The 54,441-nt window shown below is 67.0% G+C and carries 57 protein-coding genes (2 of these 57 running past the window's edge); 18 read left to right on the top strand and 39 right to left on the bottom strand.

The annotated features are described in order from the left end of the window. The 6 genes from NX773_RS12855 to pstS form a co-directional block, all read right to left on the bottom strand. On the bottom strand, window positions 1–224 hold the 5' portion of the coding sequence (locus tag NX773_RS12855; RefSeq protein ID WP_258856697.1) for a response regulator. The gene continues 469 nt to the left of window position 1, outside the view; only the first 224 of its 693 coding nucleotides appear in the window; its start codon is at window positions 222–224; the stop codon falls past the left edge of the window. Beyond that, window positions 224–925, bottom strand: coding sequence for a phosphate signaling complex protein PhoU (gene phoU, locus NX773_RS12850; RefSeq protein WP_258856696.1), 702 nt, complete (start codon window positions 923–925; stop codon window positions 224–226). The genes NX773_RS12855 and phoU overlap by 1 nt, the downstream gene beginning before the upstream one ends. A 25-nt stretch (window positions 926–950) precedes the next feature. Beyond that, complete coding sequence (pstB, locus tag NX773_RS12845) at window positions 951–1,751, bottom strand: phosphate ABC transporter ATP-binding protein PstB (protein WP_307728531.1); 801 nt, start codon at window positions 1,749–1,751, stop codon at window positions 951–953. Between the two features lie 19 nt (window positions 1,752–1,770). Beyond that, window positions 1,771–2,631, bottom strand: coding sequence for a phosphate ABC transporter permease PstA (gene pstA, locus NX773_RS12840; protein ID WP_258856695.1), 861 nt, complete (start codon window positions 2,629–2,631; stop codon window positions 1,771–1,773). Beyond that, on the bottom strand, window positions 2,628–3,641 hold the full coding sequence (pstC, locus tag NX773_RS12835; RefSeq protein WP_258821913.1) for a phosphate ABC transporter permease subunit PstC: 1,014 nt from the start codon (window positions 3,639–3,641) through the stop codon (window positions 2,628–2,630). The genes pstA and pstC overlap by 4 nt, the downstream gene beginning before the upstream one ends. A 70-nt stretch (window positions 3,642–3,711) precedes the next feature. Then, window positions 3,712–4,752 (bottom strand): phosphate ABC transporter substrate-binding protein PstS, encoded by a 1,041-nt coding sequence (pstS, locus tag NX773_RS12830; protein ID WP_258856694.1) that lies wholly within the window; start codon window positions 4,750–4,752, stop codon window positions 3,712–3,714. 207 nt (window positions 4,753–4,959) lie between these two features. Between pstS and NX773_RS12825 the strand changes: the two genes are divergently transcribed. Continuing rightward, window positions 4,960–5,418: a SixA phosphatase family protein gene (locus tag NX773_RS12825; protein WP_258856693.1), complete on the top strand. Its 459-nt coding sequence runs from the start codon at window positions 4,960–4,962 to the stop codon at window positions 5,416–5,418. A gap of 300 nt (window positions 5,419–5,718) precedes the next feature. Here the strand turns inward: NX773_RS12825 and NX773_RS12820 are convergent, their stop codons facing one another. From NX773_RS12820 to alr, 3 genes are read right to left on the bottom strand one after another with little or no spacing between them, the layout of a single operon-like run. Continuing rightward, the gene (locus NX773_RS12820) at window positions 5,719–6,039 is read right to left on the bottom strand and encodes a PilZ domain-containing protein (protein WP_258856692.1); all 321 of its coding nucleotides are present in this window, start codon (window positions 6,037–6,039) and stop codon (window positions 5,719–5,721) included. Window positions 6,040–6,099: 60 nt separating this feature from the next. Beyond that, window positions 6,100–7,476, bottom strand: coding sequence for a DNA repair protein RadA (gene radA, locus NX773_RS12815; protein ID WP_258856691.1), 1,377 nt, complete (start codon window positions 7,474–7,476; stop codon window positions 6,100–6,102). Further along, window positions 7,469–8,578, bottom strand: a complete 1,110-nt coding sequence (gene alr, locus NX773_RS12810; RefSeq protein WP_258856690.1) for an alanine racemase — start codon at window positions 8,576–8,578, stop codon at window positions 7,469–7,471. The genes radA and alr overlap by 8 nt, the downstream gene beginning before the upstream one ends. A 128-nt stretch (window positions 8,579–8,706) precedes the next feature. Here alr and lplT point away from each other — a divergent pair, with 128 nt between their 5' ends. Further along, window positions 8,707–9,972: a lysophospholipid transporter LplT gene (lplT, locus tag NX773_RS12805; RefSeq protein WP_258856689.1), complete on the top strand. Its 1,266-nt coding sequence runs from the start codon at window positions 8,707–8,709 to the stop codon at window positions 9,970–9,972. 126 nt (window positions 9,973–10,098) lie between these two features. Here the strand turns inward: lplT and NX773_RS12800 are convergent, their stop codons facing one another. From NX773_RS12800 to tsaB, 4 genes are read right to left on the bottom strand one after another with little or no spacing between them, the layout of a single operon-like run. Continuing rightward, window positions 10,099–11,043: a DUF1853 family protein gene (locus NX773_RS12800; protein ID WP_258856688.1), complete on the bottom strand. Its 945-nt coding sequence runs from the start codon at window positions 11,041–11,043 to the stop codon at window positions 10,099–10,101. Beyond that, a complete protein-coding gene (locus NX773_RS12795; RefSeq protein ID WP_258856687.1) occupies window positions 11,027–11,833 on the bottom strand; it encodes a uracil-DNA glycosylase in 807 nt (268 codons plus the stop codon). Before NX773_RS12795 ends, NX773_RS12800 begins: the two co-directional genes overlap by 17 nt. Then, complete coding sequence (gene rimI / locus NX773_RS12790) at window positions 11,830–12,297, bottom strand: ribosomal protein S18-alanine N-acetyltransferase (protein ID WP_258856686.1); 468 nt, start codon at window positions 12,295–12,297, stop codon at window positions 11,830–11,832. The genes NX773_RS12795 and rimI overlap by 4 nt, the downstream gene beginning before the upstream one ends. Next, window positions 12,297–13,007 (bottom strand): tRNA (adenosine(37)-N6)-threonylcarbamoyltransferase complex dimerization subunit type 1 TsaB, encoded by a 711-nt coding sequence (gene tsaB, locus NX773_RS12785; RefSeq protein WP_258856685.1) that lies wholly within the window; start codon window positions 13,005–13,007, stop codon window positions 12,297–12,299. Before tsaB ends, rimI begins: the two co-directional genes overlap by 1 nt. A gap of 80 nt (window positions 13,008–13,087) precedes the next feature. Here tsaB and NX773_RS12780 point away from each other — a divergent pair, with 80 nt between their 5' ends. Together NX773_RS12780 and NX773_RS12775 are read left to right on the top strand one after the other, a co-directional pair. Beyond that, a complete protein-coding gene (locus NX773_RS12780) occupies window positions 13,088–13,513 on the top strand; it encodes a thioredoxin family protein (RefSeq protein WP_258856684.1) in 426 nt (141 codons plus the stop codon). A 67-nt stretch (window positions 13,514–13,580) separates the two neighbouring features. Further along, window positions 13,581–14,528, top strand: coding sequence for a sensor domain-containing diguanylate cyclase (locus tag NX773_RS12775; RefSeq protein ID WP_258856683.1), 948 nt, complete (start codon window positions 13,581–13,583; stop codon window positions 14,526–14,528). Between the two features lie 13 nt (window positions 14,529–14,541). Here NX773_RS12775 and NX773_RS12770 read toward each other — a convergent pair whose 3' ends face one another. From NX773_RS12770 to NX773_RS12760, 3 genes are read right to left on the bottom strand one after another with little or no spacing between them, the layout of a single operon-like run. Next, window positions 14,542–15,669 (bottom strand): acyltransferase family protein, encoded by a 1,128-nt coding sequence (locus NX773_RS12770; RefSeq protein WP_258856682.1) that lies wholly within the window; start codon window positions 15,667–15,669, stop codon window positions 14,542–14,544. Further along, a complete protein-coding gene (locus NX773_RS12765; RefSeq protein WP_258856681.1) occupies window positions 15,669–17,978 on the bottom strand; it encodes a xanthine dehydrogenase family protein molybdopterin-binding subunit in 2,310 nt (769 codons plus the stop codon). Before NX773_RS12765 ends, NX773_RS12770 begins: the two co-directional genes overlap by 1 nt. Next, a complete protein-coding gene (locus NX773_RS12760) occupies window positions 17,944–21,096 on the bottom strand; it encodes a bifunctional diguanylate cyclase/phosphodiesterase (protein ID WP_258856680.1) in 3,153 nt (1,050 codons plus the stop codon). The genes NX773_RS12765 and NX773_RS12760 overlap by 35 nt, the downstream gene beginning before the upstream one ends. 185 nt (window positions 21,097–21,281) lie before the next feature. Here NX773_RS12760 and NX773_RS12755 point away from each other — a divergent pair, with 185 nt between their 5' ends. Further along, window positions 21,282–21,788 (top strand): DUF1993 domain-containing protein, encoded by a 507-nt coding sequence (locus NX773_RS12755; protein ID WP_258856679.1) that lies wholly within the window; start codon window positions 21,282–21,284, stop codon window positions 21,786–21,788. A 67-nt stretch (window positions 21,789–21,855) separates the two neighbouring features. Here NX773_RS12755 and NX773_RS12750 read toward each other — a convergent pair whose 3' ends face one another. From NX773_RS12750 to NX773_RS12740, 3 genes are all read right to left on the bottom strand, one after another. Continuing rightward, complete coding sequence (locus NX773_RS12750) at window positions 21,856–22,059, bottom strand: DUF1289 domain-containing protein (protein ID WP_258856678.1); 204 nt, start codon at window positions 22,057–22,059, stop codon at window positions 21,856–21,858. Beyond that, complete coding sequence (locus NX773_RS12745) at window positions 22,040–22,603, bottom strand: DUF1415 domain-containing protein (protein WP_258856677.1); 564 nt, start codon at window positions 22,601–22,603, stop codon at window positions 22,040–22,042. The genes NX773_RS12750 and NX773_RS12745 overlap by 20 nt, the downstream gene beginning before the upstream one ends. A 114-nt stretch (window positions 22,604–22,717) precedes the next feature. Beyond that, window positions 22,718–23,239 carry an NADPH-dependent FMN reductase gene (locus NX773_RS12740; protein ID WP_258856676.1) on the bottom strand — a complete coding sequence of 174 codons (522 nt, stop codon included), beginning with the start codon at window positions 23,237–23,239 and terminating at the stop codon, window positions 22,718–22,720. A 321-nt stretch (window positions 23,240–23,560) separates the two neighbouring features. On the opposite strand from NX773_RS12740, the gene NX773_RS12735 reads away from it, so the two are divergent. The 4 genes from NX773_RS12735 (at window position 23,561) to NX773_RS12720 (ending at window position 28,532) form a co-directional block, all read left to right on the top strand. Further along, the gene (locus NX773_RS12735; RefSeq protein ID WP_258856675.1) at window positions 23,561–24,835 is read left to right on the top strand and encodes a transglycosylase SLT domain-containing protein; all 1,275 of its coding nucleotides are present in this window, start codon (window positions 23,561–23,563) and stop codon (window positions 24,833–24,835) included. Window positions 24,836–25,188: 353 nt separating this feature from the next. Next, window positions 25,189–26,712, top strand: coding sequence for a DEAD/DEAH box helicase (locus NX773_RS12730; protein WP_258856674.1), 1,524 nt, complete (start codon window positions 25,189–25,191; stop codon window positions 26,710–26,712). A gap of 132 nt (window positions 26,713–26,844) precedes the next feature. After that, entirely contained in the window at window positions 26,845–27,897 is a 1,053-nt protein-coding gene (gene selD / locus NX773_RS12725; RefSeq protein WP_258856673.1) for a selenide, water dikinase SelD, read from the top strand. A gap of 320 nt (window positions 27,898–28,217) precedes the next feature. After that, on the top strand, window positions 28,218–28,532 hold the full coding sequence (locus NX773_RS12720; RefSeq protein WP_258856672.1) for a hypothetical protein: 315 nt from the start codon (window positions 28,218–28,220) through the stop codon (window positions 28,530–28,532). Window positions 28,533–28,535: 3 nt separating this feature from the next. Here the strand turns inward: NX773_RS12720 and NX773_RS12715 are convergent, their stop codons facing one another. After that, window positions 28,536–28,952, bottom strand: a complete 417-nt coding sequence (locus tag NX773_RS12715) for a secondary thiamine-phosphate synthase enzyme YjbQ (protein ID WP_258856671.1) — start codon at window positions 28,950–28,952, stop codon at window positions 28,536–28,538. A gap of 212 nt (window positions 28,953–29,164) precedes the next feature. On the opposite strand from NX773_RS12715, the gene NX773_RS12710 reads away from it, so the two are divergent. After that, window positions 29,165–30,313, top strand: a complete 1,149-nt coding sequence (locus NX773_RS12710) for a GGDEF domain-containing protein (protein ID WP_258856670.1) — start codon at window positions 29,165–29,167, stop codon at window positions 30,311–30,313. A 22-nt stretch (window positions 30,314–30,335) separates the two neighbouring features. Here NX773_RS12710 and NX773_RS12705 read toward each other — a convergent pair whose 3' ends face one another. The 4 genes from NX773_RS12705 to egtD form a co-directional block, all read right to left on the bottom strand. Continuing rightward, window positions 30,336–30,590 carry a hypothetical protein gene (locus NX773_RS12705; protein ID WP_258856669.1) on the bottom strand — a complete coding sequence of 85 codons (255 nt, stop codon included), beginning with the start codon at window positions 30,588–30,590 and terminating at the stop codon, window positions 30,336–30,338. A gap of 163 nt (window positions 30,591–30,753) precedes the next feature. Beyond that, window positions 30,754–31,683 (bottom strand): YihY/virulence factor BrkB family protein, encoded by a 930-nt coding sequence (locus tag NX773_RS12700; protein ID WP_258856668.1) that lies wholly within the window; start codon window positions 31,681–31,683, stop codon window positions 30,754–30,756. After that, entirely contained in the window at window positions 31,680–32,891 is a 1,212-nt protein-coding gene (gene egtB, locus NX773_RS12695; protein WP_258856667.1) for an ergothioneine biosynthesis protein EgtB, read from the bottom strand. The genes NX773_RS12700 and egtB overlap by 4 nt, the downstream gene beginning before the upstream one ends. Window position 32,892: 1 nt before the next feature. Continuing rightward, the gene (gene egtD, locus NX773_RS12690; protein WP_258856666.1) at window positions 32,893–33,855 is read right to left on the bottom strand and encodes an L-histidine N(alpha)-methyltransferase; all 963 of its coding nucleotides are present in this window, start codon (window positions 33,853–33,855) and stop codon (window positions 32,893–32,895) included. Window positions 33,856–34,085: 230 nt separating this feature from the next. On the opposite strand from egtD, the gene NX773_RS12685 reads away from it, so the two are divergent. Together NX773_RS12685 and NX773_RS12680 are read left to right on the top strand one after the other, a co-directional pair. Continuing rightward, the gene (locus NX773_RS12685; protein WP_258856665.1) at window positions 34,086–34,736 is read left to right on the top strand and encodes an ABC transporter ATP-binding protein; all 651 of its coding nucleotides are present in this window, start codon (window positions 34,086–34,088) and stop codon (window positions 34,734–34,736) included. Window positions 34,737–34,897: 161 nt separating this feature from the next. Continuing rightward, window positions 34,898–35,185, top strand: a complete 288-nt coding sequence (locus NX773_RS12680; protein WP_258821944.1) for a hypothetical protein — start codon at window positions 34,898–34,900, stop codon at window positions 35,183–35,185. 121 nt (window positions 35,186–35,306) lie between these two features. Here the strand turns inward: NX773_RS12680 and NX773_RS12675 are convergent, their stop codons facing one another. The 6 genes from NX773_RS12675 to NX773_RS12650 all read right to left on the bottom strand — a co-directional run bounded on the left by NX773_RS12675 (window position 35,307) and on the right by NX773_RS12650 (window position 42,412). Further along, on the bottom strand, window positions 35,307–36,161 hold the full coding sequence (locus NX773_RS12675; RefSeq protein WP_258856664.1) for a hypothetical protein: 855 nt from the start codon (window positions 36,159–36,161) through the stop codon (window positions 35,307–35,309). Between the two features lie 115 nt (window positions 36,162–36,276). Further along, the gene (locus NX773_RS12670; RefSeq protein ID WP_258856663.1) at window positions 36,277–39,333 is read right to left on the bottom strand and encodes a hybrid sensor histidine kinase/response regulator; all 3,057 of its coding nucleotides are present in this window, start codon (window positions 39,331–39,333) and stop codon (window positions 36,277–36,279) included. Continuing rightward, the gene (locus tag NX773_RS12665; RefSeq protein ID WP_258856662.1) at window positions 39,324–40,097 is read right to left on the bottom strand and encodes a substrate-binding periplasmic protein; all 774 of its coding nucleotides are present in this window, start codon (window positions 40,095–40,097) and stop codon (window positions 39,324–39,326) included. The genes NX773_RS12670 and NX773_RS12665 overlap by 10 nt, the downstream gene beginning before the upstream one ends. A 75-nt stretch (window positions 40,098–40,172) precedes the next feature. Then, window positions 40,173–40,967: a substrate-binding periplasmic protein gene (locus NX773_RS12660; RefSeq protein WP_258856661.1), complete on the bottom strand. Its 795-nt coding sequence runs from the start codon at window positions 40,965–40,967 to the stop codon at window positions 40,173–40,175. Beyond that, entirely contained in the window at window positions 40,964–42,127 is a 1,164-nt protein-coding gene (locus NX773_RS12655) for a GGDEF domain-containing protein (RefSeq protein ID WP_258856660.1), read from the bottom strand. The genes NX773_RS12660 and NX773_RS12655 overlap by 4 nt, the downstream gene beginning before the upstream one ends. A gap of 9 nt (window positions 42,128–42,136) precedes the next feature. After that, on the bottom strand, window positions 42,137–42,412 hold the full coding sequence (locus NX773_RS12650; RefSeq protein ID WP_258821950.1) for a hypothetical protein: 276 nt from the start codon (window positions 42,410–42,412) through the stop codon (window positions 42,137–42,139). 98 nt (window positions 42,413–42,510) lie between these two features. On the opposite strand from NX773_RS12650, the gene NX773_RS12645 reads away from it, so the two are divergent. The 3 genes from NX773_RS12645 (at window position 42,511) to NX773_RS12635 (ending at window position 46,551) form a co-directional block, all read left to right on the top strand. Beyond that, entirely contained in the window at window positions 42,511–43,293 is a 783-nt protein-coding gene (locus NX773_RS12645; RefSeq protein ID WP_258856659.1) for a spermine/spermidine synthase domain-containing protein, read from the top strand. A 116-nt stretch (window positions 43,294–43,409) separates the two neighbouring features. Beyond that, window positions 43,410–46,253, top strand: coding sequence for a bifunctional diguanylate cyclase/phosphodiesterase (locus NX773_RS12640; protein WP_258856658.1), 2,844 nt, complete (start codon window positions 43,410–43,412; stop codon window positions 46,251–46,253). 76 nt (window positions 46,254–46,329) lie between these two features. Further along, window positions 46,330–46,551 carry a hypothetical protein gene (locus NX773_RS12635; protein WP_258856657.1) on the top strand — a complete coding sequence of 74 codons (222 nt, stop codon included), beginning with the start codon at window positions 46,330–46,332 and terminating at the stop codon, window positions 46,549–46,551. On the opposite strand, the gene NX773_RS12630 is transcribed toward NX773_RS12635, so the two are convergent. Beyond that, window positions 46,548–46,919 carry a hypothetical protein gene (locus NX773_RS12630; protein ID WP_258856656.1) on the bottom strand — a complete coding sequence of 124 codons (372 nt, stop codon included), beginning with the start codon at window positions 46,917–46,919 and terminating at the stop codon, window positions 46,548–46,550. The genes NX773_RS12635 and NX773_RS12630 overlap by 4 nt on opposite strands. A 65-nt stretch (window positions 46,920–46,984) precedes the next feature. Then, window positions 46,985–47,125, bottom strand: coding sequence for a hypothetical protein (locus tag NX773_RS12625; RefSeq protein ID WP_258856655.1), 141 nt, complete (start codon window positions 47,123–47,125; stop codon window positions 46,985–46,987). A gap of 186 nt (window positions 47,126–47,311) precedes the next feature. Between NX773_RS12625 and NX773_RS12620 the strand changes: the two genes are divergently transcribed. Then, window positions 47,312–47,518 carry a hypothetical protein gene (locus tag NX773_RS12620; RefSeq protein ID WP_258856654.1) on the top strand — a complete coding sequence of 69 codons (207 nt, stop codon included), beginning with the start codon at window positions 47,312–47,314 and terminating at the stop codon, window positions 47,516–47,518. 5 nt (window positions 47,519–47,523) lie between these two features. Here NX773_RS12620 and NX773_RS12615 read toward each other — a convergent pair whose 3' ends face one another. The 3 genes from NX773_RS12615 to NX773_RS12605 form a co-directional block, all read right to left on the bottom strand. Then, on the bottom strand, window positions 47,524–47,706 hold the full coding sequence (locus NX773_RS12615) for a hypothetical protein (RefSeq protein ID WP_258821957.1): 183 nt from the start codon (window positions 47,704–47,706) through the stop codon (window positions 47,524–47,526). Between the two features lie 135 nt (window positions 47,707–47,841). Next, window positions 47,842–48,033: a hypothetical protein gene (locus tag NX773_RS12610; RefSeq protein ID WP_258856653.1), complete on the bottom strand. Its 192-nt coding sequence runs from the start codon at window positions 48,031–48,033 to the stop codon at window positions 47,842–47,844. 131 nt (window positions 48,034–48,164) lie between these two features. Continuing rightward, window positions 48,165–48,467 (bottom strand): 2Fe-2S iron-sulfur cluster-binding protein, encoded by a 303-nt coding sequence (locus NX773_RS12605; protein WP_258856652.1) that lies wholly within the window; start codon window positions 48,465–48,467, stop codon window positions 48,165–48,167. Between the two features lie 111 nt (window positions 48,468–48,578). Here NX773_RS12605 and NX773_RS12600 point away from each other — a divergent pair, with 111 nt between their 5' ends. Both NX773_RS12600 and NX773_RS12595 read left to right on the top strand, forming a co-directional pair. After that, entirely contained in the window at window positions 48,579–49,538 is a 960-nt protein-coding gene (locus tag NX773_RS12600; RefSeq protein WP_258856651.1) for a L,D-transpeptidase family protein, read from the top strand. Between the two features lie 21 nt (window positions 49,539–49,559). Beyond that, window positions 49,560–50,258, top strand: coding sequence for a M23 family metallopeptidase (locus NX773_RS12595; RefSeq protein ID WP_258856650.1), 699 nt, complete (start codon window positions 49,560–49,562; stop codon window positions 50,256–50,258). A gap of 122 nt (window positions 50,259–50,380) precedes the next feature. Here NX773_RS12595 and NX773_RS12590 read toward each other — a convergent pair whose 3' ends face one another. From NX773_RS12590 to ypfJ, 4 genes are all read right to left on the bottom strand, one after another. Then, window positions 50,381–52,129 carry a M4 family metallopeptidase gene (locus NX773_RS12590; protein ID WP_258856649.1) on the bottom strand — a complete coding sequence of 583 codons (1,749 nt, stop codon included), beginning with the start codon at window positions 52,127–52,129 and terminating at the stop codon, window positions 50,381–50,383. Window positions 52,130–52,348: 219 nt separating this feature from the next. Next, window positions 52,349–52,942 (bottom strand): hypothetical protein, encoded by a 594-nt coding sequence (locus NX773_RS12585; protein ID WP_370662247.1) that lies wholly within the window; start codon window positions 52,940–52,942, stop codon window positions 52,349–52,351. Between the two features lie 11 nt (window positions 52,943–52,953). Continuing rightward, entirely contained in the window at window positions 52,954–54,141 is a 1,188-nt protein-coding gene (locus NX773_RS12580) for a zinc-dependent alcohol dehydrogenase (protein ID WP_258856648.1), read from the bottom strand. A gap of 170 nt (window positions 54,142–54,311) precedes the next feature. Further along, window positions 54,312–54,441: the final stretch of a KPN_02809 family neutral zinc metallopeptidase gene (ypfJ, locus tag NX773_RS12575; RefSeq protein WP_258856647.1), read on the bottom strand. The gene runs 740 nt beyond the window's last position; 130 of the gene's 870 nt are visible here — the last part of the coding sequence; its start codon lies off the right edge, out of view; it ends in the stop codon at window positions 54,312–54,314.

Raw genomic sequence — 54,441 nt, 5'->3', positions numbered from 1 at the left:
TCGCGGTCGGCACGGATGCGGCCCAAAAAGCGCAGGCCGCTCTGGTCGGGCAGCATCCAGTCCAGCAGCAGCAGGTCCGGGCGGCGCTGCCCGATCGCGGTCCAGGCCGAGGCGGTGTCGCCCACCGAGGCGACCTCCCAGCCGGCTTCGCGCAGCGAATAGCTCACCAGCTCGACGATCGCCGGCTCGTCCTCGACAATCAGTACGCGGGTCGGCTCGGCCATCAGACTTCGTTCTCGCTCGGCGGTTTGATGGTGTGGCGGATGTCGCGGCCTTCAACGACGTAGATCACGTATTCGGCGATGTTCTTGGCGTGGTCGCCGATGCGCTCGATCGCCTTGGCCACCCACAGCGTGTCCAGCGCCGGCGAGATCGTGCGCGGGTCTTCCATCATGAAGGTGATCAGGTTGCGCAGCACCGAGCGGAACTCGTGGTCGATGACCTCGTCCGCCGCGATCAGCTCCAGCGCCTGCTTGCCGTCCAGGCGCGCGAAGGCGTCCAGCGCGTCGTGCAGCAGGTCGCAGGTGGCGCGCGCGATGGTGCGCATCATGTCGTAGTGGGCAAAGCCGATCGTGCCGCGCGCGTGCAGGCTCTTGGAGGTGCGCGCGATCTTGGTCGCCTCGTCGCCGATGCGCTCCAGGTCGGTGATGACCTTGATGGTCGCCATCACCGTGCGCAAGTCGTTCGCGGCCGGCTGGCGGCGCACGATCAGGTGGCTGCAGGCGTCGTCCAGCTGCACTTCGAGCTGGTTGACGGCGTGGTCGTCGGCCATCACCTTGTCGGCCCGGGCCGGGTCGCCGACCTTGAAGCAGTTGAGCGCTTCCTCGAACTGCGTCTCGACCATGCCGCCCATCTGCAGCACCTTGGAGCGGATCGCTTCCAGCTCCTGGTCGTACTGCTTGGATGAATGAAGCTCGCCTACCATACGTGTGTTCTCCGTCCTGTTTTGGTCAGCCGAAGCGGCCGGTAATATAGTCCTGCGTCTCTTTGCGCGAGGGGTTCATGAACAGCTGGTCGGTCTCGCCGAATTCCACCAGTTCGCCCAGGTACATGTAAGCAGTGTAGTCCGAACAACGCGCTGCCTGTTGCATATTGTGGGTCACGATCGCGATCGTGTAATCCTGCTTGAGCTCGCTGATCAGTTCCTCGATCTTGGCGGTCGAGATCGGGTCCAGCGCCGAGGTCGGTTCGTCGAGCAGCAGCACGTCGGGCTTGACCGCCACGCCGCGCGCGATGCACAGGCGCTGCTGCTGGCCGCCCGACAGCGACAGGCCGCTCTTGTTCAGCTTGTCCTTGACCTCGTCCCACAGCGCGCCCTTCTTCAGCGCCCACTCGACGCGCTCGTCCATCTCGCCCTTGGACAGGTTCTCGTACAGGCGTACGCCAAATGCGATGTTGTCATAAATCGACATCGGGAACGGGGTCGGCTTCTGGAACACCATGCCGACCTTGGCGCGCAGCATGTTCACATCCAGGCCGGGGTCGAGGATGTTGCGGCCCTTGTACACGATGGCGCCCTCGGCGCGCTGGCCCGGGTACAGGTCATACATCCGGTTGAGCGTGCGCAGCAGCGTGGACTTGCCGCAGCCGGACGGGCCAATGAAGGCCGTCACCTGCTTGTCGTGGATGTCGAGGTTGATGTCCTTCAGGCTCTGCGTCTTGCCATAGAAGAAATTCAAGCCGGAAATCTCGATGGTCTTGACCTTCTCCACCGTTTCGGTCGGGGCCTGCATGGTCATGGGCTGGATCATGGAATTCATCGTTCGGGTGTTAGCGCGGCGCCTTCTGGCTGAAGACGGTGCGCGACAAAATGTTAAGCAGCAGTACGCTGAAGGTGATCAGGAGCGAGCCGCCCCAGGCCAGCGTGCGCCAGTCGTCGTACGGGCTCATTGCAAACTGGTAGATCACGGCCGGCAGGCTCGACATCGGCGCGTTCATGTCGGTGCTGAAGAACTGGTTGCCCAGCGCGGTGAACAACAGCGGCGCGGTTTCGCCGGCAATGCGGGCCAGCGCCAGCAGCACGCCGGTGATGATCCCCGCCTTCACCGCCCGCAGGCGCACCATCAGCGCCACCTTCCAGCGCGGCGCGCCCAGCGCGAACGCGGCTTCCAGCAGGCTGTTCGGGACCAGGCGCAGCATGTTGTCGGTGGTGCGCACGACCACCGGAATGGCGATCAGCGACAGCGCGATCGAACCGGCATAGCCGGCAAAGTGCCTGGCGTTGGCCACGTAGAGGGCATAGACGAACAGGCCGATCACGATCGACGGGGCCGACAGCATGATGTCGGTCACGAAGCGCGTCACCTGGGCGAACTTGTTGCGCTCGCCATACTCGGCCAGGTACATGCCGGCCAGGATGCCGACCGGGGTGCTCACCAGCGTGGACAGGCCCACCATCAGCAGCGAGCCGACGATCGAATTGCGCAGGCCGCCGCCTTCGCTGCCCGGCGGGGGAATGTCCTGGGTAAAGAGCGCCGGCGACAGTGCGGCACAGCCCTTGACCAGCAGCGTGGCGAGGATCCAGAGCAAAAAGCCCAGGCCCACGGCCATCGCCAGCACCGACAGCGCGATGCCGATGCGGTGCCCCAGCAGGCGCCGGCGGTACACGGGATTCATGGCGGCAGTCTTCATTTGACGCCTTCCTTGCGGGACATGGCAACCAGCATCAGTTTGGCAGCGGACAACACGATAAAGGTAATGGTGAACAGGATCAGGGCCAGCGCGAACAGCGAGGCCATGTGCAGCGGCGCGGCCTCGCCGAATTCATTGGCCAGGGTCGAAGAAATCGAGGCGCCCGGCCCGAGCAGCGACCACGACAGTTCGTTGGCATTACCGATGACAAAGGTCACGGCCATCGTTTCGCCCAGCGCGCGGCCCAGGCCCAGCATCACGCCGCCCACCACGCCGTTGCGGGTGTAGGGCAGCACGACCTTGCGCACCACTTCCCACTTGGTGCAGCCCAGGCCGTAGGCCGATTCCTTGAGCACGGCCGGCACGATCTCGAACACGTCGCGCATCACCGACGAGATGAAGGGAATGATCATCACCGCCAGGATCACCCCGGCGGTCAGGACGCCCACGCCCATGATCGGCCCCTGGAACAGCGGCCCGATGAAGGGCAGCTTGCCCAGCGTGCTCTTGAGCACCGGTTCCACGTGGTCGGCAAACAGCGGCGCGAACACGAACAGGCCCCACATGCCGTAGATAATGGACGGCACGCCCGCCAGCAGCTCGACCGCGGTACCCAGCGGCCGGCGCAGCCAGGCCGGGCAGATTTCAGTAAGGAACAGCGCGATGCCGAAGCTGACCGGGAAGGCCAGCGCCAGCGCGATGATCGAGGTGGACAGCGTGCCCCAGATCGCGATCAGCGCGCCGAACTGCTCGTTGGTCGGGTCCCAGTCGCTCGACGTGATGAAGCCGGGGCCGAATTTTTCGAAGGCCGGCGCGGCGCCGATGGCCAGCGAGACGATGATCCCGACCAGCACCAGCAGCACCGAGGCCGCGAACAGCCAGGTGATTTTGTGAAAGAAAAAATCCTGGATGCGCTGGTTGCGCATGGTGGTGCGCAGCGCAGCCTGGCTGGCATCGGCCGTGTCCGGCTCTGCCCGCCTGGCGATGGCGACGGTGGATGGCGCGCTCATTGTCCTCTTGACTCGATTGCCGGCAGTAAAGCGCCCGGGAGCGGGCGCCGCCTGCCTTGTTCTTGTTGACTTACCAGATGGCCTTGCCCGAAGCGTCTTTCAGGTTGGCCTTCCATGCGTCGCCCACCAGCTTGGTCACGTTGGCCGGCATCGGCACGTAATCCAGCTCGGTGGCGGCCTGGCCGCCGTGCTTGTAGGCCCAGTCGAAGAACTTGAGCACTTCCTTGCCGCGCGCGGGGTCGGCCTGAACCTTGTGCATCAGGATGTACGAGGCGCCGGTGATCGGCCATGCCGCCTTGCCCGGCTGGTCGGTCAGCACCACGGCCATGCCGGGGGCCTTGGCCCAGTCGGCGTTGGCGGCGGCAGCCTTGAAGGTGTCGTCGTCCGGCTGCACGAACTGGCCGTCGTGGTTCTTCAGCTGGGTGTGCGACATCTTGTTCTTCTTGGCGTAGGCCCACTCGACGTAGCCGATCGAGCCCTTGATGCGCTGCACGTTGGCGGCTACACCCTCGTTGCCCTTGCCGCCCACGCCGGTGGCCCACTTGACCGCGGTGCCGGCGCCGATCTTGCCCTTGAACTCGGGGCTGGACTTGGACAGGTAGTCGGTGAACAGGAACGAGGTGCCCGAACCGTCGGCGCGGTGCACCACGGTGATGTCCTCGTCCGGCAGTTTGACGCCCGGGTTCAGCGCGGCGATGGCCGGCGCGTTCCATTTGGTAAGCTTGCCCAGGTAGATATCGGCCAGCACCGGGCCGGTCAGCTTGAGCTGGCCCGGGGTGACGCCGGGCAGGTTGACGATGGCGACCACACCGCCCATGATGGCCGGGAACTGGAACAGGCCTTCCTTGTTCAGCTCGTCAGCCGCCAGCGGCATGTCGGAGGCGCCGAAATCGACGGTTTTCGCCTTGATCTGCTTGATGCCGGCGCCCGAGCCGACGGATTGGTAGTTCAGGCCGGTTCCGGTGGCCTTTTTGTACAGTTCTGCCCACTTGGCATAGATCGGGAACGGGAAAGTGGCGCCGGCGCCGGTGATGTCGGCGGCCTGGGCGGTTGCGCCGAATGCGGTCGAAGCGGCAACGGCAATCGAAACGAACAGGTGCTTCATGCGCATGACAAGTCCTCTTGGGTTGGTGGCACGGTTCTGATTGCTGTGCAGTGTACCGGCCAAATATGACAAGTTAATGACATGAACAGGATGCGCCCGTCCAGCCGGGCGAGCCGGCGACATCTTGTCCCGATCCCGGATTATTTGCCGCACAATTGAGCAGTCTTGAACGAATCGCGGCCTGGCCGCTCGAACCCACGCACGGAGGAAGCAATGGAACTGATCCTGTGGCGCCACGCCGACGCCGAAGACGGCGACCCCGACCGCCTGCGCGAGCTCACCCCGCTCGGCCACAAGCAGGCGGCGCACCTGGCCGACTGGCTCAACGTGCGCCTGCCCGAGCATTGCCGCATACTTGTCAGTCCTGCAACGCGCACCCAGCAGACGGCCGACAAGCTGGAACGCGATTATGACGTGGCGGAGGCGGTCGGGCCGGGCGCCGACCCGCACGCGGTGCTGCAGGCGGCGCACTGGCCGCACGCGCAAGGCGCGGTGCTGGTGGTGGGACACCAGCCCACCTTGGGCCGGCTCGCATCGAAGCTGCTGTTCGGGCGCGCGCATGACATCGACTTTCCCCGCGGCGCGGTGTGGTGGTTCGAGCAGCGCGACCCGCACGACGACACCACCTTGTGCCTCAAAGCGGTGATGACGCCGGACATGACATTGAAATAGGCCGCGCTGTTCACCTTGCCAATGTGCTCGGCCTTTACCTACGCTGGAAGCGGATCAACCAGATGGAGGGGATGCTCAAAGGCGTTTTCAACTTATGTTCGACGTGATTGGCGTAGCAATGTTGGGCGGCATGGTCGCAATGGTCTTTTACGAACTCTACCAGGATGTCCGTGAACGGCATGAGGGCCTGCATGATCACTATCACGAATAGTGAAGCAACCTGCACGGCGGGTGACAAGCGATGAGAAAAGCGGCGAGGCCATCGACAAGGCGCTCGCCGCTTGCCGTTTGAGCGGCCGCTCAGCGCAGAAAGCGGGTGATGATGGTCGAACTGGCCGCGTCCAGGTTCACAAACTGGAAACCGACCTTGAACTGGCCCTGGCTGAAAATGCAGTACACGGCCTTGGCCCGGGCGGTGACGTGGTTGGGCTTGCCATCGAGCATCACATCGAAGCGGACAGAAGCCCCCTGCCCGGCCTGGACCGGGTCGGCAAAGCCCACACTCATGCCGTCGGTGCCGATGTCGAGGGTACGGCCCTCGACGGTCTGGTTGCCATCGAGCGCGACCATGGCGCGGCTCTTGATGACTTTGCGCTGGGACTTCCTTTGTTCTGGTAACACGGCTTCAAACGGGGCGACAATAATCAGAGGAAATTATACGAAACCGGGACCGTCCCTGCCTTAATCGAGTTCACGCAGTTTGCTGAACGCTTCATCGATCCGCTCGACCGGCACGATGCGCATGCCCTCGATCGGCTGCTTGGGCGCGTTCGACTTCGGGATCAGCGCCATCGAGAAACCGAGCTTGGCCGCCTCGCGCAGGCGCTCCTGGCCGCGCGGGGCGGGCCGGATTTCGCCGGCCAGGCCCACTTCGCCAAACACCACCAGCCCGCGCGGCAGCGGCTTGTTGCGCATCGACGAATGGATCGCCAGCAGCACCGCCAGGTCGGCCGCCGGCTCGGTGATCTTGACCCCGCCCACAGCATTGATGAACACGTCCTGGTCGAACGCGGCCACGCCCGCGTGGCGGTGCAGCACGGCCAGCAGCATGGCCAGCCGGTTCTGCTCCAGGCCCACCGACAGGCGGCGCGCATTGGGCAGGTGGCTGGCATCGACCAGCGCCTGGATCTCGACCAGCAGCGGGCGCGTGCCCTCCTGCGTCACCATCACGCACGAACCGGGCACCTGGCTGTCGTGCTGGGACAGGAACAGCGCGGACGGGTTGGACACGCCCTTCAGGCCCTTTTCGCTCATTGCGAACACGCCCAGCTCATTGACTGCGCCGAAGCGGTTCTTGATCGCCCGCACCAGCCGGAAACTCGACTGGGTGTCGCCCTCGAAGTACAGCACCGTGTCCACGATGTGTTCAAGCACGCGCGGGCCGGCCAGCGCGCCTTCCTTGGTCACGTGGCCCACCAGGATGATCGTCACCCCGCTCTGCTTGGCCACGCGGGTGAGCTGGGCCGCGCATTCGCGCACCTGAGCCACCGAGCCCGGCGCGGAGGTGAGCGCATCCGAGTACAGGGTCTGGATCGAGTCGATCACCGCCACCTCGGGCTTGAGCTCGGCCAGCGTGCCGAGGATCTTTTCAAGCTGGATCTCGGCCTGCAGCTTCAGGTCGCGCGCGTCCACCGCCAGCCGGCGCGCGCGCAGCGCGATCTGGGCGCCGGACTCCTCGCCGCTCACGTACAGCGTCTTGCGCAAGTGCGCGATGTTGGCCAGCGCCTGCAGCAGCAGCGTGGACTTGCCGATGCCGGGGTCGCCGCCGATCAGCACCACGCCGCCCGCCACCAGTCCGCCGCCCAGCACGCGGTCGAATTCCTCGATCCCGGTGCCAAAGCGCGGCACGTCGATCGCCTCGATATCGGCCAGCGACAGCACCGGCGCCGCCTGCGCCAGGCCCTTGTACTGCGACTGCGACATGCGGTTCACGCCAGGCGCTTCGGCCACCGTCTCGACCATGGTGTTCCAGGCCTTGCAGTCGGCGCACTGGCCGGTCCAGCGGCTGGCGGTCGCGCCGCAGTCGCTGCACACAAAGCTGGTGCGCGCCTTAGCCACAGGTGGTGCCCAGGCGGCCCTCGACCACGCGCACGCGCGGCGCCACCGCGCACATCAGCTCATAGCCGATGGTGCCGGCGGCATGGGCCACCTCGTCGATCGGCAGGCCGTCGCCCCACAGGATGACCTTGCTGCCGATACGGGCATTGGCCACCGGCGTCAGGTCCACCGCCATCATGTCCATCGACACCCGGCCCACCAGCGTGGTGCGCACGCCGTCCACCACCACCGGCGTGCCGTGCGGCGCGTGGCGCGGGTAGCCGTCGGCGTAGCCGCAGGCGACCACGCCCACCGTCATCGGGCCGGTGGACTCGAAGCGGCTGCCGTAGCCGACCGTCTCGCCAGCCTGGAGCTGCTGCATGCCGATGATCTCGGAGGTGAGCGTCATGGTCGGCAGCAGGCCGTAGTCGGACGCGCTCTTGCCGCCCGGCGTGCCGCCGTACAGCATGATGCCGGGGCGTACCCAGTCGCTGGGCAGCTCGCCCTCGAGCTCGGCCAGGTGCAGCACCCCGCCCGAATTGGCCAGGCTGCGCTGGCCCGGCAGGCCCTCGGCGCCGACCCGGAAGCGGCGCAGCTGCTCGCGGATCGGCAGGCGCGGGTGCTCCAGTTCGTCGGCATTGGCAAAGTGCGTCATCATCGTGATCGAGCGGATGCCCGGGATAGCGGCCAGGCGCGCGTGCGCCGCCGCGTAAGCCTCGGGACGGAAACCGAGGCGGTTCATCCCGGTGTTCATCTTCAGGTGCACGTCGATCGGACGGTACAGCTTGGTGTACTCGAGCATCTTGATCTGCTCGTAGTTGTGGATCGTCGGGTTCAGGTTGTGCTCGGCGAGCAGCGGAATGTCGGAAGCGTCGAAAAAGCCTTCCAGCAACAGGATCGGCTTGACCCAGCCGAGCTGGCGCAGGCGCACCGCGTTTTCCAGCTCGATCAGCGCCAGGCCGTCGGCGTCGGCAAAGCCGCGCATTCCGCGTTCCAACCCATGGCCATAGGCATTGGCCTTCACCACCGCCCAGATCTTCGACGCCGGCGCACACGCTCGGGCGCGGGCCAGGTTATGTTGCATGGCATCGAGGTGGATGGTGGCGCAAAGCGGGCGAGGCATAGGAACTTCTTGAAGTGATAACGGGAACAGATATTTTACCGGACGCAGCACTTTCGCATGGCCGATTTCTTTGGCGACGCGGTCTTTCATGGTATAAAGCAACCCAGTCCAGTTTTTAGAACCTCCGAATGAACCGTGGTTTTTATACCATCATGGCGGCGCAGTTTTTCTCGTCGCTGGCGGACAACGCGCTGCTATTTGTCGCGATCGATCTGCTAACTTCGATGAAGGCCCCGGATTCGCTTACTCCGCTGCTCAAGCTTTCATTCGTGCTGTTCTACGTGCTGTTTGCCGCCTTCCTGGGCGCGTTCGCCGATTCGCTGCCCAAGGGCCGGGTCATGTTCATCGCCAACATGATCAAGGTCGTGGGCTGCGGCATGATCTTCTTCGACGTGCATCCGCTCGTGGCCAATGCCGTGGTCGGCTTTGGCGCGGCCGTGTACTCGCCCGCCAAGTACGGCATCCTGACCGAACTGCTCCCTGCTGAAAAGCTCGTCGCGGCCAATGGCTGGATCGAGGGGCTGACGGTGATGTCGATCATCCTGGGCACCGTGATGGGCGGCGCGCTGGTCGGCCCGCATGGCGGCGCCTGGCTGCTCAGCCACGTGGACATGCCCTTCTTCGACACGCCGGTGGACACACCGAGCGAGGCGTCGCTGCTGGTGATCGTGGCCGTGTACGCGATTGCCGCGCTGTTCAACCTGCGCATTCCGGACACCGGGGCGCGCTACCCGCACCAGGAAACCAATCCCGCGCGCCTGATCGTCGATTTCGCGAACTGCTCCGCCACCCTGTGGCGCGACAAGCTGGGCCAGATTTCGCTGGCCGTCACCACCCTGTTCTGGGGCGCGGGCGCCACCTTGCAGTTCATCGTGCTCAAGTGGGCCGAGCACTCGCTGCACATGCCGCTCGATAAGGCCACGGCCCTGATCGGCGTGGTGGCCATTGGCGTGGCGGTGGGCGCTGCGCTGGCTGCGCGCATGATTCCGCTCAAGAAGTCACTGACCGTGATCCCGCTCGGAATCCTCATGGGCCTCGTCGTGGCCAGCATGGTGCTGGTGCATTCGGTGTGGGTCGCCTACCCGCTGCTGGCGCTGATCGGGCTGTTGTCGGGCTTCTTCGTGGTGCCGATGAACGCGCTGCTGCAGCACCGCGGCTACGTGCTCATGAGCGCCGGCCACTCGATCGCGGTGCAGAACTTTAACGAGAACCTGTCGATCCTGACCATGCTCGCAATGTACGCGATCATGATCACGCTGAAGCTGAACCTGAATGTCATCATCGTGCTGTTCGGGCTGTCGCTGGCCGGCGTCATGTACCTCATCCAGCGCCGCCATGCGGCCAACCAGGCGGAACACGATTCGCTGGCGCTCATTGGCGAGCACAAGCACTAACCCGCGGCCACAACACGTCGTCCCCGCGAAGGCGGGGACCCATGCTGAGTGTGCTTCGTCTGCTGCGCGGCTGACGGATACGATCTATGGGTCCCCGCCTTCGCGGGGACGACGTTCATGCGCTGGCTACGCCATCCGCCGCACAGCGGCCTTCTCGCGCCAGTCGTTCGGCACGATGAAGCCGCGCTCCACCTCCTCGACGCAGCCCGGCTGCTCGCGCACCACCGCCACCAGCACCGGCGACTGGTTCACCTCGAACTGTGCCGACAGCTCCGCATGCAGTTCGGCGCGGTTCAGTATCCACGTGGCAGACTGTGCCCGGAACGGCGGCAGCCATTGCAGCTTCGGCAGGATCAGGAAGGCATCCCCGGCCAGTCCATGCACCTCGTCGAGCGCACACCAGAAACCGCGGCAATGCTGCGCCGAGATGCCGGCAATGGCCGGCCAGGTGCCGAGCGGATAGAACAGCCAGCCCTTGACCAGCGCGTGCGCCTTGACCACCGGCCGCGGCACGATCGCCCGCGCCGCCGGGTGTCTTCCCAGCTCGAGCTGCTGGTCCACGATCTTGCGCATTTTCTTACCCAGTGTGTCGGCCAGGTTCGGCCCGACCAGTTCGTCGAACCGCCGTGCCGCCTGCCCTTCGAGCAGGTAGAACTTGGTCGCAAACTCCACGTGCTCCACCCCGCCGGGCCCCGCGTCGAGCAAAAAGTCGAATTCGCCCACGGTGTCGTTGGGCGACGAGCGCACCTGCACGCCATGTGCGACCAGGATGCCGCGCTGTTCGAAATAGAAGGCCATCAGCTTTTCGGCATACAGGCCAAGCCGGGTGTACATGCGGTTGCCGAGCGCGGCATCGAGGGCGGAAGGGTCGTGGTCGACGTCGGCCAGCCATTGCGCCACCTCGGGCGTGACCGGGCCAAGAGTGCCGACCTTGCCGTGCCAGCCGGGGTCGTTCACGTCGAGCAGGTCGGGCGCGTCCAGCAGCCACGCCAGCGCACGCACCCGCGCGCGCCGCAGGTGCCGCCAGCGGCGATGAAATTGTTCCTGGTAGCTGTCAGCCTGATCGCGCACGGGCCGCCCTCGCCCTGCACAAGTCGGCCCAGGCCAGCGCCTTGTCGGCGCCGCGCCGCAGCAGCTCGCCCGGATGCAGCGTGGCCACCAGCGGCACGCCACGCAGTTCGTGCACCGCGCCGCGCAAGCCGCCGAGCGGTTCGGACAAGGGCTTGCCGAGCAGCCCGTTGGCGGCGATCTGGCCGAGCGTGAGCACCGTGCCCGCGCTGGTCAACGCAAGCTCGCGTTCAAGATACGGCCTGCAGGCGTTCGCCTCTTCCTGCGTCGGCGCGCGGTCGCCGCCCCGGCTGCTCGCCGGGCGGCACTTGACCAGGTTGGTCACGTACACGTCGCGCTCGCGCGCAAGGTCCACTGCGAACAGCATGTTATCGAGCAGCTTGCCGGTGTCGCCGGACAGCGGAGCGCCGGCCTGTTCGTCCGCGGCCGTGCTCGCGCCCGCCGCCACGAACCAGGCCGCCTGGCGGGCGCCGCTGCCAAACACCGGTTTGCGGCCGTCCTTGCAGGCGCCGCAGCGGTTGCAGCTGGCGACGGCCGCGCGCAGTTCGTCCCAGTCCATGGCGGCGATCTGTTCGTCGGTCGGTGCGCCGTCCGCCACGGCTCGCGCAGCGGCTGGCGCCACCTGCTGGCCCAACGCCGGTTCGACGGCTTGTTCCTTGCTTGCCGCCTGCGCGGCGACAGGCAGCACGGCCTGCGGCCCCGGTTCGGCCGCCGGCGCGTCGCGCAGCGTCCACAATGGACCGATGCCCATCTCCTGCAGGAATGCCGCGTCGCGCGCGCTCATGCCGCTCATAGCTGGAACCTCATCACGATTGCGTCCTCGCGTTTGCCCTCATGCGCAGGATAGTACCCCTTGCGCCGCCCGATCTCGACAAAACCATAGCGTTCGTATACCCGCAGCGCGCGCTCGTTGGACGGCCGCACTTCCAGCAACACCGACAGCATGCCATGCTGGCGCGAGCGCTCCGACGCCTTGTCGAGCAGCCAGCGGCCCAGCCCCTCGCCCTGCCGCCCGCCGGCCACGGCCACGTCGAGCAGGTGCGCTTCATCGAATGCATACATGAGCAGGAAATACCCGGCGAGCTCGCCCAGCGGGTCGCGCGCCACCCAGGCATCGTAGCCACTGGCGAGCGAATCGACGAAATTGGCGCGGCTCCACGGGTGCGGGAACACGCTGTTTTCCAGCGCGCTCACCTCGTCGATGTCCGCGCTCGACATGGGCGCGAAATCGAGCAGGTCGTGGACGCTTGCCGCCATTACGCCTGGCCGCCCTTGGCCGCGTTGATCGCCTGCCGCTCGGCATAGGTGTAGGCGACCTTGTTGCGCAGGTAAAGCGGCTGGGCCTGTGCGGCGGGCACGGCCTGCCCGGCCTTCAGCGCGGGGACCGCCAGCGCGGCCAGCTCGCGCGCATGCGGCACGATGTCGGCCAGCGCGCCGGCCGCGAACGCGCGCTGCGCGAACTCCTGCGGGTAGGCGGAAAACCCGTTGCCGCACGCGGCCAGGCCTTCGACCAGCTCCGGCTCGACTGCGCCGGGTGCGCACAAGGCCGGCGGACGCACGATCTGCCAGCCGTTGTCAAAACGGTACTGGGCCCAGTACACCTCGCCCATGCGCGCGTCGAGCACGGCCAGCACCTCGCGTGCGCCGGTGCGCGCGCGGCAGGCCTGCGCCATCGCTTCCAGCGTCACCAGGGGCACCACCGGCAACCCGGCGCCGAACGCGAGCCCCTGGGCCACGCCGCACGCCGTGCGCACGCCCGTGAACGAGCCCGGGCCCGCGCCAAACGCCACCGCATCGCAATCGGCCAGGCGCCGGCCGGCCTCGTGCAGCAGCTCCTGCACCATCGGCAGCACGGATTGGGAGTGGGTGCGCACGCCCGACGACTCGCGCCAGGCCAGGCGGTCCCCGTCGAACAGCGCGCACGATGCGAGCTCGGACGAGGTTTCGATAGCAAGAATGATAGGCATCCCCTATTTTAACCCGGCCCACGCCGGCCCAGCCATGCCCGGCCGTGCCGGAAGCCGCCGCTCGTTGTAGAATGCCGCCCATGCATAGCCTGACCCTCGAGCTCGATAACCGCACCGAAGTCGCCGCCGCGCTGGCGGGCGACCGCTGGATCGTCGCGTGCCTGTGCGCCGCCTGGTGCGGCACCTGCGAGTCGTACCGCGCTGCCTTCGACGCGCTCGCCGCGCGCCATCCGGACAAGGTATTCGTCTGGATCGACATCGAAGACCAGGCCGACGTGGTGGGCGACCTCGACGTCGAAAACTTCCCCACCCTGCTGCTGCAGCACGGCGAGACCGTCGCGTTCTTCGGCACCGTGCTGCCCGACCCGGCGGTGGCCGACCGCATGGTGCAGGCGCAGCAGGCGGTCCCGGACGCCGAGCAGGCCCGCCTGGCCCAGTCGAGCGACGAGCGCCGCCAGTGGCAGCGCGAGTGCAACCTGCGCACCCTGCTGCGCAACGCCGGCTGAGCGCAGGCTGCGCACGGCCGGCAAATTCCGGTATGATCCGGCGGGTTGTCAAATACCGAACACTGCCGTGATCCATTCCGAGCCTGACCTGACCGCGCGCGCCGTCAACCTCCTCAATTGCGGCGTCGTCGTGCTTGACGCGAACCATGAGATCGTCTTGTGGAACGGCTGGATGGTGCCGCGCTCGGGCCGCGCCGCCTCGCGCGTGCGCAACCAGTCGCTGTTCGATGTCTTCCCCGTCCTGCGCGGTTCGCGCGTGGAAGCGGCGGTGCTCGGCGCGCTCGCCGACAACGTCACCACGGCCATCCCGCAAACGGAAGAGCATTCGCCCTTCCCGCTGCGCCAGGCCGGCAGCTTCGACGGTCCGCCGATCGACCAGGCGGTAACGGTAACGCCCTTCAGCGAGGGCGACGAGCGCTTCTGCCTGATCGAGATCCGCGACGTGAGCGGCACCGTGGACCGCGAGCGGCGCCTGCTCGACCACGCCGAGTCGCTGCGCGCGCGCTCCTACGTGGACGGCCTGACCGGCATCTCCAACCGCCGCTACTTCGACGTGGCGCTTGATCGCGAGCTGCGCCGCGCGCAGCGCGCCGGCGGCGAGCTATCGCTGCTGCTGATCGACATCGATTCGTTCAAGGCCTACAACGACCACTTCGGGCACCAGCAGGGCGACGCCTGCCTGGTCACAGTGGCGCAGGCGCTGGCCGGCCAGCTCAAGCGCCCCGCCGACATCGCCGCGCGCTACGGCGGCGAAGAGTTCGCTGCGATCCTGCCCGACACCTCGGCCGAGCAGGCGCTCACGGTGGCCAACGCGATCCGCGAACATGTTGCGTCGCTGGGCCTCGAACATGCACCCGCCGCGGCGCATCCGGTCGTCACCCTGAGCATTGGCGTGGCCAGCTTCGACCGGGAGCGGCTGCACGAACCGGCGGCGCTGGTCGAGGCTGCGGACAAGGCGTTGTATGCCGCCAAACACGCAGGTCGCAACCGGGTGGTCTCCAGCGCACAGGCGTAGAAACAGTGCGTGCTCAGGCGCTCCGCCGCAAGATGACGTTCGGCGCCGCCCGCGATGACGGGCGCGCGAGCAGCCGCTCGATCGAGATGGCCAGCCAGTAGCAAGCGACGAGCACGGGAAGGTAGATCACGAACGTCCATGTTTGCGAGGCGCCCGCAAGTGCGCGGTACAGGGCCACGGCGCCAAGCACGACAAACATGTGCGACAAATAGAGCTCGTAGCTCAACTCCCCCATCCGCGCCAGCCACCGCAAACCCCGCCACTGTGACGGCGGCTGGCTGTGCGCCGCGATCAGCGCCGCGCCGGCGCCAAGGCAGAGCAGGTACATGCCGGACTTGAACAGGTGGCGGTGCACCAGTTCGCCCCAGCCGATGGCAAGCAGGATGCAAAATCCGCCGAAGATCGCCAGCGCACGGGCATCGCGCGAGCCCGGGCGCCAGCGCTGGGCCAGCAGCGCGGTCAGCACGCCCCATGCGATGGCGGCCATGCCGGGCAAATAGGCCTTTTCCCACCACACCTCGTCGCTCACCGGCACGAGTGAGCGCAGCGGAACCAGGCTAGCGGCCCACACCAGCAGCGCGGCCACCAGCACCCGGCGCGGCAGCCACAGGCACAGCAAGGGAAAACCGAGATAGAAGACCTCTTCGATCGAGAGCGACCACAGCACGTCCCAGCCCGCCGGCGCCCAGCCGGTGCGGCCTTCGTACCAGTTGAAGGTGAACGTGAGCGCGGACCCGAGCAGGCCGCCCACGCTTTGCCGTCCGCTCTCTGGCGCGAACCCGGGCACGTCAAGCCATGCCAGCGCACCCAGGATCACCAGCGTCACGCCGAGCAGCGGCAGGATGCGCCGGGCGCGCGCCCGGTAGAAGCGGCCCAGGTTCACGCGCTTGAGGTCGCCGTCGTGCTCGATGATCCGGGTCGTGATCAGGAAGCCGGAGATGACGAAGAAGATGAACACCGCCTCGTAGCCATTGAAGCTGATCGCGTTGATCAGCCGCTTGGGCAGCCACTCGCCGAGCAGGCTCGGACCCAGCGGAACCCGGAACGGCAGCGCCAGGTGGTGCACGATCACGAGCAGGATGGCCAGCCCGCGCAGGCAGTCGATGCCGAAATTGCGGCGTAGCGAGGATGCGTGCTGCATCAGGCGAGCCGCAGCGGCAGGCTGCGCAGGCGCTGGCCCGTCAGCTTGAACACGGCTGCGGCAACCGCGGGCGCAATCGGCGGCACGCCCGGCTCACCCGCGCCTTGCGGCAGCTCCGCGCTTGGCATGATGATGGTCTGGACCTCGGGCGCCTGGTCGATGCGCAGCACCGGGTAGTCGCCGAAGTTGGACTGCGCCACGCCCCCGTCCTTGACCGTTATCTCGCCCATCAGCGCCGCCGACAGGCCGAACACCACGGCCGACTCCATCTGCTGCGCGACGATATTCGGGTTGACCACCATGCCGCAATCGACCGCGCACACGACCTTGTGCACGCGGATGTCCTTGCCCTCTACCGACACCTCGGCCACCTGCGCCACGATACTGCCGAAGGACTGGTGCAGCGCCACGCCGTGCGCCCTGCCCTCGGCCGGCTTGCCGGCGCGGGCGACAGCCGCATCCAGCACCGCCAGGTGGCGCGGATGCCGCGCAAGCAGCGCGCGCCGCAGCGCCACCGGGTCCTTGCCGGCCGCGTGCGCCACCTCGTCGATGAAGCTCTCCTTGAAGAACGCATTGTGCGAGTGGCCCACCGAACGCCAGTACCCGACCGGCACCGCGCTGTCCACGATCACGTGCGCAATGTGCTGGTTGACGATCTCGTACTGCATGTCGTACTCGCCCTCGGCCGTGGTCTTGTCCGGCCCCACTCCGGGCAGGCCCAGGTTGCGCGGGTAGTACTGGTGGCCGATCGCGGCGCTGGCCGATGTGCTCTGCCAGGCCAGCACATTGCCGGCAGCGTCCAGCTTTGCGGAAAAGCGCGCCAGCGCCGCCGGGCGATAGACGTCGTGCGTGACATCGTCTTCGCGCGTCCAGATCAGCTGCACTGGCTTGCCGCCGGATGCCATCGCGAGCGCGACCGCCTGCGCCACCATGTCCACTTCCAGCCTGCGGCCAAAGCCGCCGCCAAGCAGGGGCACCTCGATCGCCACGTCGTCCCGGCTCACGCCCGCGACACGCGCCGCGGCCTGCACCGCCACGCTCGGCACCTGGGTCGAGGCCCACAGCCGGACTTTGCCATCGGCGACCTGCGCGGTGCAGTTGACCGGCTCCATGGTCGCGTGGGCCAGGAAGGGCGCGCGATACTCCGCCGTGACGGTCTTGGCGGCGCCGGCCACGTCCTGCGTGCCGCTTTCGTGATAGGTGAAGCCCGATCCGGTATCGAGCGCATGGGTAAATCCGGCGAAGATCGCGTCATTGGAAAGCCTGGCCGCCGCGCCCTCGTTCCAGTTCACCGGCAAGGCGGCCGCAGCCTGTTTGGCCTGCCACCAGTGCTGCGCGATCACCGCCACCCCGGCCCCCGCTCCCATCATCGGCAGCAGCGCGCCCGAAATGTCGAGGACTTTGAGCACGCCCGGCAGCGACGCCACCTTGGTCGCGTCGAACGACGCCACCGTGGCCCCGAACACCGGCGCCATCTTCACCGCCGCATAGACCATGCCCGGCGGACGCACGTCGATGCCGAACACCGCCGTGCCATTGACCTTGGCGGACGAATCGCGGCGCGGCACTGGCTTGCCGATGATGCGGAAATCCCTGGGCTCCTTCAGGCGCACGTCGCCAGGCCCGATGCCGGCGCCAGCGTCGGCCGCCCGCGCAGCCAGCGGCCCGTAAGCCAGGCGCCGGCCGTCCTTGTGGATCACGAATCCGTCCTGCGTGCGGCAGTCGTCCGGCGCGGCCTTCCACTGTGCGAGCGCGGCCTTGACCAGCATCGCGCGCGCCACCGCGCCGGCTTCGCGCATCGGGCCCCAGGCGTCGCGTACGCTGGTCGAACCGCCGGTGAACATGATGCCCAGCTCGCGCCCGACCTTGGCCAGCAGCCACTGCGCGCCCTGTTTGGCCGAGCCTTTGTCGTCGGGGTGGAACGGCAGGTTGTCTTCCATGACCGCCAGGTTGGCGTAGATCTTGTCGATCGGCGCCTGCATCACGCGCACGGCGGACAAGGGGACGTCCAGCTCCTCGGCCACCAGCATCGGCAGCGCGGTATGCACGCCCTGCCCCATTTCGCTGCGGGGAACGACGACGGAGACGGTGCCGTCGGGCGCGATCGCGACCCAGCCGTTGAGGGCAACCGTCCCGTTCGAGACCGGCAGCGGCGCCGAGGAATGCAAACGCTGGCGCGGCGGGGCCAGGCCCCAGCCGACCACCAGCGCACCGCCGGCCGCCAGCCCGGCCAGCAGGAAGCGCCTGCGGCCGCGGCTCTTCGGCACGGCCCGGTCAGCCTGTGGCCGCTGCAATAAGGTTTCGCTCATCCCGTCGTCCCCATCGTGCCAGCAGCTCCTGTGCGCTCGCCGGCTTGCTGTAGTAGTAGCCCTGTGCGCGGTTGCAGCCGTGGCGCAGCAGGAACGCTGCCTGTTCGGCGGTCTCGACGCCTTCCGCGATGACCGACAGATTCAGGCTCTTGCCGAGCTGGATGATCGCGACCGCGATCGCCTCGTCGTTGGCGTCGGTTGAAATGTCCTTGATAAAGCTGCGGTCGATCTTCAGCGTCTGCACCGGCAATTGCTTCAAGTATGCCAGCGAAGAGTAACCTGTGCCAAAGTCGTCGATCGCCAGGCCCACGCCGACCTCGTGCAGGTCGTTGATGAACTGGAGCGCGTCGCCGGTGTTCATGATCACCGACTCCGTCACTTCCAGCTGCAGGCGCGCCGGCTCCAGCCCTGACTCGTGCAGCACGCCGGCCACCATGGCGGCGATGCTGCCGCGCTCGAACTGGCGCACCGACAGGTTGACCGCCAGCTTGGGCACCACGAAACCCGCTTCCTGCCAGCGCACCATCTGCGTGCACGCCTGCTCCAGCACCCATTCGCCAAGCTGGCTGATGAAGCCGGTGTCCTCGGCCAGCGGGATGAAGCGCGCCGGCGGCACCAGGCCCAGCTCCGGGTTCTGCCAGCGCACCAGCGCCTCGACCCCGATCAGGCGGCCGGAATCGATCTCCACCTGCGGCTGGTAGTGCAGGAAGATCTCGCCCTTTTCGATCGAGCGGCGCAGCATGGTCTCGATGCGCAGGCGTTCCAGGCCTTCGCCGGTCATGGACGGCGCGTAGAACTGGAAGTTGTTGCGCCCGCGTGCCTTGGCCTGGTACATCGCCACGTCCGCATTCCGGATCAGCATGTTCAGGTCCTGCGCGTCTTGCGGGTACATGCTCACGCCCACGCTGCAGGTGACGAACAGCTCGTAGTCGGACACCGTGAACGGTTGCTCGAACATCGACACCAGCTTGCCCGCCACATGGCCGGCGCCGAACTGGCCGTCGATATTTTCGAGCAGGACGATGAACTCGTCGCCGCCCAGGCGCGCCAGCGTGTCGCCCTCGCGCAGGTTGCTCGACAGCGCGCGCGCCACCTGCTTGAGCAGCTCGTCGCCGATGTGGTGGCCCAGCGTGTCGTTCACGTTCTTGAAGCGGTCCAGGTCGATGAACAGCACCGCCAGCTCGGTCTTGTTGCGCGCGGCCTGCTGCAGCGCGTGCTGCAGGCGGTCGTGGAACAGCAGCCGGTTCGGCAGCGCAGTCAGCGGGTCGTGGTGCGCCAGGTGGTCGAGCTTGGTCTGCGCCTCCTTGGCGCGCGTGATGTCGCTGAACACCGCCACATAATGGGTCACCGCGCCCGAATCGTCGCGCACCGCCGATACCGTCAGCCACTCCAGGTACACCTCGCCGTTCTTGCGGGCGTTCCAGATCTCGCCGCGCCAGAAGCCGGATTCGGCCAGGTCGCGCCACAGCGCGTCGTAGAAACGCTCGTCGTGGCGCTTGGAGCTCGTCAGGCTCGACTGCTGGCCCAGCGCTTCAGCCTCGGTGTAGCCGGTAATCTGGGTGAACGCGGGATTGGTGGCGATGATCTTGCCGTTCAGGTCGATCACCATCACGCCGTCGGCAATGTGCTCGAGCGCGGTCGCCCACAGGCGCAGGTTCTCGTCGGCCAGCTTGCGTGCCGTGATGTCGGCATACACCCAGAGGCTGCCTTCGTGCGGCCGCAGCGGGTCGAGCGCGCGCCCGCTCACCAGGCACCAGATCAGGCTGCCGTCGCGGCGCCGGAACTGGCGCTCTTCCTCGACCTTGCCGCCCTCCGCCAGGACCGGGTAGTGGCTCTCGCCGGCGCGTTCGTAGTCGTGCGGGCTGGGGAACAGCAGTTCGGTCGAGGCGCCGACCAGCTGGCCATTGGTGTAGCCGAACAGCTCCTCGCAATGGCGGTTGGCCGAGATGACGCGCCGCTCGCGCACGAACATCACGCCGAACATCACGTTGTCGAGGATGACGCCCTGCTCGGTCAGCAGCTCCTCGATCTGCATCTCGTTGTGCTTGCGTTCGCTGATGTCGTAGATGATGCCGTCGATACGGCAGGCGGACACGCCCGGCTCGTCCACCGGCTGGCCGCTTTCCAGCACCCAGCGCTCGATGCCCCAGGCGTCGATGATGCGGTACTCGACCTCGTAGGGCCGGCCAGCCTCCACCGCCTCCTTGACCACGCGCCGCTGCATGCGCCGGTCTTCCGGGCAGATGAGGTCGGACCAGTGTTCGGCCGGCGCGCCGATGAAGCGCTTGGCCGGATGCCCGGTGATTTCCTCGGCCGCATCGCTGACGAATTCGATCGCACCGCCGAAACGGGCGCGGAACACCACGCCGGGCACCTGGGCCACGATCGAGCGAAAGCGCTCCTCGCGCCGGCCGATGTCGAGGAACAGGTTGCGGATCGCGATGCGCATGCTGTCCATCTGGCTGCCGAGCAGCCCCAGCTCGTCGCTGGCGGCCAGCGTCAGCGGGGTTTCGAAGTCGCCGCGCGACAGGCGGTCGGAAAAACCGGTCAGCGCGCGCAGCGGCTGCAGCAAGCGATATTTAAGGAACAGCGCGATGAGCAGGACCGAGCCGGCCAGCTGCCCGACCAGCACCAGCGCCCGGTTCACCTGCCGGGTGTGCAGGTCGTGCTGGCTGCGCAGGTCGTCCATCTCGACCGTGATGCTGCCGATCGGCTGGCCGTGCATGAACACGTGGCGCTGCGTGCGCCGCAGTTGGCCGGCCGGGACGCGGGTCGAGCGCAGGTCGACAAAGCCGGGGTCGGACGCGCCGCGCACCACCACATGCACGACCGAAGGGTCGCGCATCACCGACTCGGCAAGCTGGCGCGCCGCTTCGGCGTTCATGTTCCAGAGCGATTCCTGCACGCCCAGCGCCAGGATGTCGGCGTTGCGCTGCAGCGACTCGTTCAGCGCCGTCTCGGCGGCGCGCTGCTCCTGCACGCCGATCAGGAAATAACTGCCCACGCCGGCCGGAATCGCCAATCCCCCCAGCACGACCAACAGCAGTGCGCCATAGATCGACTTCCCGTAGATCTTGCCCAGGTAAAGAGGGAATCGGAAGAAATCGGTCTTCGGCATGAAAGGATCCGAAATGTTAAAAAACCAGCTGCCAAGCGAGCAATATTGCACGTCAACATTATGCGCCTAAACCTTGCTCCTCGTCACGAAAATTGGAACAGAGAAACTAAAAGTGCAAAATGTGCAATTCACTACGCAGATTGAAGGGAGTTGTTATCATTGCGTCATTTCTGAAGGAGACCAACATGACCGTTTCAATGTACGACGCTTCGGTGCCCGTGTTCCGCCAGATGCTGGGCAGCCTGTCCGCCATTCTGGACAAGGCCGAGGCACACGCCAGCGCGCGCAAGATCGAGCCGGCGGCGCTGCTGCAGGCGCGGCTGTACCCGGATATGTTCCCGCTGACGCGCCAGGTGCAGATCGCGGCTGACTTCGCCAAGGGGGCGTGTGCGCGCCTGGCGGGTGTCGAGGTGCCGCGCTACGAGGATACGGAACAGAGCTTTGGCGAGCTGCGGCAGCGGATCGGGAAGACGCTGGCTTTCATCGAAGGCTTGCCGCGCGAGGCGATCGCCGCCAGCGAGGCGCGCGACATCGTGCTGACGGTGGCGGGCAACCCCCGCGAGTTCAAGGGCCAGCCTTACCTGCTGCATTACGCGCTGCCCAACTTCTATTTTCACCTGACGACCGCGTACGCAATCCTGCGCCACAGCGGGGTCGAAATCGGCAAGCGCGATTTCATCGGGAGTTTCTGAGGCATGCCTGAACGCGTGGGCAGGGTGAGGCTGGGCAGTGCCCAGCCGAACTCCCACCCACTTAGGGTCAGCCGTTCCGGCGCGGGTAGCCCTGCGCCAGGATGCGCTGCCACACCAGTTCTTTCTGTTCGGCGCTCATCGACACCCAGTGCGCGACCTCGACCACGGTGCGCCCGCAGCCGCGGCACACCTCGTCGAACGTGGTCGAGCAAACCGCCACGCACGGGGTGTCCGGCCGTGGCGGCAGCTTGTCAGCGGGCAGGTCCGACATCGAGCTTGTCCCAGCCCTCGTGGCCGAGCTTTTCCATGGTCTCGATGTTCTTCTCGAAGATATCGGCCGCGTCGGGGAAGGCCTCGACCGCGCGCGCGATGCTGTCTTCGCGCAGCAGGTGCAGGATCGGGTACGGCGCGCGGTTGGTGTAATTCGAGATGTCGTTCTGGTCCGTGTCCGCGAACTGGAACTCGGGGTGGAAGCTGGCCACCTGCAACTCGCCCTCGAGCTCCATGTCTTCGAGGGCGGCGTCGGCGACGTCGAGGAAGTCGTTGAAATCGAGGAATTCGGTCAGCACGCCCGGGTGGATCAGCAGCGTGGTGTCGATCTTTTCCGCGCTGGTGTCGGACAGCAGCTGCAGCTCGTCCATCAGCTGTTCCAGCAGCGCCTCGGGCGTGGTGGCGTGCGACACCACGTAGCGCACCTGTTCCTTCACATACACCGACTTGGCAAACGGGCAAAGGTTCAGGCCGATCACCGCGCGTTCCAGCCAGCGGCGGGTCGATTCGATGACCGCATCATCGTTCAGGTCGGTAGTGCTCATGTGATGCCTTCTAAAAAATGCGCTCCGCGCAAAGCCGGGATTGTACGCACTCTTTGCGTGCGCTCATAGTTCCGGCGATGGCAGACTGTACCTTTTAGACAGCCGCGAGCATTGCTACGGTGCCGCCAGCACCTCGACCGCGCCGCGCAGGGCCTGCACCATGTCGGGCCGCGCCAGGATGCCGTTCACCCCCATCCGGCTGCCCTGCAGCGGCAGGTCGATCGAGGCTTCGGGCACCAGCCGCAGGCACATCGTGCGCAAGATCTCGCGCAGCGACTCCTGCGCATGGTAGGCGCGCGGCGAGGTGTTGAGCAGCGCAACGCGCTTGCCCGGCAGGTGCTGCATGCTCACCACCCAGTCGAGCGCGTTCTTTAACACACCCGTCACCCCGTGCGCGTACTCGGGGCTGGCGATCAGCACCGCGTCCGCTTCGGCCAGCGCGGTGCGCCATGCAGTCACCGGCTCCGGCGCCGCGTTGTCGAGGTCAGGGTTGAACAGCGGCAGCGCGCCAATGCCGTCGAACAGGCGCACCTCCGCCCACGGCGGGGCCACCTGTTGGGCTGCCCGCAGGGCTGCCGTGTTGTAGGAGGCGGCCCGCAGGCTGCCGGAGACGGCGAGGATCACAGAGTTTTTCATACTTGAACAGTGTCACGTTGGAATTACAGTGCTGCAAGCAAATATACTCCGTCGCGGCGCGATGCGCTGCCTCGAAAGTAACCGGCGGTCAATGCCGCCATCGGCCGCATTTCACATTTCGGATCGTTCTTCAAGGCAAAAAAGTTGTTGTTCCGTTAGTGCCATTACAAAGATTGCCGCAAAGAATCAAGCACTTAACAATAGATTTAAAACAGAAAAATTTGTAACGAGCTCGACATATTTCTTGACTGGCTTGGGGCCTCATCCTTACACTCCCAAACTCCCCGGCCAAGTAGTTCCCGGACGCAACACTGGATAGCTATGCACGAAACGACCCGCATTTCCCGCGCAGTGGCCGCTTTGGCTTTCCTGCTCGCCCCTGCCCTCAGCCACGCCGCCGACAACGCCAGCACTGGCGCGCCGGTGGCCAGCATCCGCAGCGCCCAGGCGCAGTCGGGCGCATCCCGGCTGGACGACTACAAGGACCCGGACCTGTGGGGCCGCATTCGCAGCGGCTATGCCATTCCCGACCTGGACAATGCGCTGGTCGCGCGCAACACGCAGTGGTATGTGAGCCGGCCGGATTACCTGGCGCGCACCGCCGGCCGCGCGTCGCTGTACCTGTACCACGTGGTGTCCGAGCTCGAAAAGCGCGGCATGCCGACCGAGCTGGCCCTGCTGCCGGTGATCGAGTCGGCGTTCAACCCGCAGGCGCTGTCCACCGCCAACGCATCCGGCCTGTGGCAGTTCGTGCCGGGCACGGGCAAGGACTTCAACCTCAAGCAGAACATGTTCAAGGACGAGCGCCGCGGCGTGCTGGCCTCGACCGATGCCGCGCTCACCTACCTGCAGCGGCTGTACACCATGTTCGGCGACTGGCAGCTTGCGCTGGCCGCCTACAACTGGGGTGAAGGCAATGTCCAGCGTGCCATCAAGCGCAACCAGGCGCTGGGCAAGCCCACCGATTTCGACAGCCTGTCCGACCTGATGCCGGCCGAGACGCGCAACTACGTGCCCAAGCTGCAGGCGGTCAAGAACATCATCGCCAACCCGGGCCAGTACGGCGTCAGCCTGCCGAACATCGAGAACTCGCCCTACTTCACCCAGGTGGACAAGACCAGCGACATCGACGTGGCGATCGCCGCGCAGCTGGCCGAAATGTCGGTGGACGAATTCAAGGCGCTCAACCCGCAGTTCAAGAAGCCGGTGATCACCGGCGAAGAGACCAAGATCCTGCTGCCGAAGGAAAACGCGGAGAAGTTCCACATCAACCTGTCGCAATGGGGCCGCGCGCTGTCCACCTGGACCACGCACAAGATCACCGGCGCCAAGGAGAGCATCGCCACGCTGGCGTCCAAATTCCACACCACGCCTGAAGTGATCCGCCAGGCCAACAACATTCCGGCGCAGAGCCGCCTGAAGACCGGTTCCACGATCCTGGTGCCCAGGACCTCGGCCAGCACCGGCGACATTGCCGAAAGCGTGATGGACAACGCCGTCGTGTCGTTCGAGGCCGACCACCGCAATCGCACCAGCAACAAGTACAGCGGCACGTCGCGCTTCAAGCCGCGCAACGGACACACCCACAAGCGCTGACGCGGCAGCGGCCGGGCCGCAGAAAAAAACAGGGCGGACTATACATGCGGGCCCAAACTGCGGTATAGTTCGTCTTGTGCGCTGCAAAAATCACCGCCGCTCCCATCGCGGCAAGTAGTTCGCAAGCAGCATCACTAGCAGCTTCGCAAGCCCAAGGTATCCACGAGATACCCTCCCGAAAAGCCCTCCGCCCTGTGTGCCGCAACCTGGCACCGTCCCGGCGCAAAGCTTTTGTGCCGAAATTTCTTTTTCATCTTTTAAGTCATTTCGTTGTTGGTTGGTTCGCGTTGCTATTTTCGCGCTCGTCCTTGATGGCCCGGGCGCCCACTTGAAAGAAACGAGTAAAGTAGACAATGAATTTTGAAGCACTAGGCTTACACCCTTCTATCGTCAAAGCCGTCACCGACGCCGGCTACACCCAGCCGACCCCGGTCCAGGAACAGGCCGTCCCGGCCGGCATTGGCGGGCGCGACCTGCTGGTGTCGTCGCAGACCGGCTCGGGCAAGACCGCGGCGTTCATGCTGCCGGCCCTGCACAAACTGGCCAGCGCGGAACAGGCCCCGATGGGCCGCACCCCTGCGCAGGAAGCGCAGTCGGCCCGCTCGCGCGGCGAGCGCGTGCGCTTCCGCCCGGCCCAGCCCAAGATGCTGGTGCTGACCCCGACCCGCGAACTGGCGCTGCAGGTCACCACCGCCACCGAAAAATACGGTGCGCACATCCGCCGCGTCCGCGCGGTGTCGATCCTGGGCGGCATGCCCTACCCCAAGCAGATGCAACTGCTGGCCAAGAATCCGGAAATCCTGGTGGCAACGCCGGGCCGCCTGATCGATCACATGGAGTCGGGCAAGATCGACTTCTCCCAGCTGGAGATGCTGGTGCTCGACGAAGCGGACCGCATGCTGGACATGGGCTTCATCGAGGACATCGAAAAGATCGTCGCCGCCACGCCTGAAAGCCGTCAGACCATGCTGTTCTCCGCGACGCTCGACGGCGTGGTGGGCAACATGGCGCGCCGCATCACCAAGGACCCGCTGGTGATCCAGATCGCCAGCGCCACCAAGCGCCACGAGAACATCGAGCAGCGCGTGCACTTTGTGGACGACCTGTCGCACAAGAACCGCCTGCTCGACCACGTGCTGCGCGACGACGCGCTCGATCAGGCCGTGGTGTTCACCGCGACCAAGCGCGACGCCGACATGATCGCCGACCGCCTGAACATCGCCGGCTTTGCCGCCGCTGCCCTGCACGGCGACATGCACCAGGGCGCGCGCAACCGCACCCTGAACGGCCTGCGCCGCGGCCAGGTCAAGGTGCTGGTGGCAACCGACGTGGCCGCACGCGGCATCGACGTGCCGAACATCACCCACGTGGTCAATTACGACCTGCCGAAGTTCCCCGAGGACTACGTGCACCGCATCGGCCGCACCGGCCGTGCCGGCCGCAACGGCCTGGCGATCTCGCTGGTGAACCACGCCGAGAGCATGCACGTGCGCCGCATCGAGCGCTTCACCAAGCAGCCGATCCCGGTGAACGTGGTCGAAGGCCTGGAACCGAAGCGCGCGCCGGCGCCCCGTTCGGCTGCGCGTCCGGGCTGGAAGCCGGGCGAAGGCCGCTATGGCAAAAAGCCGGGCCAGCGCAGCTTCGGCCCCGGCGCCCCGCGCCGCGAGGGCGAAGGCCACGGCCGTCCGAATGAAGGCCTCAACCGCCCGAACGAAGGCTACCGTGCCAACGACGGCCGCCGTTCGAACGAAGGCCACCGCTCGGGCGATCGTCCGCAGCGTTCCGGCGAGGGCTACAACAACCGCTCCGGCGGTGGCTACAAGGGTTCCCACCCGCGCTCGACCGACAGCGCGCGCCGCAATTTCGGCGACTACTGATCACGCCTGACGTGATACGGACAACGGCTCCTTCGGGAGCCGTTTTTTGTTCAGCGGCACAAGCGGAACCGACTTGCGCGATAATCACGGTTTGTCCCGAACACGAACCAACCGACAACACGGAAGCGAACCATGAGCACTGAACAACCCATCAAACTGACCTCGTTCTCGCACGGCGGCGGCTGCGGCTGCAAGATCGCGCCCGGCGTGCTGTCCGAAATCCTGAAGAAGTCGAGCGGCTTTCCGGTGCCGCCGCAGCTCATGGTCGGCATCGAGACCTCGGACGACGCCGCGGTGTACAAGCTCAACGACGAGCAGGCGCTGATCGCCACCACCGACTTTTTCATGCCGATCGTGGACGACCCGTTCGACTTCGGCCGCATCGCCGCGACCAACGCGATCTCGGACGTGTACGCGATGGGCGGTACGCCGATCATGGCGCTCGCCCTGGTGGGCATGCCGATCAACAAGCTGCCGCTGGAGACCATCGGCCAGATCATCCGTGGCGGTGAGTCCGTCTGCGCCGAAGCGGGCATCCCGATCGCCGGCGGCCACACGATCGACTCGGTGGAGCCCATCTACGGCCTGGTGGTGATGGGGTTGGTGCACCCGTCCAAGGTCAAGCGCAACGCCGACGCGCGCGCCGGCGACGTGCTGGTGCTGGGCAAGCCGCTCGGCGTGGGCGTGCTGTCGGCCGCGCTCAAGAAGAACGCGCTGGGCGAAGAAGGCTATGCCGCGATGATCGCCAACACCACCAAGCTGAACAAGCCAGGCAAGCTGCTGTCCGAGATGGCCGGCGTGCATGCGCTGACCGACGTCACCGGCTTTGGCCTCCTGGGCCACCTGCTGGAACTGGCGCGCGGCGCCAAGCTGGCCGCGCATCTGGACATGAAGGCGATCCCGCTGCTGCCGGGCGTCGAGCAACTGGCGCACGACGGCTTCTTTACCGGCGCGTCCGGCCGCAACTGGGACGCGTACGGGCACGACGTGCAGCTCGCGCCGGCGATCACGGGCGCCCAGCGCGCACTGCTGACCGATCCGCAGACCTCGGGCGGCCTGCTGGTATCGTGCGATCCGGGCAGCGTGGACGAGGTGCTGGCCTTGTTCAAACGTGAAGGCTTCGAGAGCGCAGCGGTCATCGGGCGGATGGAGGGCGGCGCGCCGCAGGTAACTTTGGCAGCTTAAACTCGAACCGTCCGGTGGCCATTACACTCATTCATGCGATGGCAAACCGACGAGGCCGAGGTGACAAACGAGATCCTTCAAGTCAATCCGAAGAAGCTGGTCTTCCAACAGGCGAGGCAACAAATGAACGGATCTCTTGTCAAAAAGGCTTGAGGCGGATATGAGGAAGCGCGGCTATGACCAGAACCGACCGGTCAGCGCGGTGCGGTTGAAGGATGGCCGGATTGTCATTTCGGACGGCGATCACCGCGCCCTCGCCGCCGCCCGAGCCGGCCTCGAGAATATCCCGGTCCAGGCGGATGACAGCGAAGGAAACAGGTATGACTAGCCAGTACCAGGCGGTTTTCGTACTCCCATCGCAAACGTCAATGCGGCTGGGCGCATGCGGCTGGGAATTCTCTTCCGAAAATCGAGTGGCGCCAGAAGTATTGAAGTCGCTCGTTGAAGCCATGCATCTTCAAGAGCAGCCTTCCACCCTCGGAATGGAAGTGTACGAAGGGGACGGCATGAAGCTGACGGCAAGCGTCGATGACCGGGGGATCGAGCACCTTTTTTTCCAACTCCGACAACGCTCACCGCATGAGATCGAAAGCGTGATCCGAGGCAGGAACGTTGAGGTGTTCGCGCCAGACTGAACCTCAGCCGCCCAGCACCGTCACCACCACCCGGCGCCGGTGCGCCGACGTGCGGTGCTCCCACAGGTAAATGCCCTGCCATGTCCCGAGCAGCAGGCGCCCCCCGCCCACCGGCACCGTCAACCCGGCATCGGTCAGCACGCTGCGCGCATGGGCTGCCATGTCGTCCGGGCCTTCGGTGTCGTGCCGGTAGTCGGGATCGCCGTCCGGCGCCAGCCGGGCCATGATCGTTTCCAGGTCGCGCCGCACGTCGGGGTCGGCATTCTCGGTAATCGTCAGCGAGCAGCTGGTGTGCTGCACGAACACGTGCGCCAGCCCGCACTGGACCCCGGATTCCGCGACGACCTTGCCGACGGCCTCGGTGATGTCGCGGGTGCCGCGCCCCGGCGTGGAGACCTCAAGAATGCGCTGGTGTGCCACCTGTTCGTCCTTCCCATCTGAAAAGGCCGCCCGCGCAGCCCGCGCCACATGATACCCAAGGCGCTGGCTGAAAGCAGGCACGTCATTGGCCCGACCGGTACCAGCAAGTGTTTTTTCTGCAACTAGCTTTAATAAAAGATAACTCCAGAAAGTTGTCGGCTGTATAATCCTTTGCATTTCGCCGCCGCGCGGCGCCCTTGCGAGAACAGCCGATGCCTACCAAACTGGCCGCCCTGTCGTCGACTCCCGTCAGCGCTCCCGCGCCGCACTCGCGGCTGGCCGACCTGCTGCTGACCAGCGACCCGCGCCAGCGCCGCTGCCTGACGGTGCTGCTGCTCGCCTCACTGGTCACCGCAATCGGCATTGCCCTGTGCATCGCCGGGGCCGTGCTCGACGTGTTCCCCGGGCGCGATGTCGCCGTTGTGGCCGTGCTGGCGGCGGCCACGATGGCAACCTTCTTCGTCATCATCCGCAGCGGCGTCAACCAGCGCTTTGCCGACCCCACGCTGGCCTACCCGCAGATCATCGCCGCACAATCGCTGGTGGCGGCCGGCTACGCCGCGCTGGGGCCTGTGCATACGGCCACCTTGCCCCTGCTGGTGCTGGTGATGACCTTCGGGATGTTCACCATGCGCGCGGCCGCCGTGCGCGCGGCCTGCATCTACACGCTGGTCGCGATCGGCGCCGTGATGCTGTGGCGCAGCCGCACCGATCCGGCCCACTACCCGCCGCTGCTCGAATGCTTCAACTTCGTGATGACGGCCACCGTCCTGGCCGCCATCGCGCAGCTGTCGAACCACCTGGTCAGCCTGCGCGCCAGGCTCAAGTCGCAGCGCCTGGCGCTGGAGGATGCGCTGGCCCAGATCCGCGAGCTGGCCACGCATGACGAGCTGACCGGGCTGCCCAACCGCCGCCACATGCTCGATTTGCTGAACGAGCACGCGCAGCGCCGCACGCGCGGCGGACAGCGCTTCTACGTTGGCCTCATCGACCTGGACCACTTCAAGGCGATCAACGACAGTTACGGTCATTGCGTGGGCGACGAGGCCCTGCGCGGCTTTGCCCAGCAGGCGCAAGCGGTGCTGCGCACGACCGACGCGATCGGGCGCTGGGGCGGCGAGGAATTCCTGTTGATCCTGCCGGAGAACGGGCCGGGCGAGCCGACCGTTGGCATCGAGCGGCTGCGCGCGGCGCTGGCCGACACCGCCGTATCAAGCAGCGTGCCGCAACTGCGCCTGCGCTTTTCAGCGGGCCTGACCCGCGTGCGCGACGGCGAACCGATCGGCCAGGTGATCGAGCGCGCCGACCACGCCCTCTACACCGCCAAGTCGGCCGGGCGCGGCCGCGCGGTGCTGCTCTGACGTTTTGGCGGCGGTTCGCGCATCACTGGTGCCGGGTCAGGTCAGGGCCATCCAGCGTTTCGCCGCGCAGCCTGCCAAGCCGGAACGGTTCGAGCGAGGGATCGCCGCCTTCGGGCGCGCAGGCGTCGAAGGCGAGCTTCAGGCCGGCGTCCTGAACCGCGGTGCGGCGGCGCCGCCGTTGCATGCGGCGCATGCGGCGCACCGCAACCAGCACCAGCGCCGCAGCCAGCAGGGCGGCCAGCACGTACAGGATGCTGCCAAGCTCAAGGTCAGCCATGATTCCCCTCCGATAGTTCTTCGCCTGAAGCTATTGATCCAGAGAATCAACTCTGCCATTTGGCAATGACGGGAATTTGACGAGAGTCAAAGGCTTGGGGAGCTGTGGCGGGCTCGCCACGTGTTTATCCGGGGCGAATGGAACGGCCCGCCTGGCGCCGCGCTCAGGGCCGGGTGGTGAGCGGGCGCGGGTTGCGGTCGGCGTAGGCGCGGCCGACCCGTTCGTACTCGGCGATCACCTGGGCGCCGAACAGCAGCAGCGTGGCGCCGATCTCCAGGCTGAACATGACCACGATCGCGGTGGCCATCGAGCCGTACACCAGGTTCACCTGCGACAGTGTGGTGAAGTACCAGACCAGCACGTGGCGCGCGATCTCCCACAGCAGCGCCGCCGTCACACCGCCGACCAGCGCGTGCGACGGCACCAGCCGGCCGACCGGCATCACCAGGTAGATCGAGGTGAGCACGAGGATTTCGCCGGCCAGGCCCAGCAGGTAGAGCAGCGCGCCGGAAATGCCGTGCAGCGACCAGGTGTGCCCGAACAGGCTCACGCTTTCCTGCCCCATCACCTGCAGTGCGCCGGCCACCAGGGTGACGATCATGACGCCGGCGCCAAGCGCCAGCACGTAGCAGTACGGCAGCACCGCCGACACCAGGAAGTGACGGCGCCGGATCGCGACCCGGTGCACGAAGATCACGCTCATCGCGTTTTCCAGCACCGTGAACGCCAGCGAGCTGAAGAACAGCATGGTGCCGCCCAGCACCCAGGTGATCAGGTCGCGGTTGTCGAGGAAATGGGCGACCTCGGCCACGATGGGGCGCGACTGGCTCGGCACCACCAGTTCGAGGTAGCGGCGCAGCGTTTCGAGCAGCTCACCTTGTTCGATGAAGTGCGACAGCACCACCACCACCAGCATCAGGAACGGCACGATCGACAGCAGTGCGTAGTAGGCGACCGCGCCGGCCAGCAGCAGGCCCTGGTTGGCCTTGAAGCACTTGAGCACCTGCAGCGTGAAGTCGAGCGGGTGCGCCAGGATGTAGGCGTTGGCGCGCCGGTTCAGCAATCGCGTCCTGCGCCCGCGCATGCGGTTCATCTGGCCAGTCGGATGCCGGTGAACTGCCAGCGCGCACCGGCGGGAAAAAAGTTGCGGTAGCTGGCGCGCGCATGGCCGGCCGGCGTGGCGCACGATGAGCCGCGCAGCACATACTGGTTGACCATGAACTTGCCGTTGTATTCGCCCAGCGCGCCGTCCCGCGGCCGGTAGCCCGGATAGGGCGCATAGCTGCTGCTGGTCCATTGCCAGCAGGCGCCAAACAGCTGGGACAGCCCGAAGCGCGGCGCCGACGACGGATGCAAGGAGCCCTCTTCGACGGCCTGGCCGCGCGCCGCAAGTTCCCACTCGGCCTCGGTCGGCAGGCGCGCGCCGCACCAGCGCGCGTAGGCGTCGGCCTCGTACAGCGACAGGTGCGTGACCGGGCGGTGCGGGTCGAGCGGAGCCAGCCCTTGTAGCGTGAATTCGCGCCAGCCGCCGTTGCCGTCGCGCTGCCAGTAGAGCGGGTGCGCCAGTTCGCCGGCCGCCACGCGGTCCCAGCCGTCGGACAGCCACAGCGCCGGATCGCGGTAGCCGCCCTGCTCCACGAAGCGCGCATACTCGGCATTGGAGACCAGCCGGGTGGCAAGCTCGAAGGGCTCGACCCAGGCGCGGTGGCGCGGCAGTTCGTTATCGAAGCAAAAGCCGATGCCCTCGTAGCCAACCTCGACCAGGCCGCCGTCAAAGCGCTGCCAGCCGAGAGGGGCGGACGGCGGCGCCGCCGGCAGGCCTCTGCCAAGGTAGGCCGGCGCCGCGGGATGTTGCGCCAGCAGGTGCTTGACGTCGGTGAGCATCAGCTCCTGGTGCTGCTGTTCGTGGTGCAGCCCGAGCGTGAGCAGATCGTGCAGCGCATCGCCGGTGCTTGCAGCCAGCGCTGCGATGCGCTCGTCCACCTGGCCGCGCCAGGCCAGCACCTGCGCCAGCGGCGGCCGTGTCAGCAGCCCGCGCTGCGGCCGGGGGTGGCGTGCTCCGATGCCGTTGTAGTACGAGTTGAACAGGTAACGGAACGACGGGTCGAACGGTGCAAAGCCGGGCTCGTGCGGCTCGAGCACAAAGGTTTCGAAGAACCAGGTGGTGTGCGCCAGGTGCCACTTGACCGGGCTCGCGTCGGGCATCGACTGAGCGCAGCAGTCTTCGGCACTGAGCGGCTCGGCCAGCCGCAGCGAGCGCTGGCGCACCGACTCATAGTGACGCAGCAGTTCGTTGTCCATGTCAGTGCATCGCCTGCGCGTGGATCACGGCGAACCAGCGCCGCAGGTCGGTCCAGATGCGCGCCGCCTCGAAGCCGCCGCGTTCGAGCAGGTCGATGGCGTCGGCCGGGCGGTATTTGTAGCTGTTCTCGGTGTGGATGCGCTCGCCGCGGACGAACTCGCGCGCGCCGCCGCGCCAGCGCACGATCTGGTCGCGCTCAGCCTCCAGGTGCATCTCGACCCGGCCTTCGTCGGGATTGAAGAAACCGTGGTGGCGCCAGCGCCGGATGTCGAAGTCGGCGCCCGCCAGGCGGTTGGCGTGGCGCAGCACGTTGCGGTTGAACGCGGCGGTCACGCCCAGCTCGTCGTCGTACGCGGCATCCAGCACCGCCTTGTCCTTGTCCAGGTCGATGCCGATGAGCAGGCCGCCGTCGTCGCCGCACTGCCCGCGCAGGCGGCGCAGGAAGGCAACCGCCTCGTCCGGGCTGAAGTTGCCGATCGACGAGCCGGGGTAGAAGAACAGCCGGCGTTCGTCACGCACGCCGGGCGGCAGGTCGAAGCGCTGCGAAAAATCGAGCCCGCAAGCCTGCATGTCCAGGCCCGGATGACGCAGGCGCAGGCGATCGAGCGCATCGCTGACGAACTCAGTGGAAATGTCCACCGCCACATACTGGCGCGGCCGCAGTAGCGGAAACAGTGCGGCCGCCTTGGCGCAATTGCCCGCGCCCAGGTCGATCAGCGTGACGCCGGCGCCTGCGGCACGCGCGATGTCGGCGCCGTGACGCTCGAAGATCGCGGCCTCGGTGCGCGTCGGGTAGTACTCGGGCAGCTCGCAGATCGCCTCGAACAGCCGGGAACCGAGGGCGTCGTACAGGAACTTGGGGGAAATCGATGCCTCGCGCGCGAGGAGCCCAGCGGAAAGCTCGGCCGGATCATGGGCGCTGGGGCTGGCTTGTCGCGTTTCGGTCGTGCATGACGTCAGCATAAGGTTTATCATTCGTGCCGCCATGCCGCACGATGCGGAATGGCTAGGGAATGTTGCTGTGTTGGCCATCATAGCGGAATCCCTTGCATTCGCGCGCCGCCTTGACGCCAACCGTGCGCGACGCCGGACCAACCTGGCCAGGAGAGTAACCGCCCGATGCCCGCTTTTCGCTGCTGCCCGCCCGCCGCCCGTCCCGGTTTTTTTGCCACCGGACCGCGCGGACGCTGACGATGCTCGAACTGGTCAACCTGGGCAAATCCTACGGCGGCAGGCAGGTACTGTCGGGTCTGTCGCACCGCTTCGAGGCCGGCGAATTCGTCGCCATCATGGGCGAATCGGGCGTGGGCAAATCAACCCTGCTCAATATTATCGCGGGACTGGATGCGCCGGACAGTGGTCAGGTGCTGGTGGACGGCCAGCCGATGTCGGCGCTGGACGATGACGCGGCAACCCGGCTGCGCCGTTCGCGCATGGGCTTCATCTTCCAGGCATTCCACGTGCTGCCGCACCTGACGCTGCTGCAGAACGTTGCCCTGCCGCTGCTGCTCAACGGAGAACCGCCCGCGCGCGCGTCCAGCATGCTGGCGGCGGTCGGGCTCGGCGGGCGCGACAACGATTTCCCGCGCCAGTTGTCCGGCGGCGAACTGCAGCGGGTGGCGATCGCCCGTGCGCTGGTGCACCGCCCCGCCCTGCTGCTGGCCGATGAACCAACCGGCAACCTCGACCCCGAGACCGCCGACGGCATCCTGCAGCTGCTACGCGCCGAGACCCGCGCCAGCGGCGCCGGGGCGATCATGGTCACCCACTCCCACGCGGCGGCAGCCATGGCCGACCGCATTCTCGTGCTCACCCGTTCCGGGCTGAAAGAAACTACGAGTTAGCCAGCTCGGCTGCCGAACTGTTCACGAACAGTGCGTCGAGATCGGCGTTCTCGTAGTACTATCACCACATAAGATAACAATAAAACAACACCGAGCCAGCCCGGCATTCCAGAACTGACGATCTGTCCTTAACCAAAGTTCAACAGACGATGGAGAAGTACATGAGCGTACGGCAAAGAAAACAGGAAATGCTCGAGGCCATGCAACGTGCGCGGGCACTGGAGCCGTCGAGCTTTGTGCCAAACAAGCTGCTCGACACGCTGATCGAGCGCATGAACCTGAAGAACGACGCGGAACTGTGCCGCGTGCTGGAAGTGCAACCGCCGATCATCAGCAAGATCCGCCACCGCAAGCTGAACGTGGGCGCGACGATCCTGCTGCGCATGCACGAGAAGTCGAACATCCCGATTCGCGAGCTGAAGGAGCTGACCAACGCGTCGATGCATTGATTGACGCAACAAGCTGCCGCGCCCCGAGGTTCTCCTGCCCACGCGTTCAGCCCAATCAGGCGTTATCTGGACGCGTGGACGGGAAACCCGCCCACCGTACCGGTTGCGCGACCGATGCAGCTCACTGGTTGCGCGGGCGCCCGGTCTTGAGTTGCGGCAGGCTCGAGAGCACGCTTTGCAGCGTCGCCAGGTCGATCTGGCTGATGAGGGCAACGCCGATCCGCAGCAGCTCACTCTTCTTGATTTCGAAGCCGGCCTTCAGGCACGCCTGCTTGACCTGGGCGAGCACCGCGTATTCACGCTCGGGCATGGTGAAGCTGTCGCGTACCAGGCGCTGCTTTTCTTTGGCGCCCGCTTCGCCGTCGCCGGCTGTCCGGCGCACCAGCGGACGCGCGGCGGCAACGCCGGCGGACTTGGCGGCGGACGCCCGGCCCGGCGCGCGCGCGCCTTTTGCGGCGGGCTTGATCGCGCCCGCTGCCGGCTGTTTGGCTGCCGGTTTCGACGACGATTTTGCTGCCGGTTTTGCCGCGGGTTTCGCGGCGGGTTTCGCCAGCTTGGCCGCCACCGCAGGCTTGGCGACCCGTTTTGCGGCGCCAGGCTTAACGGCCGGTGTGGCTGCGCCGGACTTGACGGCCGGCTTGGCCACGCCTGCCTTGGCAGCCGGTTTGACGGCGCCGGCCTTGGCTGCCGGTTTTACCGCGCCGGATTTGGCTGCCGGCTTTGCCGCGGCAGCCTTGATGGCGGACTTGCCCGACACCTGGGCTGCTCGCTTTGCCGGCTTGGCGGCGGCGCCTTTCTTGGCGCCGGCCGTGCTGTTGACTGTGCTGGTGGTGCTGCCTGCGGCGCGTTTTGCGCCTGCGGCGGGTGCTGCCTTGCTTGCGCGTTTGGCCGGCGCGGTTGCAAGCGCCTCTTCCGCCGACGCAACTTTTGCCGCGTTTTTCTTAGCCGCGGCTTTGGCGGGTGCTTTCTGGGCCATCGATTACTCCATTGTTTAACGATTTAAACAATATATACGATTTGCCCATGTTCCGGTAGGCGCGTCAGCGACGGGACACGAGCTGCATCAACAGATGCGCGCGTGTCGCCGGCCGCTAGGCGTCGTGCGGCGCGGTGAATTTCACGCCATGCTGCGTCAGCAACTGCCGCGCTTCCTCGAATTCGTAGCCGGACAGGTAGGCTTCCAGGCTCGTCATCGTGGCCGCGTCCAGCACGCGGGCAAGGCAGGTCCGCACGCTGTCGAAGTAGTCGGTCGCATCGCCCGAAAATTCTTCCAGCAGCCTGGCCAGGTGCGCGAGCGCATGCGCGGCGCCCTCCAGCGCTTCCGGCACCGGCGCGGCACTCTTGGCTTCACTGTCGAAGTAACGCTCGATATTGCGCACCAGGTCGGCCACGGCCGACTCCAGCGCCGCCACGCCACGCGCAAGGATGCTCTTGTCCGCGGTTTCCAGCGCCATCCCCTCCTCCACCGCCTGCGCCAGCGTCTGCAGCTCGCGCGCGCCGATGTTGCCGGCCACGCCGCGCAAGGTGTGCGCACGCCGGCCCGCCAGGTCCGGGCGCCCGGCTTCGAAATCGGCCCGGATGTCGGCGCCGGCCGTGCCCTGTGTGGCGCAGAAGCGCTCCAGCAACTGCAGGTAGAGCGGTTCGTTGCCGGCCACGTTGCGCAGCCCGAAGGCGGTATCCAGCCCCACCAGCCCCGGCAACGGCGCCGGACCCGGGGTCGGCAGCGCCGCCTGCGGCTGCGGCAGCGCGTGGCCGAGCCAGCGCGCCAGCGTGTGGTACAGCTTTTCGGGCTCGACCGGCTTGGTGATGTAATCCTGCATGCCCTCGCGCAGACACCGTTCGCGGATCTCGGCCAGCGCATGCGCCGTCATCGCGATCACCGGCAGCTTGTTGAAGCGCGCATCCTTGCGCAGCTCGATGGTGGCCGCGTGGCCGTCGAGCTGCGGCATCTCGAGGTCCATCAGCACCAGGTTGTAGCCGTCGGGGCCGGCCAGCGCGAGCCTGTCCAGCGCCTGCTGGCCGGTGGCGGCGATGTCCACCACGATCCCCTGCGCAGTCATCAGCTCGGCCGCGATCTGCTGGTTGACCAGGTTGTCCTCGACCAGCAGCACGCGCGCTTGTCCCACGCCGGGCAGCGCAGCCGGGGCCGCCGGCGCCTCGGCCACGCGCTCGGGGCGGCCGGACAGCGCGAATTCAAGGTCGAAGCGGAAGGTCGAGCCCCGTCCGGGACTGCTCTCGACCGCGATGCGCCCGCCCATCAGCCCCACCAGCTGCTGCGAGATCGACAGGCCCAGGCCGGTGCCGCCGTACTCGCGCGTGGTCGAGCCGTTGGCCTGGCTGAACGCGCGGAACAGCTTGGATTGCTGCTGCGCGCTCATGCCGATGCCGGTGTCGCGCACCGCAAAGCGCAGCCGCACGCGGCCGCTCACGGCCGTGGGCATGGGCGTGCACGACAGCTCGATCTCGCCGGAAGGCGTGAACTTGACCGCATTGTTGACCAGGTTGATCAGCACCTGGCCCAGGCGCAGCGGGTCGCCCACCAGCTCGCGCGGCACGCTGCGCGGCACGTTGACCAGGTAGCCCAGCTGCTTTTCGGCCGCCTTCTGGCCGGTCACGGACGCCACGTTCGACAGCACCTCGTCCAGCGTAAAGGGGATTTCCTCGACGTCGAGCTTGCCCGCTTCGATCTTGGAAAAGTCGAGGATGTCGTTGATGATCCCCAGCAGCGACAGGGCCGCGCGGTGGATCTTGCTGACGTAGTCGTGCTGCTTGGGATTGAGGTCGGTGCGCAGCGCCAGGTAGGCCATGCCGATGATCGCGCTCATCGGCGTGCGAATCTCGTGGCTCATGTTGGCCAGGAACTCGGACTTGGCCACGTTGGCCGCCTCGGCGCGCACGTTGGCGGCCAGCAGCGATTGTTCGCGTTCGCGCCGCTCAGAGATGTCGCGGATGAACGAGCAGAATTCGTACTCTTCCTTGTCGGCCAGCTGCACGCGCGTGATCGCCAGTTCGATCGGGAACTCGGTGCCGTCGCGGCGCAGCGCATAGATTTCGATACGGGTGTCGAGCACCCCGCCGCCCTTGCCTTCGCGGTAGCGGCGCACCCCGGCGCGGTGCGCCTCGCGGTAGCGCTCCGGGATGATGCATTCGTCCAGCGAGCGGCCCAGCGCCTCCTCGCGCGTGAAGCCGAAGGTCTTCTCGGCCTGCGTGTTCCAGCCGACGATGCGGCCGTTGCCGTCCATGCGCACCACTGCGTCGAGCGCGGTTTCCACGATCGCCTGCAGTTTTTCCTGGGTGTCGCGCGCGATGCGGATCGAATCGGTCAGCTCGGCGGTGCGCGCGGCGATGCGCATTTCCAGGTCTTCGTTCAGTTCGCGCAACTGCTGCTCGATCACGCTCTTTTCGCGCAACAGGCCGGTGGTCACCTGCTCGGCGCGGCGCAAGCGGTTCAGGGTGTCGCGAAAGCTGCGCACCGCCGACGACAGCCGGCCGATCTGGTCGCGCCGGCCGATGCCCGACAGCGCGATGTCGGTCTCGCCGCGCGCCAGTTTGTCCAGCGCCACCTGGATGTCCACGAACGGCTGGGTCATGCGGCGCCCGACCAGGAACACGCACACCACGATGGCCAGCGTGAGCAGCAGGTTGGCGGTGACGGTGCGCACGGTCTGGCGCCGCAGGTCCTGGTCGATCGGCTGGCGCGAAAAGGCCAGCTCGATCGAGCCGACCTGGTAGGTGCGGGTGCCGTCGTTGAAGGTGATGGTGCGCGCCACCCGGATCGCCGAGGACGGGTCGCGCGGCACGCCGGTCATCGAGGCCAGCACGTCGCCCTCGGGCGAGAGCACGCGCAGCCACATCACCTCCGGGGTGGCGCCGAGCGCGCCGACCACCGAGGACACGGCCGCGCTGTTGATGTCGAACAGCGGCTGCGCCAGCGCCTGCGACAGCACCTGGGCCTGGCGCTCGACGCGATCCTGCAGGCGCGCGTTGGCTTCGGCCGACAGTGTGTGCATCACGTAGGTCGTGTACACCCCGGTCGAGAGCACCACCGCGAGCACGATGCCGGCGCCGAGCCGGAACACGATGTTCTGGTTCCAGCTGTCGAGCAGCTTGGCAAACAACAGCCGCGTCAGCCCCCGCTTCATCGCCATTCCGGCTCCACTTTACTTGCCTCGAGCCGGGCGTAGGCGGGACTGGTGCGCACCGCGCCGACCTCGTTCCACAGCCGGCTGGCCAGCTGCGGATCGCGCGCGAGCATGGCGTGCGAAAGCATCAGATAGTAGTCCTGCTGCAGCAGCGGCACCGGCAGCACCTCGAGCTGGGCGCTGAACGGGCCGTGCGCCAGGCGCTGGGCGTCGGCCGCGCCGAACGCGGCCGCGGCCAGCCGTCCGGCCGCCAGCTTTTGCGCCAGCTCCTCCGGCTGCTGGCTGCCCTCGTCCGTGGGCACTCCTCGAGAACGCAGAAACTCGCCCACCGAATAGCCGAGCTGGAAGCCGATCTTGCCGTCCACGTGGCGGAAGGCCTTGCCGTCCCAGTCGATCGCGCTGCCGCGGCGCCGCACCAGCATGTAGCCGCCCACGTTCATGCGCTTGGCGCGGTCCGGGTGCGCGCCGCCGGGATAGGCTCCCACCGCCAGCCGCGCCGGGTAGAAGCTGACCGCAATGCCGCCGTCCACCGCGTTGGCCTTGATCGCCTCGAGGCAACGCTTCCACGGCATGCCGCGGTAGTCGAATTGCACGCCGGTGCGCTGCGACACCTCGCGCAGCAGCTCGAAATTCAGGCCCTGGCCGTCGAGCGTACGCCAGGGCAGCACCTCGCGCCGCTCATAGCACAGGGTGAGCGTGCCGGCGGCAGTCGCCGCAGCACTGCCCAGGACGCAGCTTGCAGCGATCACGAGGAAAATGAGACGACGCATGAGGCGGGATGAGCAAGGAAATGACAAGAAATAAACTCTTAGTATGCCATTTCCCAGAAGCAAAAAACAGTGGAATCAGCGCGTACCGCGCATGACCGCGTCGATTGCCGCTTTATTGCGACGGACATAGGCGGGACTGGCATGCACCACGCCGACCGCGTCCCACACGCGGTTGGCCAGCCGCGGGTCGCGCTCGACCAGCGCGTGCGACAGGACCAGGTAGTAATCCTGCTGCAGCAGCGGCACCGGCAGCACTTCCAGCTGGCGCGCGAACGGGCCATGCCGCACACGCTCGGCATCGGCGCCACCGAACGCGGCCGCGGCGATGCGGCCGCTGACGAGCTTTTGCGCCAGTTCATCGGCCTGCTGGCTGCCCTCGTCGATGGCGACATTGCGGCTCTTGAGGAACTCGCCGATCGAATAGCCGAGCTGGACCCCGATGCGCCCGTCCACATGGCGCAGCTCCTTGCCGTCCCAGTCGATCGGGCTGCCGCGGCGACGCACCAGCATGTAGCCGTCCCCGTTCATGCGCTTGCTGTGGTCGGGCGATGCCCCGCCCGGAAAGACGCCGACCTCCTCGCGCCCCGGGTTGAAGCTGACCGAGAACGCGCCATCGACCATGTTGGCCTTGAGCTCCTCCAGGCAGCGCTTCCACGGCATACCGCGGTACACGAAGGTGACCCCGGTGCGGCGCGCGACCTCGTCGAGCAACTCGAAATTCAGGCCGCGGTGGTCGACCGTGCGCCAGGGCAGCACGTCGCGCCGCTCGAAGCACAGGGTGAGCGTCGGCGCGGCCGCCTGCGCGCGCCCGGCAAGCACGCAGCCGGCGGCCAGCAGCAGCGGCAGCAGGCGCCGCAGTGTCGCGCTCATGCTTCCTCCACCGGGCTCGCCGGCGCCGCCTGCGCAACCCGATTGCGGCCCAGCTCCTTGGCGCTGCGCAGCGCCTCGTCGGCGCGCTGGAACAGGGTGACGGTGCTGTCGTCGGCTCGGATGGTGGTCACGCCGAAGCTGGCCGTCATCGCGATCAGCGCGCGCTCGGTCTTGCAGGGGTATGCTTCGAGCGCCGCGCGCATGCGCTCGGCCACCAGCGCCGCCTCGTCCAGGTTGGTGCGCGGCAGCAGGATCGCGAACTGGCCGCCCACCAGGCGCCCGAGCTGGTCGCTGTCGCGCAGCTGGCGCTTGCACACCTCGGCCACATGGCGCAGCACCACGTCGCCGGCGGTGTGGCCGTAGCCGTCGTTGATGCGCTTGAACTGGTCGAGGTCGAGCGTGACCAGCGCGGTGGCCATGCCGGGCCGGCGCGCCAGCGCCATCCATGGCGCCAGCAGGTTGAAGAACCCGCGCCGGTTCGGCACGTCGGTGACCGGGTCTGCCACCTGCAGCCGCGCCAGCTCGGCCTGCAGCCGTTCGCTTGCGAGCAGCAGCATGCCGAACGCGTACAGCAGCATCAAGAGGTAGAACGCAGCGGTGGAACACTGGCGCAGCACCGGGTTGGACCACCACGCCCAGCCACCGGGCGCGGTCAGCACCAGCACGCCGCGCGCGGCCACCGCCAGCGCCAGCACGATCCCGGCCACGGCCAGGAAGCGCTGCAGCATGCGCGCGCCGCGCCAACCGCTTGCCAGCGCCACGCCGGCGCACAGGTAAAAGCCGCCCAGCACCAGCGACGCGGCAAGCGCGCGCAGCGCCGATTCGTCCACCAGATAGCAGGCCAGGAATACAGCCACCGCCAGCGCCAGTGCGATGAACACCGGACGCCGCCAGCCGCTTCTGCCGGCCAGCTCCCAGAACGCGCCGGCCTCCAGCGCCACGCCCGCGAACAGCAGCGCGTAGCCAAGCGGCAGCGCCAGCGGCTCGGGCAGCACGTTCGATGCGGACAGCGCCAGCAGCAGCCAGGCGCCGGCCTGGCACTGGCGCGACAGGCCCCATACGCTGAGCGCGGCCGGGCGCGCGGCGCCATAATCGAAGAAGAACAGTGCGGCGCACAGGGCAAGGTTGCCCAGCGCCAGGACCATTGCGGTGGAATCCATCGGCTGTCCTTAAAACTCGTGTTCGACACTGGTGGAGCCGTCGCCCACCTTGCTGGCCCAGGCACTTGCCCAGTAGGCCTTCTCGGCATCGGTCGGGGCGTCGTGCCAGAACACGATCAGCGTCCCCTTGTGGTCGTGCAGCTGGGTGACCTTGTCCACGAAGGCGGCGCAGCCATCCTGGTCCGCCAGCGCCAGGGCGTAGCCGTACACCCGGTTCAGCCGCTCGATGCGGTCCGGCTCGGTCTGGCTGTTCGTCGCCGAAATCGTGGGGTGGTCCAGGAACATGGGAATTGCCTCCGTGTGGGCTGCGGCGGCCAGCTTATCAGAAACTTATGCTCGGCAACAAGCAGCCGGCCGGGGGCCATTCGCATATACTGCCGGGCATGCCCAGCCCTTCCCGCCCACCCGCCGCCGACCCTGCCCCGGAGCCCGCCGCGCCGCTGGTGCGCACCATCGACGGGCGGCGCACGCTGGAGTTCCGACCGGGGGACGTGCAGAGCGAAATGCTGCTGTGCCGGCCGGACGCGCTGGTGCTGGCCTACGCGCGCGCCATGATGTGCTTTGCGCTGTTCGTGCCGCGCCCGCGCCACATCGTCATGGTCGGCCTGGGCGGCGGCTCGCTGGCCAAGTTCTGCTACCGCCACCTGCCCGGCGCGCGCATCACCGTGATCGAGCTGCGCGCGGACGTGATCGCGCTGCGCGAGCAGTTCCGGGTGCCGCCCGACGACGCCCGGTTCACGGTGGTGCAGGCCGACGCCGCCGCTTACCTGGCGCGCCTGCGCGGCAGCGCCGACGTGCTGCTGCTGGACGGCTTCGACCGCGACGGCCTGCCGGCCTCGCTCGGGAGCGCGCGCTTTTACGCCGACTGCCGCGAGGCGCTGCGGCCGGGCGGCGTGGCCGTTGCCAATATATTCAGCTACGACCCGGCGCGGGGCGCCATGCTGGCCCGCCTGCGCCAGGCGTTCGGCGGCAAGGTGTGCTGGTTCGACGGCGTGGCCGGCAACAACCATATCTTCTTTGCCCTCAAAGGCGGGGGCGGCGCCGCCAGCGCGCGGGCGGCGCGCCGCTTCGCATGGGTCGGCCAGGGACGCGGCCTGGGTGCGCGCTGGCTCAACTGGCTGCTGGCGCGACTGCTGGTGGTGTGGCTCGCGCATCGTCCAGACTGAACCTGGAACACGATTGCCGCAATTCGTTTGCCCAAGCGGCCGATTTTGTGACACACTGGCGCGAGTAGTGCCCACCGGCAACGAATAATCTTTTCCACAATGCGCCCGATCGCCCGATGCCCCGTCCACAGCCTTTCAAACTGACCCTAGCGGCCAGCCTGACACTGGGCACGGGATTGGCGGCGTCGGCCGCGCTGTTCATGGCTGCCGTCCATCTGGAATACGACAACCAGGCGTTCGCATTCGAGCAGCGCGCGGCGCAGCGCGTGGCTGCGGTGCGCCAGGGCCTGAACGACGCGGTCGAAGTGCTGACCGCGGCCAACCAGCTGTTCTCCACCGTGCGCCCGGTCACGCGCGAGCAGTTCCACGACTTCACCACCCCGCTGCTCAAGCGCCACCCGTTCATCCAGGCCTTCAATTATCACCGGCTGGTCAAGGACAGCGAGCGCGCCCGGGTCGAGGCCGAACTGCAGCGCGTGCGCCCCGGCACCGTGATCACCGAAAAACGCGGCGGCGTGCAACGCACGGCCCCGCGCCGGCCCGAGTACAGCATCGTCCACTACCTCGAACCGATGGCCGGCAACGAACCGGCGTTCGGCCTGGACGCGGGCGCGCATCCGCAGGTGCGCGAGGCGGTCGAGCGCGCGCGCGTGACCGGTGTGGCCGCCGCGAGCGACCTGGTCGAACTGGCGCAGGACACCCGGCGCCAGGCCAGCTTCGAACTGGTGATGCCGGTGTTCGCCGCGGACGGCAGCCTGGCGGGCGATACCGCCGCGATCATCCGCGGGCCCGAGCTGGTGCGCACCATCCTGGCGACAGCCGGCCTGCTGGACGAACGCAACGTGGAGCTGGCGGTGTACGCCGGCTCGCGCGCCGACCCGGCGCGGCTGATGTTCTCGACCGCCGCGGCCGGCGCGCCCGCCCCGCAGGACAAGCTGGCGGCGTGGCTCGCTCCCGGCTACAGCACGCGGCTCGATCGCAGCTTCATCGTCGCCGGCCGCCACTGGCTGGTCGAGGCGACCGCGACGCCGCGCCCGTTCCTGCCGGACCACCTCGGCTCGGTCTCGATGCTGGTGGGCGGCGTGCTGTTCACCGTCTTGATGACGGCGTTCGTGCACCTGACCAGCGAGCGCGCGCGGCGGGTGCAGCAGCTGGTGCGCGAACGCACCGCGGACCTCAAGCGCAGCAACCAGCGCCTGGTCGATGACGTGCTGGCGCGGCGCCGCACCGAGCGCGCGCTGCAGCAAAGCGAGCAGCGCTTCCGCCAGCTGGTGGCGATGTCGTCCGACTGGTACTGGGAGCAGGACGCGGCGTGCCGCTTCACCAGCATCACCGGCGACTTCAGCACCAAGGCCGGCATCGCGGTCGAGCGCCTGCTCGGCAAGACCCGCTGGGAGTGCGTGCCGGACCTGGACCAGACCGACGAGGGGCGCGCCCACATCACCCGCGTCAAGGCGCACGAGCCGTTCCAGAACTTCGAGTACCAGATCAGGGACGACAACGGCGACACCCGCTGGTTCAGCATCAACGGCACCCCGCTGTTCGACGACACCGGCGCCTTTGCCGGCTACCGCGGCACCGGCAGCGACATCACCGCCCGCAAGCTCACCGAGCAGCGCGTGTACCACGTGGCCCAGCACGACGTGCTGACCGGCCTGCCCAACCGTTCGCTGCTGCAGGACCGGCTGGGCCAGGCGGTCGCCTACGCCACCCGCAGCGGCTATCCGGTGTGGGTGATGATGATCGACCTGGACCGCTTCAAGTACGTCAACGACAGCATGGGCCACAAGGCCGGCGACGTGCTGCTGGTGACGGTGGCGGCGCGCCTGCGCGGCGCGCTGCGCGACACCGACACGGTGGCGCGGCTGTCGGGCGACGAGTTCGTGGTGATCCTGTCCGAGCACGCGGGCGAGCCGCTCACGCACGACATCGTGCAGCGCGTGATGGAGTCGGTGGCGCGCCCGGTCATTTTGGGCACCAAGGAGTTCATGGTCACCTGCAGTATCGGCGTGGCGGTGTACCCGAGCGAGGGCACCGCGGCCGACAGCCTGATCGAACACGCCGACATCGCGATGTACCGCGCCAAGAAGCTGGGCCGCAACAACTACCAGTTCTACACCCCGGCGATGAACGAGGAATCGCTGGAGCGGGTGCGCATCGAAACGGCGCTGCGCAACGCGCTCGAGCGCGACGAGTTCGTGCTGTACTACCAACCCCAGGTGGACCTGTCCAGCGGCCAGATCGTGGGCATGGAGGCGCTGATCCGCTGGAACCACCCGGAGCTGGGCATGGTGCCGCCGGTGCGCTTTGTCGGCGTGGCCGAGGAGACTGGCCTGATCGTGCCGATCGGCGCCTGGGTGATGCGCACCGCCGCGGCCCAGAACAAGGCCTGGCAGGACGCGGGCCTGGGCCGGCTGCGGGTGGCGGTGAACCTGTCGGCGCGCCAGTTTGGCGACCCCGAACTGATCGGCGGGATCGAGGCGGCGCTGGCCGACACCGGGCTGGATCCGGAGTGCCTTGAGATCGAACTGACCGAAAGCCTGTTCATGAGCGACGTGACGCCGGCGGTGGACCTGCTGCACCGGATGAAGGCGCTGGGCGTGAAGCTGTCGATCGACGACTTCGGCACCGGCTATTCGAGCCTGTCCTACCTGTCGCGCTTCCCGATCGACGTGCTCAAGATCGACCGCTCGTTCGTGGCCGACATCACCGACGACGCCAACGACGCGGCGATCGTCAGCTCGATCATCGCGCTGGCGCACAACCTGAAGCTGTCGGTGATCGCGGAAGGCGTGGAAACCGCCGAGCAGCTGCATTACCTGAGCAGCCAGGGCTGCGACGAGATGCAGGGCTACTTCTTCAGCCGCCCGCTGCCGGCCGCCGACTTCGAGCAGATGCTGCGCGAACAGCGCAGCCTGCCGCCGGTGATGTCGCTGGCCGACGAAACCGCCTTCGTCTGAAACGCCGCGTTGTGTGGCCAATCCGGCAAGATTGGCCTACAATGACAAATGTCTATTTGGCAATTTGGGGTTCGGAATGTCCACCACCGATATTGACCTGCCCGCGCTCGAACCGGGCCAGCGGCTGCAGCGCACCGACCTGCGCACGCGCGACCTGATCAACCAGGCGATCGCCTCGATCCCGACGCTCGGGGTGCAGAAAGCGGCCGCCTTCCTGGCGACCATGAACGTGCCGCCGGAAATCGCCGTGCGCTGCCTGCTGCAGCCGCACAAGCGCCGTCCGCCCAGCCACGGCTAGCGCGCGCCGTGCTGGCCGGCGATGTCGGCCAGCGATTCGCGGCCCTTGTCGGTGAGAGTAAAGCCGCCCTCTTCGCGCACGGCAATGTGCGACTTACGGCCGAGAAACTGGACAACGTCGGCGTCGATCGGCGCCAGCGGGTCGGCCTGCAGTGCCTGCAGCGCCGCGATGCAGCGGCGCAGGAACAATTCCTGCGCGCCCTTGTCGGTCAGCGCGACACTGCCGTTGCGCGCATACTGGATCAGCTTGAGCCCGGCCAGCTTCTTGGCGTTACGGCCGACGCAGGCGTTGTACCGGTCGGTGCGGGCGCCGCGCCGGATGAATTCGAGCGCGTCGAGTTCGTCGATGGTCAGTTGTTGGTCTTTCATTGCCGCCTTTTCTTCGCAAGGGCGACATCGTACCCGCCCCGCCGCCCGGCGGCAACCACTGGACCTTAGTGCCAGCCGCGCAATCCGGCCCAGGTCAGCAATCCCGCTGCAAGCACGCCGCAGACCATCGCAACTTGCCAACGACGCGAGCCCAGGAACGAGCTGCGGCCGAGGTAGATTTTATTGTGCAGGGAGTTGCCCATCATGTGTCTCCAAGGTGAAGCTGATACTGACTTATAAGTCATTCTATGCATCAAACGATGACGCACTTGTGACGGTTGACACCATCGGCAACTTCTGTAGCCGATAAGCAACACCTGGACTATTGCGCGCCAATCGCCGCCACGGTGCTGCTAGGATGACCTTTATTCATTACGCATTTGGAGCGCAACATGGCACGTCCCCATTCCACCGACCCGGCCCACAAGGGCCGCCCCTATCTTGAGGAACCCGACATCGGCAGCGGCGAGAAAACCCCGGCCCAGGAAGAGACCGAGGAAATGATCCGCCAGATCCCGCCGCTGCCGAGCCGCCAGCACGGCGACAACGGCAACCACCACGGCGGTCACCCGCACGAGCCGCAGCGCGGCAAGCGCTGAGCGCATCAGGCCTTGATCGGCGGCTCCGGCATCCTCGGTTCCTGGACCGGGGCGTGGGTCGGGGCCGGATACTCGTCCGGCTGCTGGTCTGGCGTGCGGGTCGGTGGCGGCGTTTCGGGGTCGGGCGTCTGATGGCCGCGCCGCGGCTCGCCTGCAGCCGCCGCAGGCCGCGCATCGCATTTCTTCATGCTCGTCCTTTCTGCCAAGGTTGATCGTAACAATCCCGCTGGCGCGGGCCGTTATCCTGAATCAAGCGGCGGACCTGGCCGTCGCTGCGCCGCCACGAACCGGGCGGCGCCGGCGCCGTTCAGGCCGCCGGTGGTTCAGGAACCCTTCTTGTAGCCCTGCTTGGCGCCGCCGCCAGCGCCCTGTTGGCTGCCGGCCTTCTGGCGCGCCATGCTGTTCTGGCTGCTCTTTTGCTTGACGCCTGCGCGTTGCTTGGCCTGGTCCTCTTCCGACATGTTGCCGGCGGACTGGCGGCTCTGGCTGCCGCTGGATGCCTTCTGTTTGCTCATGCTGGTCCTCCCTGTTGAAAGAAAAACGGCGCGGCTGCCCGATGGCGGCCCGGCCCGGACAATCGCCGTCTGCAATCAGACTAGCATGGAAGAACTTGGGCAGTTTTCAATCGTGCGCGGGAAAGCGCGCGTCATTCGGGCCAGGCAAGGCGGCGCGCCAGCGGGGCGCGCAGCACGACGTCGGTGACCGGCACGGCCACGCACGGCAGGATGTCGCCCTCGCGCTTTTCGTCGAACGACAAGCCGGGCCACTCGACCAGGTAGCGCACCTCGCCGCTTTCCTTTCGGCACAGGCAAGTGCGGCAGGTGCCGTTGCGGCACGAACTGGGAAGCTCGAATCCCGCAGCCTCGGCCGCGCGCAGGATCGGTTCGCCCGCCGGCACGGCAAAGCACCAGCCGGAGGGCAACAGGGTCACGGTAAATTCCTTGCTCATTGCGGCGATTGTAGCCGCTGGCGGCGCCACGCGCCTGAGTTCGTTCGCGCACAGACCCCTGACGGGCCCGGCACTACGCTGGGCCCCATCGTCGTTTGCAATGGTGATCCTGTGAATCGAACGAAGTACCCGCTCCTCTTCGCGTGGCTGGCTGCAAGCTTGCCCGCCCTCGCCCAGCAACTCCCCGCGCCCACGGCCGCGGACAACCAGAACCAGGTTGAGGCCGGGCAGGCCGGCCGCCTGCTGCGCGCCCAGGTGCTGCTGGACCGCGCCCATTTTTCGCCTGGCGAAATCGACGGTGCTTACGGCTCGAACATGCGCCAGGCCCTGGCCGGCTTCCAGAAGTCGCGCGGGCTCGCGCCCACCGGCAAACTGGACGACGCCACCTTCAACGCCCTGAACACCGACAGCGCGCCCGCGCTGGTGGGCTACACGGTCACCGAGGCCGACGCGGCCGGCCCCTACCGCCAGGTGCCCGAGGACATGATGGCCAAGGCCGAACTGCCGGCCCTTGGCTTTGCCAGCCCGGCCGAGGCGCTGGGCGAGCGCTTCCACGCCAGCCCTGCCCTGCTCGAACGGCTTAACCCCGGCAAGAACCTGGGCCGCGCCGGCGAACAGCTGCTGGTGCCCAACGTACTGGGCGCCGCGGCGCTGCCGAAGGCGGCCAGGGTCGCGGTCTCGAACAGCCAGAAGGTGCTGATGCTGTTCGACGCGGCCGGCAAGCAGGTCGCACAGTATCCGGCGTCCACCGGCAGCGAGCACGACCCGCTGCCGATCGGGAACTGGAAGGTCCAGGGCGTGCTGCACAACCCGACCTACCACTACAACCCCAAGCTGTTCTGGGACGCTTCGCCGGGCGACAAGAAGACCACCGTCAAGCCCGGCCCGAACAACCCGGTGGGCGTGGCCTGGATCGACCTGTCCAAGCCGCACTACGGCATCCACGGCACCCCGGTGCCGTCCACGATCGGCAAGACGGAATCGCACGGCTGCATCCGCCTGACCAACTGGAGCGCGGCCGAAGTGGCGCAACTGGTCGCCGCGGGCACCGACGTCGTGCTGGAGGAATGACCCTGACCCGAGGAGGCGCACATGCGATGGCTGCTCACTTTCCTGTTCGGCGTGCTGGTGGGCGCGGGCGCTCTGTTTGCCTGGCTGAGCCAGTTGCCTGCCGCGCAGGCCCCCCAGCCGGTGGTGACGGCGACCGGCCATGCGCTGCCGCCGCCGCCGCCTCAGGGCGAACAGGTGCGGCTGGCCGACCCGCCGAAGATCGAGCCTGACCTGACCGAGGCCGACCTGCCGCTGCGGCCCGACCCGGTGACGGCCACCGTGCTGTCGACGCTGCCCCGGCTGGCAAGCGGCGGCGGCAAACTGCTGGTGCCGGTCGAGGGCGTGAAGGCGGGCGACATCAGCGACACCTTCGACCAGCAGCGCGGCAGCGCGCGCAAGCACGAGGCGCTGGACATCATGGCGCCGCAAGGCACGCACGTGCTGGCGGCCGGCGACGGCAAGGTGGTCAAGCTATTCAAGAGCAAGCCGGGCGGGCTGACGGTGTACCAGTTCGATCCGGAGGAAAAGTACGCCTACTACTACGCGCACCTGGACCGCTATGCCGAAGGACTGAAGGAAGGGATGACGCTCAAGCGCGGGGACCTGGTGGGCTACGTGGGCAGCACCGGCAACGCGGACGCGAAGGCGCCGCACCTGCACTTTGCGCTGATCGAGCTCACGCCGGAAAAGCAGTGGTGGAAAGGCACCCCGGTGAACCCCTACCCGCTGCTGGAACGGTAGGGTGACCACGGGCTTGACCGACTCCCCGTCGCCCCGGCGAAGGCCGGGGTCCATGCCGAGCGTCGGACCTCGGCACGGGTCCCGCGTTCGCCGGGACGACGGTGGTTGGCAATGCGCGCCGGCTACTGGCTCTCGTCCACGTCCGCGCCGACATTGATCGCCGCGTAAGCGCGCTGCACCGCAATCGCTTCCTTGCTGCCCTTCCCGTACAGTTCCTCGGCCGCCTCGATCATCTTGTTGCGCGCGTCCGCATAGTTGGTGCTCGAGGTGAACTTGGTGGTGTTGGCCTTAAACCAGATGCGATACGCCTTGTCCAGCCCGATACCGCTCATCGCGCCCGGATTCTTCACCAGGTATTTGCTGTACTGGTCGCTGTTCTTGTCCGCGTTCGAGCCCTGCGACAGGAAGTAGAACATGCGGTTGTTCGGCCCGCTGCTGTAATGGACGTCGAGCCGCTTGATCGAGGTGCTCCACGCGTCCGGGCTGCTGCCGTCCTTGCTCGGCTTGTACATCCAGCGCAGCGGCGTGCCGTTCTTGCTGATTTCCTTGCCCATCACCCAGTCGTTGCCGGTGAGCGGAACCGTGTCGCCCTTGCCGCCCGCGCGCGCGTAGGCTTCCACCACTTCGCCGTTGATGTCCGAGCTCGATTCGTTCAGGCCGCCCGATTCGCCCGAATAGGTCAGGTTCGAAGTCGCCGCCGTGACGCCGTGCCCCATCTCGTGGCCGATCACGTCGTTCGAGCCCAGGCTGTAGAACATCGAGCCGTCGCCGATGAACATGCAGCGGCAGGTGTCGCTGTAGTACGCATTGTCGTAAGCGGTGTTGACGTGGGCCGCGATGTAGGTGGCCGTGTCGTGGCCGTCCAGCGACAGCCAGCCCATCACGTTCTTGAGCGTGTCGTAGGTGTTCATCAACCCCCACATCGCGTTCACCGCCGCGGTCTGGCCGTTGGCGTTGGTGGTGCTGCCGCCTTCGATGTACTGCTTGCCGTCGCCCCAGGTGTTGGTGCTGTTGGTGTAAATGAGGCCGGCGCTGCTGCCGTGATTGGCGTTGGTGATCGCCATCGCGCCATACGCGCCGCCTTTGCCGCGCGTGCTGTCCTTCATCTGGTAGGTGCCGTTGACCAGCGTGGTGCTGATCGGGACCTCGCCGTTGTACTGGCTCTTGCCCACGCCGATCACCGTCTGCAGCATGTTCCACTGGTCGATCACGTGCGCGTCCTTCGCGTTCACCACCGTGTCGCGGTACACCGGCCTGTCCGCCACCACCGCGCGGGTGTGCACCAGGTAGGCCAGCTCGTAGTGGTCCACCACGTCCTGCACATCGAGCGCGTTGAGCTCGGATTCGGGCTTGTTCAGCGCGGCCGGCACGCGTTCGGTCTTCATCACCGGGAAGATGATCAGGTCGGCGCTCGGCGGGGCCAGGTGCGTGGCGCTCGGGCCGACCGAGACCAGCGCGGCGTCGATCGCGGCCTTGGACGAGATCGATGGCTTGACGTCGATATCCACGGCTGCGCCGCCCTTGCCGAGCTGGCTGCGGCGGTCGGACGCGGATTCGGACACGATGTGGCCCGTCCCATCGACCACCACCACCGATTCCGAGCCGAACACCGGCACACCCTTGTAGGTATGCTGCACGCGTACCACCTGCGTGCCCTGCACGCCGGGATGCTGGACCTTGACCGCGAAGCCGTGGTTGGCGTCCAGGCCGCGGCTGGCCAGCTGCTTGGACAGTTGCGACACCAGCGACGCCGCCGCCTGCTTCGACTGCAGTTGCGGCGCGCTCATCATCGGCGCCGCCGCCGCCCAGCCACAGAGCGACAGGGAGATCGCGCCGAGCGACGCGGCCAGCAGGGTTTTACGCATGTTCATGGTGACTCCTCGTTGAAGTGGTCGGCGGGCCGCCGCCTTGCGGTATCCGTTCTCAGCGCACAAGCGAGCTGGGCACTTTGGAAGTTTGGACGAGCTTCAACGGAAGGGTTTGCTCAAGCGCAAAAAGCCCCGCGATCGGAGGAACCAATCGCGGGGCGTTGCCGGTCCCGGCGGAAGCCGGAACGACGGCCGTCATCTATCCGGGCTACATGGGCCGGGTCAACGCCGGCTGCGGCGGCTGCTCATCAGATACCAGGTGGCGCCGGCCAGCGCAGTGACGATGGCCGCCTTTTTCACCAGTCCGGCCGGGTTGTGGCGCATTTCGGCCCTGATGCCCATTTCGCCCAGCACATTGGGCACGTGGCCGTGCGCGAGGTCGTCGATGACCCCTTCGACCACGTTGACCCGGTCGGCCAGCAGCAGCATCAGCCAGTGGCGGATGTCGTTCTCGGTCTGCTTGTAGGCGGCGCGGCGTATCATGCCGGACAGGCCTTTGGGCGGTTGCGCGGTGCCGAAGATGGGGGTGATGCCGGGCCGCTCGGGCGAGCAGAACACTTCCACGGTCTGGGCCTGCTGCACCGGCTGGCCCGGCTGCGGGTCGATGAAGCGCGGCGGCATGTGCTCCATCGGCACCGCCGGGCGGTTCTTGCGGTCCAGGTCCGCGCCCCAGCCCTGAATGTGCTGCAGCTGTTCGCGCGACGGCCGCTGGCGGTCGAGATGGAAGTCCATCTGGCGGTCGTAGTCCACGTGGCCGTGGTGGTGCGGGTTGTGACGCTGTTGCGCCTGGTCGCGGCGGGCGATGTCGTTGTCCATTCCGTTCTCCTTCAGTGCAGGATGCTGCTTGCCGCCGTGCGCGCAATGCTGCCGGCGCGCGGCGGGATCAGGACCGGCTTGATGCACTCGTCGAGCTTGCTGGAGAAGATATGGTAGGCGTCCGACACCTCTTCCAGCGGCACGTGGTGCGTGATGATTTCCTTCGGGTTCAGGCGCCCGGCGCGGATATGCTCGATCAGGTGCGGCACGTGGCGCTTGACGCTGGCCTGGTTCATGCGCAGGGTCAGCCCCTTGTTGACGGCGTTGCCGATCGGGACCGCGTTGAAGGTCGGGCCGTACACGCCCACGATCGACACGTTGCCGCCCTTGCGCACCGAGTTGATCGCCCAGTGCAGCACGGTGGCGGCGCCCGCCTGCATCATGGTCCAGCGCCCGGTGATGGTCTGCGCCATGCTGCCCGATGCCTCGCACCCGACCGCGTCGATGCACACGTCCGCGCCCAGCCAGTCGGTCATCTTCTTGATGTGCAGCGCCATGTCCTTCACCTCGCGGAAATTGATGACCTCGCACTGCGCGTAACGCTTGACGAACTCGAGCCGGTATTCAAGGTGGTCCACCACGATCACGCGGCCGGCGCCCATCAGCCAGGCCGACTTGGCGGCAAAGATGCCGATCGGGCCGGCGCCGAAGATGACCACCGTGTCGCCCTCGCTGATGTCGCCCATTTCCGCCGCCTGGTAGCCGGTGGGCAGCGCGTCGGTCAGCAGCACCGCGTCGTCGTCGACGATGTCCTCCGGGATCTTGTACGGCCCCACGTCGGCCATCGGCACGCGCACGTATTCGGCCTGGCCGCCGTCGTAGCCCCCGGTGGTGTGCGAGTAGCCGTAGATGCCGCCCACGGCGGTGGCTTCCGGGTTGGTGTTGTGGCAGTTGCTGTACAGTTCGCGCTGGCAGAAAAAGCAGGAGCCGCAGAACAGGTTGAACGGCACCAGCACGCGGTCGCCGGGCTTGAGCGTTTCCACCGCCGAGCCGACTTGCTCCACCACGCCGACGAACTCGTGGCCGAAGGTGTGGGCGACGCGCGTGTCCGGCACCAGCCCGTGGTACAGGTGCAGGTCGGAACCGCAGATGCACGCGCGTGTCACGCGCACGATGGCGTCGCCAGGATGCTCGATCACCGGATCGGGTTTGTGCCCGACGCGAACCCGGTACGGGCCGCGGTAGTTCATTGCCAGCATAAATTCCTCCTCCTCAAACGTTTGTGGGAAGCAAAGCGCCCGCGTGGGGCGCGAGAAACCAAGGTAGGGCAAACGGTCGCCAATAGCGATACGCGCACGGAAAGGAACAGCCCGTTTTGACGCGGTTTCTTCGAAAAGACGACGACAGGGTTGCGGGTACGAAAGCCTTCTTACAGTTGGGAAGCGCCGAACGTGTCGCACTGGCGCACGTCGCCGCTGTCGATGCCGCGCTTGAACCAGCGCACGCGCTGCGCCGAGGTGCCGTGCGTGAACGAATCCGGGACCACCACGCCTTGCGAC

It is taken from the genome of Massilia solisilvae (genome assembly GCF_024753215.1).
Classification (GTDB): Bacteria; Pseudomonadota; Gammaproteobacteria; order Burkholderiales; family Burkholderiaceae_D; genus Telluria; species Telluria solisilvae.
This window is presented reverse-complemented; position numbering and strand designations above follow the sequence as displayed.

What these genes read in the sequence shown, in the direction of transcription:
- NX773_RS12655 (WP_258856660.1), bottom strand. Translation starts at nt 42,127, where the DNA reads ATGGATTCCACCGCAATGGTCCTGGCGCTGGGCAACCTTGCCCTGTGC.
- NX773_RS12755 (WP_258856679.1), top strand. Translation starts at nt 21,282, where the DNA reads ATGACCGTTTCAATGTACGACGCTTCGGTGCCCGTGTTCCGCCAGATG.
- NX773_RS12615 (WP_258821957.1), bottom strand. Translation starts at nt 47,706, where the DNA reads ATGAAGAAATGCGATGCGCGGCCTGCGGCGGCTGCAGGCGAGCCGCGG.
- NX773_RS12580 (WP_258856648.1), bottom strand. Translation starts at nt 54,141, where the DNA reads ATGCTGGCAATGAACTACCGCGGCCCGTACCGGGTTCGCGTCGGGCAC.
- pstA (WP_258856695.1), bottom strand. Translation starts at nt 2,631, where the DNA reads ATGAAGACTGCCGCCATGAATCCCGTGTACCGCCGGCGCCTGCTGGGG.
- pstC (WP_258821913.1), bottom strand. Translation starts at nt 3,641, where the DNA reads ATGAGCGCGCCATCCACCGTCGCCATCGCCAGGCGGGCAGAGCCGGAC.
- egtB (WP_258856667.1), bottom strand. Translation starts at nt 32,891, where the DNA reads ATGGACAACGAACTGCTGCGTCACTATGAGTCGGTGCGCCAGCGCTCG.
- alr (WP_258856690.1), bottom strand. Translation starts at nt 8,578, where the DNA reads ATGCCTCGCCCGCTTTGCGCCACCATCCACCTCGATGCCATGCAACAT.
- NX773_RS12730 (WP_258856674.1), top strand. Translation starts at nt 25,189, where the DNA reads ATGAATTTTGAAGCACTAGGCTTACACCCTTCTATCGTCAAAGCCGTC.
- NX773_RS12680 (WP_258821944.1), top strand. Translation starts at nt 34,898, where the DNA reads ATGAGCGTACGGCAAAGAAAACAGGAAATGCTCGAGGCCATGCAACGT.
- lplT (WP_258856689.1), top strand. Translation starts at nt 8,707, where the DNA reads ATGAACCGTGGTTTTTATACCATCATGGCGGCGCAGTTTTTCTCGTCG.
- NX773_RS12745 (WP_258856677.1), bottom strand. Translation starts at nt 22,603, where the DNA reads ATGAGCACTACCGACCTGAACGATGATGCGGTCATCGAATCGACCCGC.
- pstS (WP_258856694.1), bottom strand. Translation starts at nt 4,752, where the DNA reads ATGCGCATGAAGCACCTGTTCGTTTCGATTGCCGTTGCCGCTTCGACC.
- NX773_RS12705 (WP_258856669.1), bottom strand. Translation starts at nt 30,590, where the DNA reads ATGGCTGACCTTGAGCTTGGCAGCATCCTGTACGTGCTGGCCGCCCTG.
- NX773_RS12595 (WP_258856650.1), top strand. Translation starts at nt 49,560, where the DNA reads ATGCGATGGCTGCTCACTTTCCTGTTCGGCGTGCTGGTGGGCGCGGGC.
- NX773_RS12630 (WP_258856656.1), bottom strand. Translation starts at nt 46,919, where the DNA reads ATGAAAGACCAACAACTGACCATCGACGAACTCGACGCGCTCGAATTC.
- NX773_RS12610 (WP_258856653.1), bottom strand. Translation starts at nt 48,033, where the DNA reads ATGAGCAAACAGAAGGCATCCAGCGGCAGCCAGAGCCGCCAGTCCGCC.
- rimI (WP_258856686.1), bottom strand. Translation starts at nt 12,297, where the DNA reads ATGGCGGCAAGCGTCCACGACCTGCTCGATTTCGCGCCCATGTCGAGC.
- NX773_RS12685 (WP_258856665.1), top strand. Translation starts at nt 34,086, where the DNA reads ATGCTCGAACTGGTCAACCTGGGCAAATCCTACGGCGGCAGGCAGGTA.
- NX773_RS12665 (WP_258856662.1), bottom strand. Translation starts at nt 40,097, where the DNA reads ATGCGTCGTCTCATTTTCCTCGTGATCGCTGCAAGCTGCGTCCTGGGC.
- NX773_RS12765 (WP_258856681.1), bottom strand. Translation starts at nt 17,978, where the DNA reads ATGAGCGAAACCTTATTGCAGCGGCCACAGGCTGACCGGGCCGTGCCG.
- NX773_RS12750 (WP_258856678.1), bottom strand. Translation starts at nt 22,059, where the DNA reads ATGTCGGACCTGCCCGCTGACAAGCTGCCGCCACGGCCGGACACCCCG.
- egtD (WP_258856666.1), bottom strand. Translation starts at nt 33,855, where the DNA reads ATGCTGACGTCATGCACGACCGAAACGCGACAAGCCAGCCCCAGCGCC.
- NX773_RS12760 (WP_258856680.1), bottom strand. Translation starts at nt 21,096, where the DNA reads ATGCCGAAGACCGATTTCTTCCGATTCCCTCTTTACCTGGGCAAGATC.
- NX773_RS12605 (WP_258856652.1), bottom strand. Translation starts at nt 48,467, where the DNA reads ATGAGCAAGGAATTTACCGTGACCCTGTTGCCCTCCGGCTGGTGCTTT.
- NX773_RS12640 (WP_258856658.1), top strand. Translation starts at nt 43,410, where the DNA reads ATGCCCCGTCCACAGCCTTTCAAACTGACCCTAGCGGCCAGCCTGACA.
- selD (WP_258856673.1), top strand. Translation starts at nt 26,845, where the DNA reads ATGAGCACTGAACAACCCATCAAACTGACCTCGTTCTCGCACGGCGGC.
- NX773_RS12770 (WP_258856682.1), bottom strand. Translation starts at nt 15,669, where the DNA reads ATGCAGCACGCATCCTCGCTACGCCGCAATTTCGGCATCGACTGCCTG.
- NX773_RS12645 (WP_258856659.1), top strand. Translation starts at nt 42,511, where the DNA reads ATGCCCAGCCCTTCCCGCCCACCCGCCGCCGACCCTGCCCCGGAGCCC.
- NX773_RS12675 (WP_258856664.1), bottom strand. Translation starts at nt 36,161, where the DNA reads ATGGCCCAGAAAGCACCCGCCAAAGCCGCGGCTAAGAAAAACGCGGCA.
- tsaB (WP_258856685.1), bottom strand. Translation starts at nt 13,007, where the DNA reads ATGCCTATCATTCTTGCTATCGAAACCTCGTCCGAGCTCGCATCGTGC.
- phoU (WP_258856696.1), bottom strand. Translation starts at nt 925, where the DNA reads ATGGTAGGCGAGCTTCATTCATCCAAGCAGTACGACCAGGAGCTGGAA.
- NX773_RS12735 (WP_258856675.1), top strand. Translation starts at nt 23,561, where the DNA reads ATGCACGAAACGACCCGCATTTCCCGCGCAGTGGCCGCTTTGGCTTTC.
- NX773_RS12585 (WP_370662247.1), bottom strand. Translation starts at nt 52,942, where the DNA reads ATGGACAACGACATCGCCCGCCGCGACCAGGCGCAACAGCGTCACAAC.
- NX773_RS12670 (WP_258856663.1), bottom strand. Translation starts at nt 39,333, where the DNA reads ATGGCGATGAAGCGGGGGCTGACGCGGCTGTTGTTTGCCAAGCTGCTC.
- NX773_RS12700 (WP_258856668.1), bottom strand. Translation starts at nt 31,683, where the DNA reads ATGAACCGCATGCGCGGGCGCAGGACGCGATTGCTGAACCGGCGCGCC.
- NX773_RS12590 (WP_258856649.1), bottom strand. Translation starts at nt 52,129, where the DNA reads ATGAACATGCGTAAAACCCTGCTGGCCGCGTCGCTCGGCGCGATCTCC.
- NX773_RS12625 (WP_258856655.1), bottom strand. Translation starts at nt 47,125, where the DNA reads ATGATGGGCAACTCCCTGCACAATAAAATCTACCTCGGCCGCAGCTCG.
- NX773_RS12635 (WP_258856657.1), top strand. Translation starts at nt 46,330, where the DNA reads ATGTCCACCACCGATATTGACCTGCCCGCGCTCGAACCGGGCCAGCGG.
- pstB (WP_307728531.1), bottom strand. Translation starts at nt 1,751, where the DNA reads ATGATCCAGCCCATGACCATGCAGGCCCCGACCGAAACGGTGGAGAAG.
- NX773_RS12720 (WP_258856672.1), top strand. Translation starts at nt 28,218, where the DNA reads ATGACTAGCCAGTACCAGGCGGTTTTCGTACTCCCATCGCAAACGTCA.
- NX773_RS12650 (WP_258821950.1), bottom strand. Translation starts at nt 42,412, where the DNA reads ATGTTCCTGGACCACCCCACGATTTCGGCGACGAACAGCCAGACCGAG.
- NX773_RS12795 (WP_258856687.1), bottom strand. Translation starts at nt 11,833, where the DNA reads ATGAGCGGCATGAGCGCGCGCGACGCGGCATTCCTGCAGGAGATGGGC.
- NX773_RS12825 (WP_258856693.1), top strand. Translation starts at nt 4,960, where the DNA reads ATGGAACTGATCCTGTGGCGCCACGCCGACGCCGAAGACGGCGACCCC.
- NX773_RS12780 (WP_258856684.1), top strand. Translation starts at nt 13,088, where the DNA reads ATGCATAGCCTGACCCTCGAGCTCGATAACCGCACCGAAGTCGCCGCC.
- NX773_RS12710 (WP_258856670.1), top strand. Translation starts at nt 29,165, where the DNA reads ATGCCTACCAAACTGGCCGCCCTGTCGTCGACTCCCGTCAGCGCTCCC.
- NX773_RS12620 (WP_258856654.1), top strand. Translation starts at nt 47,312, where the DNA reads ATGGCACGTCCCCATTCCACCGACCCGGCCCACAAGGGCCGCCCCTAT.
- NX773_RS12660 (WP_258856661.1), bottom strand. Translation starts at nt 40,967, where the DNA reads ATGAGCGCGACACTGCGGCGCCTGCTGCCGCTGCTGCTGGCCGCCGGC.
- NX773_RS12740 (WP_258856676.1), bottom strand. Translation starts at nt 23,239, where the DNA reads ATGAAAAACTCTGTGATCCTCGCCGTCTCCGGCAGCCTGCGGGCCGCC.